At 68.3% G+C, this 54,795-nt stretch carries 58 protein-coding genes (1 of these 58 only partly in view); 26 read left to right on the top strand and 32 right to left on the bottom strand.

Annotated elements, in window-relative coordinates:
• The coding region (locus tag K9D12_RS10110; protein WP_129666037.1) for a VOC family protein at positions 1–385 on the top strand (385 nt) is incomplete at its 5' end.
• Between the two features lie 76 nt (positions 386–461).
• Here K9D12_RS10110 and K9D12_RS10115 read toward each other — a convergent pair.
• Positions 462–1,256 (bottom strand): DUF6226 family protein, encoded by a 795-nt coding sequence (locus K9D12_RS10115; protein ID WP_156170143.1) that lies wholly within the window; start codon positions 1,254–1,256, stop codon positions 462–464.
• 382 nt (positions 1,257–1,638) lie between these two features.
• Between K9D12_RS10115 and K9D12_RS10120 the strand changes: the two genes are divergently transcribed.
• Both K9D12_RS10120 and K9D12_RS10125 read left to right on the top strand, forming a co-directional pair.
• Positions 1,639–1,896 carry a hypothetical protein gene (locus K9D12_RS10120; protein WP_047310770.1) on the top strand — a complete coding sequence of 86 codons (258 nt, stop codon included), beginning with the start codon at positions 1,639–1,641 and terminating at the stop codon, positions 1,894–1,896.
• Between the two features lie 27 nt (positions 1,897–1,923).
• Positions 1,924–2,763: a hypothetical protein gene (locus K9D12_RS10125; RefSeq protein WP_047310769.1), complete on the top strand. Its 840-nt coding sequence runs from the start codon at positions 1,924–1,926 to the stop codon at positions 2,761–2,763.
• A 146-nt stretch (positions 2,764–2,909) separates the two neighbouring features.
• On the opposite strand, the gene K9D12_RS10130 is transcribed toward K9D12_RS10125, so the two are convergent.
• Positions 2,910–3,677 carry an OBAP family protein gene (locus K9D12_RS10130; RefSeq protein WP_047310768.1) on the bottom strand — a complete coding sequence of 256 codons (768 nt, stop codon included), beginning with the start codon at positions 3,675–3,677 and terminating at the stop codon, positions 2,910–2,912.
• A 208-nt stretch (positions 3,678–3,885) separates the two neighbouring features.
• On the opposite strand from K9D12_RS10130, the gene K9D12_RS10135 reads away from it, so the two are divergent.
• Complete coding sequence (locus tag K9D12_RS10135; protein WP_047310767.1) at positions 3,886–5,118, top strand: MFS transporter; 1,233 nt, start codon at positions 3,886–3,888, stop codon at positions 5,116–5,118.
• Positions 5,119–5,197: 79 nt separating this feature from the next.
• Here the strand turns inward: K9D12_RS10135 and K9D12_RS10140 are convergent, their stop codons facing one another.
• Entirely contained in the window at positions 5,198–6,643 is a 1,446-nt protein-coding gene (locus K9D12_RS10140) for an APC family permease (RefSeq protein WP_047310766.1), read from the bottom strand.
• 288 nt (positions 6,644–6,931) lie between these two features.
• A complete protein-coding gene (locus K9D12_RS10145; protein WP_223060134.1) occupies positions 6,932–9,235 on the bottom strand; it encodes a glycosyltransferase family 39 protein in 2,304 nt (767 codons plus the stop codon).
• Positions 9,236–9,419: 184 nt separating this feature from the next.
• On the opposite strand from K9D12_RS10145, the gene K9D12_RS10150 reads away from it, so the two are divergent.
• From K9D12_RS10150 to K9D12_RS10165, 4 genes are all read left to right on the top strand, one after another.
• A complete protein-coding gene (locus tag K9D12_RS10150) occupies positions 9,420–9,647 on the top strand; it encodes a hypothetical protein (protein WP_223060135.1) in 228 nt (75 codons plus the stop codon).
• A gap of 9 nt (positions 9,648–9,656) precedes the next feature.
• Positions 9,657–10,115: a phosphatase PAP2 family protein gene (locus K9D12_RS10155; protein ID WP_223060136.1), complete on the top strand. Its 459-nt coding sequence runs from the start codon at positions 9,657–9,659 to the stop codon at positions 10,113–10,115.
• Complete coding sequence (locus tag K9D12_RS10160; RefSeq protein ID WP_223060137.1) at positions 10,115–10,843, top strand: phosphatase PAP2 family protein; 729 nt, start codon at positions 10,115–10,117, stop codon at positions 10,841–10,843. Before K9D12_RS10155 ends, K9D12_RS10160 begins: the two co-directional genes overlap by 1 nt.
• A gap of 207 nt (positions 10,844–11,050) precedes the next feature.
• Entirely contained in the window at positions 11,051–11,245 is a 195-nt protein-coding gene (locus K9D12_RS10165; protein ID WP_223060138.1) for a hypothetical protein, read from the top strand.
• Positions 11,246–11,312: 67 nt separating this feature from the next.
• On the opposite strand, the gene K9D12_RS10170 is transcribed toward K9D12_RS10165, so the two are convergent.
• The 3 genes from K9D12_RS10170 to K9D12_RS10180 form a co-directional block, all read right to left on the bottom strand.
• Positions 11,313–11,705, bottom strand: coding sequence for a hypothetical protein (locus tag K9D12_RS10170; protein ID WP_047310763.1), 393 nt, complete (start codon positions 11,703–11,705; stop codon positions 11,313–11,315).
• Positions 11,705–12,106: a hypothetical protein gene (locus K9D12_RS10175; RefSeq protein ID WP_223060139.1), complete on the bottom strand. Its 402-nt coding sequence runs from the start codon at positions 12,104–12,106 to the stop codon at positions 11,705–11,707. Before K9D12_RS10175 ends, K9D12_RS10170 begins: the two co-directional genes overlap by 1 nt.
• Positions 12,107–12,240: 134 nt before the next feature.
• Entirely contained in the window at positions 12,241–13,722 is a 1,482-nt protein-coding gene (locus K9D12_RS10180) for a hypothetical protein (protein WP_223060140.1), read from the bottom strand.
• A gap of 220 nt (positions 13,723–13,942) precedes the next feature.
• On the opposite strand from K9D12_RS10180, the gene K9D12_RS10185 reads away from it, so the two are divergent.
• The 4 genes from K9D12_RS10185 to K9D12_RS10200 all read left to right on the top strand — a co-directional run bounded on the left by K9D12_RS10185 (position 13,943) and on the right by K9D12_RS10200 (position 17,021).
• Complete coding sequence (locus tag K9D12_RS10185; protein ID WP_223060141.1) at positions 13,943–14,857, top strand: bifunctional 2-polyprenyl-6-hydroxyphenol methylase/3-demethylubiquinol 3-O-methyltransferase UbiG; 915 nt, start codon at positions 13,943–13,945, stop codon at positions 14,855–14,857.
• Between the two features lie 50 nt (positions 14,858–14,907).
• Positions 14,908–16,077 carry an RtcB family protein gene (locus tag K9D12_RS10190; protein ID WP_223060142.1) on the top strand — a complete coding sequence of 390 codons (1,170 nt, stop codon included), beginning with the start codon at positions 14,908–14,910 and terminating at the stop codon, positions 16,075–16,077.
• A gap of 104 nt (positions 16,078–16,181) precedes the next feature.
• Positions 16,182–16,541, top strand: a complete 360-nt coding sequence (locus K9D12_RS10195) for an ArsC/Spx/MgsR family protein (protein WP_223060143.1) — start codon at positions 16,182–16,184, stop codon at positions 16,539–16,541.
• 36 nt (positions 16,542–16,577) lie between these two features.
• A complete protein-coding gene (locus K9D12_RS10200; protein ID WP_047310757.1) occupies positions 16,578–17,021 on the top strand; it encodes a YccF domain-containing protein in 444 nt (147 codons plus the stop codon).
• Positions 17,022–17,027: 6 nt separating this feature from the next.
• Here the strand turns inward: K9D12_RS10200 and K9D12_RS10205 are convergent, their stop codons facing one another.
• Together K9D12_RS10205 and K9D12_RS10210 are read right to left on the bottom strand one after the other, a co-directional pair.
• Positions 17,028–17,267: a hypothetical protein gene (locus K9D12_RS10205; protein ID WP_223060144.1), complete on the bottom strand. Its 240-nt coding sequence runs from the start codon at positions 17,265–17,267 to the stop codon at positions 17,028–17,030.
• A gap of 146 nt (positions 17,268–17,413) precedes the next feature.
• Positions 17,414–18,040, bottom strand: coding sequence for a maleylpyruvate isomerase family mycothiol-dependent enzyme (locus K9D12_RS10210; RefSeq protein ID WP_187036444.1), 627 nt, complete (start codon positions 18,038–18,040; stop codon positions 17,414–17,416).
• Between the two features lie 321 nt (positions 18,041–18,361).
• Between K9D12_RS10210 and K9D12_RS10215 the strand changes: the two genes are divergently transcribed.
• The 3 genes from K9D12_RS10215 to K9D12_RS10225 are packed head-to-tail and all read left to right on the top strand — an operon-like array spanning position 18,362 to position 19,719.
• Entirely contained in the window at positions 18,362–18,673 is a 312-nt protein-coding gene (locus K9D12_RS10215; RefSeq protein WP_223060145.1) for a hypothetical protein, read from the top strand.
• Positions 18,674–19,003: a hypothetical protein gene (locus K9D12_RS10220; RefSeq protein WP_223060146.1), complete on the top strand. Its 330-nt coding sequence runs from the start codon at positions 18,674–18,676 to the stop codon at positions 19,001–19,003.
• Between the two features lie 44 nt (positions 19,004–19,047).
• Positions 19,048–19,719 (top strand): hypothetical protein, encoded by a 672-nt coding sequence (locus K9D12_RS10225; RefSeq protein ID WP_223060147.1) that lies wholly within the window; start codon positions 19,048–19,050, stop codon positions 19,717–19,719.
• A gap of 58 nt (positions 19,720–19,777) precedes the next feature.
• Here K9D12_RS10225 and K9D12_RS10230 read toward each other — a convergent pair whose 3' ends face one another.
• Positions 19,778–21,364: an APC family permease gene (locus tag K9D12_RS10230; RefSeq protein ID WP_187036437.1), complete on the bottom strand. Its 1,587-nt coding sequence runs from the start codon at positions 21,362–21,364 to the stop codon at positions 19,778–19,780.
• Positions 21,365–21,680: 316 nt separating this feature from the next.
• Here K9D12_RS10230 and K9D12_RS10235 point away from each other — a divergent pair, with 316 nt between their 5' ends.
• The 4 genes from K9D12_RS10235 to K9D12_RS10250 all read left to right on the top strand — a co-directional run bounded on the left by K9D12_RS10235 (position 21,681) and on the right by K9D12_RS10250 (position 26,104).
• On the top strand, positions 21,681–23,159 hold the full coding sequence (locus K9D12_RS10235) for an aldehyde dehydrogenase (RefSeq protein WP_129666070.1): 1,479 nt from the start codon (positions 21,681–21,683) through the stop codon (positions 23,157–23,159).
• 71 nt (positions 23,160–23,230) lie between these two features.
• A complete protein-coding gene (locus tag K9D12_RS10240) occupies positions 23,231–24,217 on the top strand; it encodes a catechol 1,2-dioxygenase (protein WP_047310750.1) in 987 nt (328 codons plus the stop codon).
• A gap of 29 nt (positions 24,218–24,246) precedes the next feature.
• Complete coding sequence (locus tag K9D12_RS10245; RefSeq protein ID WP_223060148.1) at positions 24,247–25,107, top strand: fumarylacetoacetate hydrolase family protein; 861 nt, start codon at positions 24,247–24,249, stop codon at positions 25,105–25,107.
• Positions 25,108–25,279: 172 nt separating this feature from the next.
• Complete coding sequence (locus K9D12_RS10250) at positions 25,280–26,104, top strand: gamma-glutamyl-gamma-aminobutyrate hydrolase family protein (protein WP_129666074.1); 825 nt, start codon at positions 25,280–25,282, stop codon at positions 26,102–26,104.
• A gap of 119 nt (positions 26,105–26,223) precedes the next feature.
• Here K9D12_RS10250 and K9D12_RS10255 read toward each other — a convergent pair whose 3' ends face one another.
• From K9D12_RS10255 to K9D12_RS10295, 9 genes are all read right to left on the bottom strand, one after another.
• Positions 26,224–26,808 (bottom strand): GNAT family N-acetyltransferase, encoded by a 585-nt coding sequence (locus tag K9D12_RS10255; RefSeq protein WP_129666076.1) that lies wholly within the window; start codon positions 26,806–26,808, stop codon positions 26,224–26,226.
• A 205-nt stretch (positions 26,809–27,013) separates the two neighbouring features.
• Entirely contained in the window at positions 27,014–27,379 is a 366-nt protein-coding gene (locus K9D12_RS15305) for a hypothetical protein (RefSeq protein ID WP_322613039.1), read from the bottom strand.
• Between the two features lie 182 nt (positions 27,380–27,561).
• On the bottom strand, positions 27,562–28,662 hold the full coding sequence (locus K9D12_RS10265; RefSeq protein WP_223060149.1) for a winged helix DNA-binding domain-containing protein: 1,101 nt from the start codon (positions 28,660–28,662) through the stop codon (positions 27,562–27,564).
• On the bottom strand, positions 28,655–29,194 hold the full coding sequence (locus K9D12_RS10270) for a MarR family winged helix-turn-helix transcriptional regulator (protein ID WP_129666080.1): 540 nt from the start codon (positions 29,192–29,194) through the stop codon (positions 28,655–28,657). Before K9D12_RS10270 ends, K9D12_RS10265 begins: the two co-directional genes overlap by 8 nt.
• A 126-nt stretch (positions 29,195–29,320) precedes the next feature.
• On the bottom strand, positions 29,321–29,716 hold the full coding sequence (locus tag K9D12_RS10275; protein ID WP_223060150.1) for a DUF779 domain-containing protein: 396 nt from the start codon (positions 29,714–29,716) through the stop codon (positions 29,321–29,323).
• Positions 29,716–30,759, bottom strand: coding sequence for an alcohol dehydrogenase AdhP (adhP, locus tag K9D12_RS10280; RefSeq protein ID WP_047310743.1), 1,044 nt, complete (start codon positions 30,757–30,759; stop codon positions 29,716–29,718). The genes K9D12_RS10275 and adhP overlap by 1 nt, the downstream gene beginning before the upstream one ends.
• A gap of 48 nt (positions 30,760–30,807) precedes the next feature.
• Complete coding sequence (locus tag K9D12_RS10285) at positions 30,808–32,331, bottom strand: aldehyde dehydrogenase family protein (RefSeq protein ID WP_223060151.1); 1,524 nt, start codon at positions 32,329–32,331, stop codon at positions 30,808–30,810.
• 118 nt (positions 32,332–32,449) lie between these two features.
• Complete coding sequence (locus tag K9D12_RS10290) at positions 32,450–33,568, bottom strand: GAF domain-containing protein (RefSeq protein ID WP_223060152.1); 1,119 nt, start codon at positions 33,566–33,568, stop codon at positions 32,450–32,452.
• 134 nt (positions 33,569–33,702) lie between these two features.
• Entirely contained in the window at positions 33,703–34,503 is an 801-nt protein-coding gene (locus tag K9D12_RS10295; protein WP_223060153.1) for an acetoacetate decarboxylase family protein, read from the bottom strand.
• 217 nt (positions 34,504–34,720) lie between these two features.
• On the opposite strand from K9D12_RS10295, the gene K9D12_RS10300 reads away from it, so the two are divergent.
• Positions 34,721–36,073: a glutamine synthetase family protein gene (locus K9D12_RS10300; protein ID WP_047310740.1), complete on the top strand. Its 1,353-nt coding sequence runs from the start codon at positions 34,721–34,723 to the stop codon at positions 36,071–36,073.
• A gap of 30 nt (positions 36,074–36,103) precedes the next feature.
• Positions 36,104–37,396, top strand: coding sequence for a cytochrome P450 (locus K9D12_RS10305; RefSeq protein WP_047310739.1), 1,293 nt, complete (start codon positions 36,104–36,106; stop codon positions 37,394–37,396).
• 316 nt (positions 37,397–37,712) lie between these two features.
• Here the strand turns inward: K9D12_RS10305 and K9D12_RS10310 are convergent, their stop codons facing one another.
• From K9D12_RS10310 to K9D12_RS10320, 3 genes are all read right to left on the bottom strand, one after another.
• Entirely contained in the window at positions 37,713–38,186 is a 474-nt protein-coding gene (locus tag K9D12_RS10310) for a nucleotidyltransferase domain-containing protein (protein ID WP_047310738.1), read from the bottom strand.
• 42 nt (positions 38,187–38,228) lie between these two features.
• The gene (locus K9D12_RS10315) at positions 38,229–38,720 is read right to left on the bottom strand and encodes a hypothetical protein (RefSeq protein WP_223060154.1); all 492 of its coding nucleotides are present in this window, start codon (positions 38,718–38,720) and stop codon (positions 38,229–38,231) included.
• A 76-nt stretch (positions 38,721–38,796) separates the two neighbouring features.
• Positions 38,797–40,332, bottom strand: a complete 1,536-nt coding sequence (locus tag K9D12_RS10320; protein ID WP_223060155.1) for an aminotransferase class V-fold PLP-dependent enzyme — start codon at positions 40,330–40,332, stop codon at positions 38,797–38,799.
• Between the two features lie 143 nt (positions 40,333–40,475).
• Between K9D12_RS10320 and K9D12_RS10325 the strand changes: the two genes are divergently transcribed.
• The gene (locus K9D12_RS10325; RefSeq protein WP_370633492.1) at positions 40,476–41,396 is read left to right on the top strand and encodes a LysR family transcriptional regulator; all 921 of its coding nucleotides are present in this window, start codon (positions 40,476–40,478) and stop codon (positions 41,394–41,396) included.
• A gap of 105 nt (positions 41,397–41,501) precedes the next feature.
• Complete coding sequence (locus K9D12_RS10330) at positions 41,502–42,119, top strand: PaaI family thioesterase (RefSeq protein WP_223060157.1); 618 nt, start codon at positions 41,502–41,504, stop codon at positions 42,117–42,119.
• A 23-nt stretch (positions 42,120–42,142) separates the two neighbouring features.
• Here K9D12_RS10330 and K9D12_RS10335 read toward each other — a convergent pair whose 3' ends face one another.
• Together K9D12_RS10335 and K9D12_RS10340 are read right to left on the bottom strand one after the other, a co-directional pair.
• On the bottom strand, positions 42,143–42,376 hold the full coding sequence (locus K9D12_RS10335; RefSeq protein ID WP_223060158.1) for a hypothetical protein: 234 nt from the start codon (positions 42,374–42,376) through the stop codon (positions 42,143–42,145).
• Positions 42,377–42,397: 21 nt separating this feature from the next.
• Positions 42,398–43,123 carry a type 1 glutamine amidotransferase gene (locus K9D12_RS10340; protein WP_129666106.1) on the bottom strand — a complete coding sequence of 242 codons (726 nt, stop codon included), beginning with the start codon at positions 43,121–43,123 and terminating at the stop codon, positions 42,398–42,400.
• Between the two features lie 155 nt (positions 43,124–43,278).
• On the opposite strand from K9D12_RS10340, the gene K9D12_RS10345 reads away from it, so the two are divergent.
• On the top strand, positions 43,279–44,310 hold the full coding sequence (locus tag K9D12_RS10345; protein ID WP_223060159.1) for a PDR/VanB family oxidoreductase: 1,032 nt from the start codon (positions 43,279–43,281) through the stop codon (positions 44,308–44,310).
• 122 nt (positions 44,311–44,432) lie between these two features.
• A complete protein-coding gene (locus tag K9D12_RS10350; protein ID WP_223060160.1) occupies positions 44,433–45,821 on the top strand; it encodes an NAD(P)/FAD-dependent oxidoreductase in 1,389 nt (462 codons plus the stop codon).
• A gap of 254 nt (positions 45,822–46,075) precedes the next feature.
• Here K9D12_RS10350 and nusB read toward each other — a convergent pair whose 3' ends face one another.
• Positions 46,076–46,492 (bottom strand): transcription antitermination factor NusB, encoded by a 417-nt coding sequence (gene nusB / locus K9D12_RS10355; RefSeq protein ID WP_047312691.1) that lies wholly within the window; start codon positions 46,490–46,492, stop codon positions 46,076–46,078.
• 3 nt (positions 46,493–46,495) lie between these two features.
• Positions 46,496–47,056 (bottom strand): elongation factor P, encoded by a 561-nt coding sequence (efp, locus tag K9D12_RS10360; RefSeq protein ID WP_047312690.1) that lies wholly within the window; start codon positions 47,054–47,056, stop codon positions 46,496–46,498.
• A gap of 259 nt (positions 47,057–47,315) precedes the next feature.
• Here efp and K9D12_RS10365 point away from each other — a divergent pair, with 259 nt between their 5' ends.
• Positions 47,316–48,911, top strand: a complete 1,596-nt coding sequence (locus tag K9D12_RS10365; RefSeq protein ID WP_223060161.1) for an FMN-binding glutamate synthase family protein — start codon at positions 47,316–47,318, stop codon at positions 48,909–48,911.
• 73 nt (positions 48,912–48,984) lie between these two features.
• On the opposite strand, the gene K9D12_RS10370 is transcribed toward K9D12_RS10365, so the two are convergent.
• The 6 genes in view from K9D12_RS10370 to mltG are tightly spaced (at most 20 nt apart) and all read right to left on the bottom strand, a layout consistent with a single transcriptional unit that may run on beyond the window.
• The gene (locus K9D12_RS10370) at positions 48,985–49,815 is read right to left on the bottom strand and encodes a class I SAM-dependent methyltransferase (protein WP_223060162.1); all 831 of its coding nucleotides are present in this window, start codon (positions 49,813–49,815) and stop codon (positions 48,985–48,987) included.
• A gap of 20 nt (positions 49,816–49,835) precedes the next feature.
• Positions 49,836–50,900 carry a 3-dehydroquinate synthase gene (gene aroB / locus K9D12_RS10375; RefSeq protein ID WP_047312688.1) on the bottom strand — a complete coding sequence of 355 codons (1,065 nt, stop codon included), beginning with the start codon at positions 50,898–50,900 and terminating at the stop codon, positions 49,836–49,838.
• On the bottom strand, positions 50,897–51,529 hold the full coding sequence (locus K9D12_RS10380; protein WP_223060163.1) for a shikimate kinase: 633 nt from the start codon (positions 51,527–51,529) through the stop codon (positions 50,897–50,899). The genes aroB and K9D12_RS10380 overlap by 4 nt, the downstream gene beginning before the upstream one ends.
• A gap of 5 nt (positions 51,530–51,534) precedes the next feature.
• Complete coding sequence (aroC, locus tag K9D12_RS10385; protein WP_223060164.1) at positions 51,535–52,758, bottom strand: chorismate synthase; 1,224 nt, start codon at positions 52,756–52,758, stop codon at positions 51,535–51,537.
• Between the two features lie 8 nt (positions 52,759–52,766).
• Positions 52,767–53,606 carry a shikimate dehydrogenase gene (locus K9D12_RS10390; protein ID WP_223060172.1) on the bottom strand — a complete coding sequence of 280 codons (840 nt, stop codon included), beginning with the start codon at positions 53,604–53,606 and terminating at the stop codon, positions 52,767–52,769.
• On the bottom strand, positions 53,606–54,795 hold the 3' portion of the coding sequence (gene mltG, locus K9D12_RS10395) for an endolytic transglycosylase MltG (protein WP_156170416.1). It continues 79 nt past the right edge of the window; only the last 1,190 of its 1,269 coding nucleotides appear in the window; the start codon falls outside the window, past its right edge — the gene reads right to left on this strand; it ends in the stop codon at positions 53,606–53,608. The genes K9D12_RS10390 and mltG overlap by 1 nt, the downstream gene beginning before the upstream one ends.

Genomic DNA, 54,795 nt, shown 5'->3' on the forward strand with positions numbered 1-54,795 from the left:
TTCCGTCGCCATCGACACGCCTGACCCTGAGCGTCTCGCCGCGTTCTACTGCAACCTCGCAGGCGGGCGCGTCACGTACCGCAGCGACGACTGGGTCGAGACGCAGTACCCCACCGGTCAGCGACTCTCGTTTCAGTTGTCGCCCGACTACGTGGCTCCGACCTGGCCGGCCAACACCGTGCCGCAGCAGGCGCACGTGGATTTCCACGTGCCTGAATACGAGGCGGCGCACGCGCATGCGCTCAGCCTGGGTGCGACGTTCCTCGAGGACGAGAGTGCCCACGCCGATTTTCGTGTGTACGCCGACCCGGACGGGCATCCCTTCTGCCTGTGCCTCGAACAGCCGGAGCGATACGAAGCCGCAGAATCGACGCCGCAAGCCTGACCGGAACTGGGCGACCGCCGCGTCGGGTTGTCGTCAGGGTCAGCCACAGCGGGGCCTGGGCGTCGCCCGAACGTCATCACGTCATCGGCGTGATGAGCGGCAGGGGTTCACGACCGGGAAACCATGAGGCTCCTCGGACGGCGTAGTCACCCTGACCGAGCCAGTCGCTTCCCGATGAGCCGTCCCATGCGCTGCGCTCGCGCCGGACACCTCCGGTCGCGACGACCTCGATCGAGCCGTCGACGATCGACAGCAACGTCCGGTCGAGACCTTCCAAGAGATCAGCCGAACCGTCATCGCATGCGTCGCAGGGGCAATCGGGCACACGATCGATGATGACGATCGGGTCGCTCAAACCCACCTCGACCTGAGTGCCGAGTTCGTCCAGGGGCCACGCCGCTACGCGTAGGGTCGGCGCGTTCTCGTGCGGGATGGCCATCCACACCACCGACGGTTGTCGCGGACAATTCGGCCACGCCGGGCCACCTTCGCCACGCTCACCCACTGGGCTCGGTTCGACGAGATGGTCGTGTTGGCCGAGTCCATCGCGTCCATCGAGGCCGGCATCCGCGGCGCGAGGGCGACTCTCGTCGGCGGAGGCACAGGGTGTTGTTGCCTGCCCCTGAGTCGGCAGTGGTCCAGCTCCGTGTGGTGCCACGTGAGCGAGACCGAGTTGGGCGAGGGCGTCCATCCAGGCCCGCACGCGAACCTCGAGGATGACGTAGCGCTCGGGGTGGGTGAGGCGGCTGTACTCGTCGTCGGTGGGAGCGCTGCAGCCGCCCGGCGAGCTGGGGTCTGCGTGTGGGTCCGGCCAAGCCGAGGAGCCGCCCGCTGCCACGAAGCAGGCCTCCACGGCATCGAGCAGGCTCACCAGATGATCGGGAAAGCATGGATTCTCGGTTGATTCGTCGGGATGAGCGCGCCAGTAGGCGTTGTGGTCGTGCCACCAGGTCGACATCGCGCCTCCAGCAGGACGGGTACGGGCGGGTCTGGGAGCGCCTGAGCGCTCTCCCTCACGCTACGGGGGCGCGGCCGGGTTAGGCGACGAGGTTTTCTGCGCGCCGACGTGCCGGGGATCGTCCGAAAGCGCGCCTCGTCCCCGGCTGCGGTGTAGCGGCTCCGAGACGCGTCAGGCGAAGAGGCGGCGAGCCCATCCCGACACGGCGCGTTGCCTACGCGCCCCGAGCCGGGGCGATAGGCAACTTCACCGCTATGGTACTTTGGTACCAAGAACTCACGAAAGGACGCTCTTCATGCCTGCCGTTGCGCCTATCAAGGTGTCCTCTTCGACGGACGCGCTCATCTCTCACGCAGCGCACTTCCTCTCGACGTCCAAGAAGGATGTCGTCGAGGTTGCTGTGCAGGAATACATCGATCGCCACCGTGACGAGATCAACGCCTCCGTGCAGAACATTCTTCGCGAGATCAACGGTTCGGACGCTGCCGCCGTTTCGGCCCTCAGCGGCTTCTCTGCGCAGGAGCTCGACGATCTGGGTGGATTGCCCGACTGACATGTGAGGACTCGCTAGTCTCTCGCTATGCAGGCTGATGATCATTCAGGTGTACGTCCCACCCGACGTTGCCTCGACTCGCTCGAGATCGAGATCCCGAAGTTGGACGCTCCCCTGCATCTGCTGGCCCACGAGCTCGTCGAGGAAGCACAGTCGCTTCCGGCCCGCATGCTTGCTGGCCGAGCCACCCGCATCGGGGTGCTCAAAGACCGAGTCTGGTTCAAGGTGAAGCGCGGGCGGTGGCGCGGCGTCGCCACCCGCCTCACCGACGCGGACCTACACGAGAACGCACGACTCGATGATGCCGCTGGGTGGACGCGAAGCGTGAACGAATCCTCGCGGTGGTGGCTTGGGGCCGCTGGGTGGCGGGAAGACGGCGCGCGTCGCGACTTTTACACCAGAATCGAGTCCGAGTGCCGGTGCGTCTGGAGCGAAGCGAAGAAGGACAGGATCAACACCGATTCGCTTCTGCCCCAGGAATGGGATCGACGCAGAATCATTGCCGAGCGCGCCGTAGCCGAGCAGCGCGCCTATCGGACGGTCATGATGCAGTGCGCTGCGCGCAGCTTGCGCAGCGGGAAGATCGTCATGGCACACTTCGATGCCTTCGCAATGGGTGTCCTGATCCGCGCGGATCGCGGAGAGCAATTCGTTGCCTTCATTGCGAGACAGGTTTACGACCCGAAGAGGCTCGCGGTCATGATGTCGGCCCTCCCGGGTGTGTCCGGGGACGACTGGGGTCCGGAGCCTGCGGGGATAGCGGACCTGGCGCCTGGTCCGGGTGAAGTTGTCTGGTCGGCCGTCCTGACGCCGGAGGCAGCTAACGCGATTCTCGACGCGGTGCCCTGGAGCGACGAGCCTGTGTGACTCGGGAACGCTCACCTCAAGCCGCCGAGGGGAGCGGGTTCGACACACGGGACGTTAAGCGGCTCGCACCGACAGCATCTGCTCCCGCGGGACGAGGAGCGCCTGCAGTCAAAGCACCCGCCCTTATCGGCAACGTCCCGCCTTCCTCAGCGCGTGAAGTCGACATCCTCGAGCGTTGTCTGCACCGAGCGTCCGCTCTGCCACGAGTTCGCGGCGGGGTCGACGTCGGGCATCGGGATGTCGGCGCGGTCGCGTCGCTTGTCGGGCGTGGAGACGCCGAGGCGCTCGTCGCGTTCGCGCGTGGCGTTCTCGTCGGCCTGTCCGTCGTCGGTGAAGCCCATCATGAGTTGCGGGATGCCGAACGGGAAGTCGGCTTTGTCGTACTGCCACGTGTGGAACGTCTTGCCGTACGTCGAGACGAGATCTTCGAAGTAGGAACGCTCCGCGAGATCCGGAATGCCCGGCGCCACGAGCATCCCCGACTTCACCTCGTAGTGGTGGCTGTGCCACAGCTTCTTCTCGTCCTCGGGCAGCGTCGCGAATTTCTCTGCGCTGATGATGTATTCGATGCCGATGAGGCGAGCGTCCGCGGCGTTGCTGTCGTAGATGACGCACTGATGCAGGTCGTGACGCAGGTGGGTGCAGAAGTGCGTCGCCTCGACCTGACGGCCCATGTCGTCGGCGTAGAAGTGGAAACCGTTGAGGTAGGTACTCATCGCGTCGAGCGGGTACTTCGGCTGCGCGGTCGCCGACGCGAAGTCGAGGGCGCGGTGCTTGGCCGAATGCCCCTTGCCGGTCTTCATGATCGCGGTGACCTTCTTGGCAAGGCCCAGACCTGCCGCCGTGAGGGCGCCAGCGCCGAAGGCGGTGAAGGTGTGACGGTGTTCCGAGCTGAAGAGGTGACGGTAAGTCATGACTCCACGCTAGAAACCTCATCGGCCCTGCTGCCCACCCGAACAGGCGGGCAGCGTCATCACGGCGGCGCAGCGCTGGGCGTGGACCGAGGGGTGGAAGTGCGGTAGGTCGGTTCGTCAGGAGTTCGTAGCATCGAGGACTCGCCACCCGCACGAGGAGCCGCCCGCGAGTACCGCCAGCCGCCATCCCGCCTGGGGAGTCGCGTGCGTGACGGCGGGTGCGCTGCTCCCCGCGTCGGCCTTCCGTTCGACGACCGGTGTGCTCATGGAACCGATCGAGCACTCGACGGGGTGGTCGCGCGACGTGACGTCGGGCGCCGCGAGCCTCAACCTCGTGCTCTACGGCATCGCTGCCCCGTTCACCGCAGCCCTGATGCAGGCGTGGGGCGTGCGCCGCACGGTCACGTGGTCGCTCGTCATCGTCGGGTTGGCCAGCGCGGCCGTCACTCTCGTCGGTGAGCCGTGGCAGCTGTGGCTGCTGTGGGGCGTCTTCATCGGCCTCGGCACGGGCTCGATGGCGCTGACGTTCGGCACGATCATCGCGAACCGCTGGTTCGTCACGCATCGGGGCACCGTCACCGGCGTCTTCTCGGCGGCCACGGCCGCCGGTCAGGTGCTCTTCGTGCCGGTCATTGCCATGATTGCGGCCGGGCCCGGTTGGCGCACAGCGTCATTGGTCGCCGGGGTGTGTTCCCTCGTCATGGCGGTGCTCTGCGCGCTGTTCCTGCGCGACCGGCCCGCCGACGTCGGGGTCGGCGCCATCGGTGCCGCGAGTGCGCAGGATGTCGAGGACGAGGGCCCCGCTTCCGCATCGATGGCCCTGACGGCCTTGCGCAGTGCCGCTCGACACTGGGCCTTCTGGGTGCTCATGCTGACGTTCTTCGTGTGCGGCTGGTCGACGAACGGCATCGTCGTCACACACCTCGCGCCGGCCGCACACGACCACTCGATGGCGCCGACGACGGCCGCCACCCTCATCGGCATCATCGGGATCTTCGACATCGTCGGCACGGTCGCCTCCGGCTGGCTGACCGACCGCTACGACCCGCGCATTCTTCTCGCGATCGACTACGTCACGCGCGGCATCTCGCTCGTGTTCATCAACGGCCTGTTCGGCCCGAGCGTCGACATGCCCATGTGGGCGTTCGTCGTCTTCTACGGCCTCGACTGGACGGCCACGGTGCCACCCACCGTCGAGCTGTGTCGCCGTCACTTCGGGCTGCACGCGTCGGGCGTCGTCTTCGGCTGGATCTACGCGTCGCACATGATCGGCGCCGGAATCGGCGCGAGCGTCTCGGGCGCGCTGCGCTCGGGAGCTGGCTCGTACGCGTCCGCGTGGCTGCTCACGGCCGGCCTGTGTCTCGTCGCCGGGGTGCTGCCGATGACGATGAAACGCGCCCCCAAGGCCCACGACGACGACCAGATCGCCGTCCCCCTCTGACAAACGCATCAACGCCTCGCGACGTGACGGCGCCCGCTCGACCGTGAGGGTCGGGCGGGCGCCGTCGTCGGGAGAGGGGTTACTCCTCGAGGTTCTCGATGTCGCTGAAGCGCGTCTTCTCGTGGTGGCGCGTGTGGACGAACCACGTGAACAGCGACAGCACGACGCCGATGGCGAGCAGGGCCGCGCCGATCTTGTACTGGATGTACTTCTCCGGGTCGCGCGCCCACGGGCCGGCGAGGAAGGCGCACAGCACCGCACCGAGGATCGGGATGACGGTAGGTGCACGGAAGGCCTTGGGGTGTGCCTTCTCCCGGCGCAGCACGAGGCACGCGATGTTGACGATGGTGAACACGATGAGCAGCAGCAGACCCGTCGTGCCGCCGAGTGCGCCGACGACCGGCGTGCCCTTCTGCATCGACACGTAGATGATGAGCGCCAGGGCGAGCGCCGTCGTGAAGAACACGGCCGCGTAGGGCGACTGGCGGCGCGACACCTTGCCGAGTGCTGGCGGGAGCACTTCCTGCTTCGCCAGGCCGTAGATGAGGCGGCTCGCCATCATCATGTTGATGAGTGCGGTGTTGGCGACGGCGAACACCGTGAGGAACGGGAAGACCGCGTCGACGGGGAAGCCGGGCATGCCGGTCTTGACGACCTCGAGCAGGATGCCGGTCTCGCCGTCGAAGTTCTGGATGTCCTTGATCGGCAGCACGAGCACGACCGACACGGCGACTAGCATGTAGATGAGCACGGCGATGCCGAGACCCGTGAGCATGATGCGCGGGAAGACCTGACGCGGGTTCTCCGTCTCCTCGACCATGTTGACCGAGTCCTCGAAGCCCACCATCGAGAAGAACGCGATGGCGGTGGCGACGGTCGTCGCGGCGAACATGTTGCGGTCCGAGGACGACTCGAACGTCGTGAGCTGGCTGAAGTCGGCGCCCTTCGTGGCCATGGCGTAGAAGCCGATGCCGATGACGACGGCCAGTGCGAACAACTCGACGACGGTGAGCACGACGTTGAACTTCACGCTCTCGCCGACGCCACGCAGGTTGATGAGCGCGAGCAGCACCATGAACGCGAGGGCGACGAGCATCGTGCCGAGGGCGCCCGGGCCGTCGTCACCGCCGACGCCGAGACCGGTGAGGAGGTTCGCGGCGAGCAGGTTCGACGACGTCGCAGCGCTCGTGATGCCCGAGCAGACGACGGTGAACGCCACGATGAACGTGAGGAAGTGGATGCCGAACGCCTTGTGCGTATAGAGAGCAGCGCCGGCGGCTTGCGGGTACTTCGTCACGAGTTCGAGGTAGCTGAACGCCGTCAGGGTGGCGACGGTGAACGCGATGAGGAACGGCAGCCACGCCATGCCGCCCACTTCGCCCGCAATGTCGCCGGTGACGGCGTAGATGCCTGCGCCGAGAATGTCGCCGACGATGAACAGAAGCAGCAGCTTCGGGCTGAGGACCCGCTTGAGCTCGGTCTTCGGCTCGTGCGCCTCGGCTTGCGCAGCGTCCGTCGCAGCCATGATGTGTCCTCTCACCCCGTGATGCGTGTCACTCACACTGTCGCGTACGCAGCGGTAGAGCAACCCTGACATGCCGCCCCGTCGCGACTTTCACGAACGCCTTTCGGGGGCCGACCTATCTTGCACGCTGACGAACACCGTTGTGGGTGTTGGCGGCTCACGATTCCGGCAGATCGGTTCGGGTCATGAGGCTCGGCGGCTACCAGCCGCAGCCGGTGCACTTGTGTGGATCTGGCCGCGATATCTCGCGGCCAGATCCACACAACGTACCCAGATCGGGGGAGAGGCTTACGACGTCGCCTTCGTCAGGTCGTAGATCGTCACGCCACCGACGGTCGTCGCCGTGTAGTGCGCCTTGACCCAGGCCGTGATCTGCGCGGCCGACCCGTTGCCACCCTGGCCACCGCCCATGCCGCCTCCGGCGATGAAGTACGTGATGTCGCCGTTCTTCACGTACTCCTGGAACTGCGCGAGCGTGACGTTGTTGTCGCTGCCGCTCCAGCCACCGATCGACATCACCGCGGTGTCGGAGGCGAGGATGTACCCGGCCGCACTCTGGTCACCGATGACCGCAGCGGACCACGTGGATGTCGTCGCGTCGAGCTTGGCGCTGAGGGCCGTGTTGCTCGTCGCGCTGCCCTGGCCGCCGGGAGCAGCCTGCATCGAACCGAACGTTGCCGATCCCGACGTTGCACCGCCCGACGACGCGGACCCGCTCCCGGGGGAGTTCGTCGAACCTGACGACGACTGGCCGTTCGTGCCGGACGCTCCCGGTGCGGCACCGTTTGGTGCCGATCCACCGGGGCTGCCGGACGGCGGCGTTCCCGTCGGCGGCTGCCCGCTCGGCGGCGTTCCGGTGGGTGCTTGCGCCGACGATGACGACGACGACCCGCCTGACGTGCCGCCCTGTTGGGCGTTCTGCTGGGTGCCTTGCTGACCGCTCGGTCGAGTGCCGGCCTGGCCAGCCGACGGGCCACCACCCATGGGGCCGCCACTTGCCCCGCCGGCCACGGCCGGGCCTGACGCCGGCATCGAGCCGGTGTGACCCTGCGTGATCGTCGCGAGCGTGTACGCCGTCGTTCCGCCCAGGCCACCGAGCACGCCGATGACGAGTCCGATCGTCGCGAAACGACGCACTCGCGCAGGGCGAGCACCGGCGACCACGAACGTCAGCGTCCCGATGACGGCGAGTACCAGCGACACCCACTTCATCCACGGCATCCACGACGCAGCGTTCGTCGACAGCACCTGGAAGCTCCAGGCCGCCGTCACGACGACAGCCGCGGCGATGACGAGCCGCCACACCAACGAGTCGCGTCGGGCCCACGCCTCACGGCCACCGACGGCGACGCACGCCGCGATCGCCGGAGCGAGTGCCACCGCGTAGTACGAGTGGACGGTGCCCTGCATGAACGACAGGCACAGCGCCGTGACGACGAGCCAGCCGCCCCAGAGGATGAGCGATGCGCGAACACGGTCGGTGCGCGGCGCCCGTCCTCGAGCGACGAAACCGGCGACGAGCAGCAGGAGAGCGGCCGGAAGCAGCCACGAGATTTCACCGGCGAACTGGCTGTTGAACATGCGCAGGAGGCCTGCGGTGCCACCGAAGCCGCCTCCGCCACCACCTCCGCCGCCGTTGCCCGCGCCGCCGAGGATGCGGCCGAGGCCGTTGTAGCCGAGGGCGAGCTCCCACAGCGAGTTGTTCGTCGAGCCGCCGATGTAGGGGCGTGCCGACGCCGGCCACAGCGAGACGAGTGCGACGAGCCAGCCAGCTCCGACGACGACGCCGACGAGACCCACGACGAGGTGCGCGAGGCGCTGCTTGAGCGAGAACCGGGCCGCGACGAGGTAGGCCAGGCCGAGGCCGGGCAGCACGAGCAGGCCCTGGAGCATCTTGGTGAGGAACGCGAAGCCGATGAGCAGACCGGCTCCGAGCATCCATCGCAGAGCCACGCGTCCGCGTGTGGTTTCCACAGCGCGCACCACCGCGTAGGCGGCCGCCGTCATGAGGAGAACGAGCATCGCGTCGGGGTTGTCGAAGCGGAACATGAGCGCCGCAACCGGCGTCAGGGTGACGAGGAGACCGGCGAACAGCCCGGCCGCGTGCCCCGACCACCGACGCACCGCGCCGTAGGTCAGCGCCACCGTGCCGACGCCCATGAGCGCCTGCGGCAGGAGGAGGGAGAAGCTCGAAAACCCGAAGATCCGAGCAGACAGACCCATGACCCACAGCGAGGCCGGGGGCTTGTCGACCGTGATGGCGTTGCTCGCATCGAGCGACCCGAAGAGCCAGGCCTTCGCGTCCTGGGTCGCCGACTTCACTGCGGCGGCGTAGAACTCGTTGGCGTAGCCGGAGTTCGTCAGATCCCACAGGTAGACGAACGCAGCGAACGCGAGCAGCGCGAAGAGCGCGGGACGCGCCCAGGTTGGGTCGTCCTGCCTGCCGCGCAGGAGAGTGGCCGCGCGCCCACGGCTCGAGGTCTGGCCCGTGACGGCGTCCGTGCGTGACGCGCCGCCCGTCGGGTGTTTGTCATGAGGCGCGGTGTCGCTGCGTGAGCGCCGCAGCAACCGCGCTGGGGTGGTCGTCGTCATCGCTGATCCTTGGTCCGTTCGACGGCCGCCGAGTGCGACCGTGACGAGACCAAACTCCCGGCCCTCTCTTTGCCGGTCACTGGGTGGCGCTGTGGGGTTCCTGTGGACGAATCTGCCCGAATCGTGGGTGGTCGTCATCGCCGAGCGCCGCGGCGGTGCCGGACGCCACGCGTACTCTGACGGCGTGTCCCCAGCAACGTCGGGCGCGTGGTTCGTTCGCGTCGTCCTGCCCCGCCTCGTGCGCGGTGCCCTCGCAGCCGCAGTGCTCTGTCTGCCCGTTGTCGTCCTAGCCGTGCTGGTCACACGTCACTGGTCGCCCATCGTCGACGCCGACCAACGCGCCGTCCTCGCAGCCACGAACGTCACGCGCGAGTGGGGTTTCCTCCCGGCGCTCGAGGCGTGGCAGTGGTGACTCCACCCGATGCGGGTCTACATCGCGGCCGTGCCGATTGCGCTGTGGACGTGGCACCGGCGTCTTCGCGGGCGCACCATCTGGGGTGTCGTGACGATGCTCGTCGGCTGGAACCTCGGCCTCCAGGCGAAGCTCCTCGTCGAGCGCGCGCGGCCACTCATCGACGATCCCGTCGCCCACGCGCCGGGCTACAGCTTCCCCAGCGGGCACGAGTTCAACGTCGCCATGATGCTCACGACGAGCCTCATCATGATCTGGCCCCTCGTGCGCGAAAGGGCGCTCGCGCTGCGTGCCCTTCTCGTCGCGGGCGCCGCCGTCATCGCCGTGCTCACGGCCCTCGACCGTGTTTTCCTCGGCGTCCATTACCCGAGTGACGTGACGGCCGGCGTTCTGCTGGGGTGCGGGTTGTCGGTGGCCTCGTTCCTCGGCTTCAGTCACCGGCCGCGAGCGACGAAGGAGCCGGTGTGATGGCTAATCGGCCCATTGCGAACACGTGCGCCGCTCGGCCCACCGTCCGCGAGGTGCTGCGATCGGTACTGCTTCGCGCCGTTCTTCCTGCGCCCGTGATGTTCGGGCTCTTGTTCGGTATCGGCAAGGCCCTCATGACGGTGTTCCACGAGGTGCCGTCCGAAGAGCGCATCTCGCAGAAGGTGGCCGCCGAGCGTGACGGTGTGCTCAACACCGTGACGAAGGTCGTCTCGACGATCAACGACACCTGGTTCACGATCGGCGGAGCGATCGTCATCGGGCTCGCTCTTCTCGCGCTGACGCGGAAGTGGTGGCTGAGCGTCGTGCCGCTGCTCGCCATCAGTCTCGAAGCGAGCGTCTTCGTGCCCGTGACGCACCTCGTCGGCCGACCGCGCCCCGAGGTCGGTCGGCTCGACAACGCGCCGCCGACCTCCAGCTTTCCCAGCGGCCACACGGCCGCGTCGTTCGCGCTGTTCTGGTCACTCGCGATGCTCGCGACGCGTATCGAGAACTCGGCTCTGCGACGCACCGTGCAGACGCTGTGCGTCCTCTTTCCGTTCGGCGTGGGCGCCGCACGTCTCTACCGCGGCATGCACCACTTCAGCGACATCGTGTTCGGTGGCCTCCTTGGCATCGGGTGCGCGTTCGCGGCCTACCTCGCCGTTCGAGCGGCGGATCGCAGTGCCACCGAACGTCAGGTGGATCGGGGGAAGCTGACGACGGTCTGAAGCGTGAGCCCAAGGTGTCCAATTTGGGACGGATCGCGGTGTTCGGCCGTGTTGTTCAGGTGGTGACGGTCCGGAAAGCAGGACCGCGAAAAATTGTCGGTTCACTTTTCGATGCACGCTCGATTTCACTCCCGTCGAGGTGAGAAGGTCAGACTCCGTTCCCGGACACCGGCGCACCACGGTGGCGGCTTTCTTCGAGGAGAGACCATGAAACGACTCACCGCAGCGGCTGCTTCGATGCTCGTCGCCGGATCCTTCGTCGCACTCTCCGCGGGGGCGGCCAACGCTGTGAGCCACCCGGTCACCGCGAAGCACGGTGAGGACAACGCCCCCACGGCGCGCGGCGAGGACAACGCCCCGTCCGTTCGCGGTGAGGACAACACACCCGGCGCGCGTGGCTGACGATGACGCACGAGGCGCCCTCCACGACGAATCGCGAAGGGCGCCGACGAGGTGAGGCGTGCAGGCTTCAGCCCATGCGTTCGATCGACTCGGCGCTGATCTCCGTGACGTCGTTGATGCCCTGGGTGCGCTGCCCCGTCACCGAGCCGCGCACGCGAACGACGCTGCCGAGGCGGAGGTGCTGGGTGTTCGGCAGCGGGCAGCACAGGGCGAGACCCGAGTCGACGGTGCGGAAGCAGTGGCGCACGATGTCCGGGCCGTCCTGCGCGTGGCGGGGGGTGGTGCCGGCAACGCGTACGACGATCTCGAAGGGCTCGCCGACCTCGCCGAGATAGCCCGACGACGTCGTGCGGGTGGAATCCTGCTCAGCCGGGCCGGCAGCGACCCCGGCGAACCGGTCGTCGCGGGCCGCGCCGCGACGTTGCGCGGAGACGCGGGAGAGGGTCAAGGGGCCGAACATCAGGTCATCCTCAGCGGGTTGAAGCACTCGTGGAGCGACGTGATGCAGACATCGTCACGACGGATGTGGGCCTGTACGAGGCCGGACAATTTCACTCGATCGCCCACGCGGAATCCGTAGCGGCGGGCTGATGACCATTCAAGCAAATTGTGAGTGCCGATTTGGCGGACGAGATAACGCTGAATTCGATGACCCATGTCGGTGATGGCGACGATCTCCACCGGCACGCGCACGTGCTCGGCCTGTTCACCGATCCATTCACTCGCCAGCGACGGGACGAACGGGCGCTCAGGGGTGCGGCTCGCGGCACCCGTTGCAGTCGCCGTGCGGGTGCTGGACGAGACGAGGTTCACCGGAGCGAAAGTGCGCACGAGGGCACGACGAAGAACGAAGGTCGCCACACGAACTCCAAAGCTGATCGACAGTCCTGACAGGGGTAGGACGCTCGATCAAGGTTTGGGTTGCACGTCGTGAGGTGATCAACGGAAAACGTGTGCGCGTCGTCGGGCCGAGATGCTCGAAGACGGTGCGTGTGTCAGCGGCGCACGACCTCGGGCAGGCCGAGCACGGCGGCCACGCCGAGCGCGGAACGCGGGGCCCACGCCGTCCGCCACAGCCCGCCGTGAGCGGCGCCGTCGCTGAAGAGTGCCTCCGGGTGGTCGCGGTGCGGCGCCTCGCCGGGCGCCAGGTCATCGCGCATGACGTCGTGCACGAGCAGCGCAGCCATGAGGGCGCGGCTCGTCTCGGGCGCGAAGACCTCGACGCCGAAGTGGTGGGCGCCGCCGTACGCCGCGCGCAGGACGGGGTTCTTCGTCACCGATCGCGTGAGCGTGGCCGGGGCGACGTTGAACGACACGCGCTTGCCGTCGGCCTCCGCCGCCACAGCACGCCAGCGCTGCAGTCGCTTCGCGACGGCGTAGTTCGGGCCCTGCTGCGCGACGAGGCAGTCGGCCACGTGCGAGTGCTTGGGGTAGGGCTCGCTGAACAGCTGGCCCCGCGAGGCCAGTCGTAGCCCCTTCTTCGCGACGCCGCGACTGCCGTGACGCTGCCAGCGTCCCCGCGAGGCGTCGACGATCTCCTGCGGCACGACGAAGGCGTCCGTCGGAGTGGCGAGGTACGCGAGGACCGTGGTGGGGCGCATGCGTTGCAGGTACTGGCCGATGGCGTCGGCCGCCAGCGTGAGGCGGATGTGCATGCCCGAGTCGGCGTAGGCGTGCATGCCAAAGACGATCGTGTCGTCGCAGGCGTTGTCGGCGAACCAGGCTGCAACACCGGCCGGGTCGGCCACGATGTCGGCACCCGCCTCGCCGTCCCTGACGGGCAGGGTGATGCTGCCAGCCCCGGCCTCGGCGAACTTCGCGAGACGCTCGCTGACGCGCGGAATGTCCACGGCGAGGATGCGTGCGCCCCAGCGCGACAGCATGTCGGTGGGGCCCATCTCGGCGCCCGCGCCGACGCTCGCGAGGACGTGACCGGGCAGGCTCAGCCATTCCGGGTGGTTGATGACGCGCTTGACCGCTTCGGCGCACGAGGCCTCGATGACGCCCTTGGCCACCCACGTGTCGAGTTGACGCTCGAGGTCGTGGCCCGTGAGATCGCGTCCCTTGTAGGGCACCGCCAACGCCTCGACCCGAGGCTTGCGACCGTCGATCGTGCGGTCCTCGTACGTGCCGTGAGCCGCTTCGACGGCGTCGTCGAAGGCCCACTCGGCGAGTGGTGTTTCGTGGCCGTCGTCCCCGACGACGCGCATGCGGCGGTAGGCGGAGTCGAGCCCCGCGCGGGCGATGTCGACAGCGGCCTGCGGCGTGGAGGCCGTCGTCATCGTGAGGTCGCGAACCGCGGCGAGGTAGGCCTCGCGCCAGTTCTTCGCGCCCTCCACGCGTGCGGCGAGGGCCGCGTCGCTGCCGCGGACGGCGTCGGTGACGATGCCCCGAACGGTCGGGGTGGTGGGGCGCTCGGCGTCAGCGCTCTCCGCGGTGTCGGGCGCGGGGAAGGTGATGCCACGAAGCGTCGTCATCGTCTGTCTCTTCCTGATCGGGGCAGCGGTCGCTTCCATGAAATCCCACGCGGTGTGGCCGGATCATCCGAAGAACCGCCAACGTCGGACGGGCGTCTTTGGAGGTTTCCTCCAATTTCTCGATGATGAGCGGTGACCGCGGCACCCGTGCCGCGTTTCCGAGGCAACATCGTCGGATATTCGGTCGCGCACCGGGAGCACCTGCGTCAGACTCTCATCCATGAACTCCTTCACCACGAGTTCTCCCAGCGCCGACGCGACGTGGGAGAACTCCCGCTCGCACAATCAGGCCAACTGGGACGAGCGCGCCGCCGCGCACGCTTCGAGCCCCGACTACGCCGTCCAGCGCTTCGTCGACAACCCTGACGCCCTCAGTGGCGTCGTCGAGTTCGACCGACCTCGTCTCGGCTCGATCGCGGGCCTCGACGTCGTACACCTGCAGTGCCACATCGGCACGGACACGCTCTCGTTGGCGCGTCTCGGGGCAGCGTCCGTCACGGGGCTCGACTTCTCGACGGCGTCGCTCGAGCAGGCGCGCAGCATCACCGAGCGCGCCGGGCACCGCGACATCCGGTTCGTTCAGTCCGATGTCTACGACGCTCCGGCCGCGCTCGAACGACAGCAGTTCGACCTCGTCTATACCGGCATCGGCGCGTTGTGCTGGCTGCCGAGCGTCGAACGGTGGGCCGCCGTGGTGGCTGAGCTGCTGCGACCAGGCGGACGACTGTTCATCCGCGAGGGACACCCGATGCTGTGGGCGCTGGGCGACAACCCAGCCACCGGTCAGCGCACCCTCGCGGACGGAGAGTTCACCGGCCCAGCGCTCGAATTCCCGTACTTCGAGATGCCCGAGCCACTCGTGTTCGACGACGGCGGCACCTACGTCGAGACCGAGCGCGAGTTCAACGCGACGGTCACGCACGAGTGGAACCACGGTCTCGGCGAGATCGTCACCGCGCTGCTCAAGGCGGGCCTGCGCCTCGACTTGTTCACCGAACACCAGAGCGTCCCCTGGAACGCGATGCCCGGCCAGATGGTCGAGATCGGCGCCGGCGAATGGCAGCTCGCCGAAGCGCCGGAACGTCTCGCCGCCACGTACACGATCACCGCCACGAAGGTGGCACCCGAAACCTGACCTTGCTCCGTACTCCTTGCGGTGCAGGGTGACCGCAAGGAGAAAGAACAATGGAGCGCATTTCCCCGACCCTCTTCAACTGGGCCTCGATCCTCGAGGATTCGACCCGCGAGCAGGCCGTCACCACGGCGTCGATGCCGTTCGTCTCCCCGCACCTGGCCCTCATGCCGGATGCCCACCTCGGCCGCGGCGCGACCGTCGGCTCGGTCATTCCGACGCTCGGGGCCATCATCCCGGCCGCCGTCGGTGTCGATATCGGCTGCGGCATGATCGCCGTCCGCACGCAGCACACGGCGGCAGATCTGCCCACCGAGCGTGCGTCCGTGCGTCAGGCGATCGAGCGCGCCATCCCGCTCTCGGCGGGTGGGGCCAACCGCAAGATCAGCCGAGAGCACACGCAGGTGCGCATCGACGAGCTCGAGACGATGGCCGAAGAGGCCGGGTTCGACCCGGCCGCGTACGCGAAGAAGTGGAAGCTCCAGCTCGGCTCGCTCGGTTCCGGTAACCACTTCATCGAGATCTCGCTCGACGAGGAGGACCGGGTGTGGCTCTTCCTGCACTCCGGTTCGCGAGGTGTCGGCAACCGCATCGCCCAGCACCACATCAAGGCGGCCGAGGCGTACTGCCGGACGAACTGGATCCTGCTGCCCGACCGTGACCTCGCCTACCTCGTCGAGGGAACGCCGCAGTTCGACGCCTACATCCGTGAACTGCGCTGGGCGCAGCACTTCGCGCTCCTCAACCGCGAGGAAATGATGGACCGCGTCGTGCGCCAGTACGCCGAGTGGGTGGACGAGCCGGTGACAGAGCTTGAGCGGATCAACTGCCACCACAACTACACGGAGCAGGAGAAGCACTTCGGGAAGAACGTGTGGCTCTCACGGAAGGGCGCGATCAACGCCGAGGCAGGGCGTCCGGGTCTCATTCCGGGCTCGATGGGTACGGCGTCGTACGTGGTCGTCGGCAAGGGCAACGCGCTCTCGCTCAACTCGTCGCCGCACGGTGCGGGTCGTGCGTTCTCCCGTTCTGCGGCGCGCAAGCGCTTCACTGGTGACGAGCTGCGGGAGGCGATGAAGGGCATCGAGTACCGCGACACCGATGCCTTCATCGACGAGATCCCGGGCGCGTACAAGGACATTGACCAGGTGATGGCGGACGCCGCCGACCTCGTCGAGATCCGGCACACGCTGCGTCAGATCGTCAACGTCAAGGGCGACTAGTCGTAGCCCGATTCCCCCCATGGTGTGTGGCCCCTCCGCCGCGCGGCATCGGGGGAATCGGCGTTCCCAGCGGGTTGTCGGTGGCGACGGGTAGCGTCAGGGGCATGGCTGAGACCACCGTTCTGCACAACCCGCGCTGCTCGACGTCACGCGCCGCCCTCGACGCGGCGCAGGAGGCGAACGTCGACGTCGAGGTCCTCCAGTACCTCAAGGAGCCCCTCACCCGTGAGGCCCTGCTCGAGTTGCTGGGCAAGCTCGAGGACGCACCCACTGACCTCGTGCGACGTGACGCCACGTTCAAGGAGCTGGGCCTCACCGACGCCGACGTCGCGGCGCCCGACCAGGTGGCCGGCCTCCTCGCGGAGCACCCGAAGCTCATGCAGCGCCCCGTGCTCGTGCGTGGCAACCGCGCCATCATCGGGCGCCCGAAAGACCGCGTGCCCGCGTTCCTCGCGGGCAACTGACTTCTCGCACTACTGATCACCACTGGGGGAGGCCGCGTGAAGACGCTGCTCAACATCATCTGGTTTGTGCTGGCCGGCTTCTGGCTGTGGATCGCGTACGCGGTCGCGGCTCTCGTCATGTGCATTCTCATCGTGACGATTCCGTTCGGCATCGCGTCGTTCCGCATCGCCAACTTCGCGGCCTGGCCCTTCGGCCGCACCTACATCGACAAGCCGACCGCCGGCGCGGCGTCGATGATCGGCAACGTCATCTGGTTCGTGTTCGCCGGCCTGTGGATCGCGCTCGCGCACATCGGCACGGCCATCGCGCTCGCGGTGACGATCATCGGTATCCCCTTGGCGTGGGCGAACCTCAAGATGATCCCGCTCGCGCTGTTCCCCCTGGGCAAGGAGATCGTGCCGGAGGGTGCCCTCGCTCCGCCCCGGTACACACCGCCGCAGGCCTACGGCCAGGGCGGCCCGCCACTTTCGCGCTACTGAGTGGCCTCACGTGTAGGGGTAGGGCTTGGGCGTTCCGTCGTCGTCAATGCCGTAGCCGCTGCGAGGGCTTTCCTTCGGTTCGTCGAAACTCACCCAGCGGCGCAGCAGGCCGGGCACGAGGAAAACCACCCACGCGATCTCCCACGCGTGGAAGGCGAAGCCGAGCACGAAGAACGTGATGAGCGCCAGGGTGCCGGAGACTGCGAGCAACTTGTGCGCGGTGGTCATGGGCTGGTTGGTCTTCATGTCTTCACTCTTCCCCCGTGGTGGTCGCGCAGCCCGGGGTTGGTGTCACGAACGCCCCATGACATTCGTCAGGGGGATGACGAAGGGCGCCCGCCGCCGACACGAATGTCGGAGACGAGCGCCCTGCGTTCGTGAGCGGCGCCGCGTTACTTCGTGAGGCGGGCGCGGTACTCGGGCAGGCCGTCGCCGGCGAGGTCGTCAAGGTACTCGGCGCGGCCCGTCATCGTCATGATGAGCGCGAGCAACGGGCCCTGGACGATCTCACCCTTGCCGTGATCCCACTTCTGGTCCGTGGCCATGAGGTGCAGGCCGTCGATGCGCTTCTTCACACCGAGGCCACTCGAATCCTTGTAGTAGTCGCCGAGCTCACGCAGCGTCTCGAGCGGGTACTCGCGGGTGAGCCCGAGCGGACGGCGGATGTCTTCGGCGTGCACGAGCGTGTCACCCAGCATCGCTTCGCCGCTCAGCGGGGCGGTGCGCTCGTGGAGCACGGCCTTGAACGCGGCGAGCGTCTCGGCGGGCGTGCCCTTCGAGTACTCGGCCACGCCGGCGTCGGTGACGGCCTGGAAGTCGCCCTTGTGCTTGAGCACGAGCTTGGCGACGTCGGCCTTCGACGTCGAGGCGCCGGAAGCGAGGTGGGCGACGACGTCCTGGATCGTCCAGCCCTCGCACAGCGACGGGCTGCGCCACTGCTCGTCGGAGAGCTGCTCCAGCTCGGCGAGGAGAGCCTCGCGCTCGTCGTGGATCTTCGTCCACACCATCTCGTGCGACATGACGTTGCCTTTCGTCGGGGCCGAATCTTGGCTCCAGTCTGCCGAAACGGCGAGCGATCGGCCATCCGGGCGCGTGAATCTGCTCACAGCGCCACGGCTGTTCGCGCGGGAAGTCACTCGATGGTGAACCTGCGATGAACGCGTCGTGACTGCTCGGAGGCGCCCTCCTCGACGCGGGATGAAAGCCCATCGCTCTCCGATCAAGTGTGAGAGTCCTCACGAAAAAACCGTGGAAACTCGGCCGATCCCTTCTTGTGCGGTCGTCCATGTTCGAGCGCCTCGGTCGTCTCGCGGTCGGGGATTCATCGTGAGGAGGAGCACATGCACGTCCGTTCATCGGGCCGCACCACGGCCGCTGCGGCCACCGTCGCCGTCGCCTTCGCAGGCATCGGCGCCGGCGCCACGGCGTCCGCCGAGCCGCAGGTCCGCCACGTCACGCAGCACGAGACGATCGACCTGTCGAACTCGAGCGTCTACTCCGACGCGCCGGTTCCGGGCTCGCTCACGGCGGGCCAGTTCACCGTCGCAAATGAGAGCGCCTCCTCGCTGCCCAAGGGTTACTCGGTACAGGTCGGATGGCAGGTCGCGAAGAACCCGGCCAACGAGGGTGGCCGCAAGGGCTACCAGTCGTAGGTGAGCACGACGGCCACCCCGTCGCTCGCCTCGTCGTCGGTGGAGTACGCCGGCGCGACGAACGCGTCGGCCGGTAAGAACGGCGTCGCCAACGTCGAGCTGACGAAGACCCTCGCCCCGGGCCAGGGCATCTGCGGCACCTGGTCGGGCGCCCCGATCTCCGCCGACGGCGAACGTTCCGCGACGATGCGCTACCGCGTCTCCGTCACGGCGCCGTCGCGCACGATGACGTACACGAGCCGCGCCAACACGTCGGCGGGCGAGCTCGTCGAGATCGAGCACGTCGTCACGATCAAGGGCGGCACCTTCACCTACGACGCCGACCTCTGATCCGCCCACCCCGCACTTCGACCCCACGACACGAGGTAGGAACCATGACGACCATCAAGCGCACCCTCGCGACGTTCGCCGCGGCCGCCACCGTCGCCACCGGCTTCGCCGCGGCCCCGGCGCAGGCTGACGCGTCGACCGAGAACGTCGACATCTGGCACATCAAGAACGCCGGCCCGATCAAGCCCAACGCCTCCAACCCGAACCCGGTCTGCAACCCCTGGTCGCAGTACCGCACGCACATCACGAGCGTGAAGACGTCGTTCACGCCGATGGGCGCCGTGCAGACGACGAACGACTCGGACTCGAGCGTGCCGCTCACGCAGACGTTGTCGTCCACCCAGACGCTGACGATGAAGATCGACGGCGACTTCGGCCGCTCCTTCACCGCGGGCCTCACGGGCTCGGGCAGCAAGGACGGCATTACCGGCGGCGGCAACCTCGCCGCGACGTGGACCCAGGCCATCAAGCCCGGCTTCTCCTACGAGGCGTCGTGGACGACCGGTCAGGAGATCGGCCCCTACGACATCAAGCCCGGCATGGTCGGACGCGCGACGTACGGCTTCAACACCGTCACGTTCAAGGGCACGCAGCAGTACTGCAAGCTCAACGGCACGTGGAGCCAGCCGACGCCCCTGTCGGGCACGGCCCCCGTCGCCAAGGACGTTCACATTGAGCAGTACAAGATCGGTTCGCTGCCGAAGAACCGCTACTGACGCACACACCCGTGCCCGGGCCGATGATCGGCCCGGGCACGGGTGTGTGCGAACGACGTCAGTGGTGGTCGGGAACGAGCTCGTCGACCCGGTCCTTGCCCATGAGGGCCCAACGCTCGGGGTCGCGCTTCTTGAGCGCCGCCGCCGAGATGATGCCGACGACGACCGCCACGAGGATGAGGCCCGGCAACACCCAGCGAAGAGGGCTCTCCGGGTTGCCGATGAGGTTGCCGAACTGGGAGGTGGCGTACACGGCGACCGCGCCCATGAAGACCGCGGAGAGCGCGGGGGCCACGGCCGTCCGCCACATTCCGCCGGCTCCGGTTCCTGCGGTGGCGACGTCCGCCGTCACGGCCTCGTCGACCGCGGCCTTGCGGCGCTCGCCGCGGTAGCGCGCGAAGAACGCGACGACGGCGACGGACGCGAGCGACATGAGGAACAGAATGGCGAGCGTGCCGAGCTGCGTCAGCCAGGTGAAGAGGTTGAGCACCGGATCCTGACCCGTCACCGTGAAGAGCAGCAGGACGACGGCGGCGAGGGCCGTCTGGCTCATCGAGCCCATGTGGGGCGACAGGTGCAGCGCGTGCGTGTGGCCGAGCTTGCGCGGCACGAGCCCCTCACGCCCGAGGGCGTAGAGGTAGCGGGCCACCGCGTTGTGGAAGGCGAGCAGGGCCGCGAACACCGACGTCGCGAACAGCAGCGACATGACCTGCGTGGCCGTTGAGCCGAGGTAGGTACCGCCGAGCTCGAAGAGGAAGACGGTGGGGTCGGGCTTGAGTTCGCCGAGGTGCGACACGAGCGTCGAGGGGCCCTGGGCGCTCACCATGAGCCACGTCGTGATCGAGTAGAAGACGCCGATGACGATGACGGCGAGGTAGGTCGCGCGGGGCACCGTGCGGCGCGGGTCCTTCGCCTCCTCGGAGTAGATCGTCGTCGACTCGAAGCCGATGTAGCTGGCGGAGTTGAACAGCAGTGCGATGGCGAGCGAACCGCTCGTCAGGGCGCCGAAGCTGAAGGGCTCCATCGACAGGTTCGAGGCGAAGCCGCCGGTGCCTCCGTTGCCGCCCTTGCCGACGATCGCGACGTCGAGCAGGAGCACGATGAGGAACTCGAGGGCGACGAGGATGCCGAGCACCTTGACCGAGAGGTCGACCTGGCGGTAGCCGAGGACGCCGATGATCGCCCAGGCGACGAACGAGCACGCCCACCACGGCGGGTTGAACCCGAGGGTCTCCGCGCAGAAGCTCGCGGCGGCGGCGCCGAAGAGTCCGTAGAGGCCGATCTGCATCGAGTTGTAGCCGAGCAGCGCGATCCACGCGGCCGCGCCACCGGCGGGCTGCTTGAGGCCACGCGCGACGTACGCGTAGAAGGCGCCCGTGCTCGTGTGGTGGCGTGCCATGGCCGTGTACCCGACGGCGAAGAGGAGCAGCAGGGCGCTGACGATGAGGTAGGCGAACGGTATGCCGGGGCCGTTGCCGAGCAGCATCGCGACGGGGGCTCCGCCGGCCATGGCGGTCAGAGGTGCCGCCGCCGAAACGACGATGAATGCGATGGCGACCGAGCCGAGTCGGCCGCTGCGCAGCCTGTGTTCGTCGCCGGACGTCGCGCGCTCGCGTGCGTCGTCGTGAAGTGGTGCGCTGCTCATGGCATCGCCTTTCGCCAGGGGGTTGCGTGGGGAGGCGCCCCGGCCCGTGACGCCGCGTGTCGCGGGCCGGGGTGTTACGCACGTTCACTTCGAGTCACCCCACTCGTTCGGGAGCGAACGATCTGCGTGAGGCTCACGGTAGCGCACGGTGTGACCTGGGCCACAGCATTTCGTCGGAAAATTTCCGAAGCGTCCTTTCGACGCTCTCCGCGGGGTCTCGACGCGCTTCCAAAAGCCTCGGCCGTCAGATACGTTTGGGCCCGAACGATTGCTACTGTGACTCGTGTCACCACCCACGCGAACGGCGAGGAGCGTCATGGCGAACCCGGAGAAGATCACCGTCGAGGGTGTCGAGGTCGACACCCGGCACTGGATCGGCGGCGAGCGCGTCGCGAGCGCCGACGGCGCCACGTTCACCACCGTCTCGCCGATCGACGAGTCGGTCATCGGTGAGGTCAGTGCCGCCGGTGAGGCCGAGGTCGACGCCGCGGTCGCCGCAGCTCGCAAGGCGTTCCCCGCCTGGTCGAAGACGAGCCCCGCCGAGCGCGCCGCCGTCCTGCGCAAGGTTGCCGAGGGCATCGAGGCCCGCGTCGAGGAGCTGGGCAAGGTCGAGACGCGTGACAACGGCGCGCTGCTTCGCAGCCACCTGCGTGGCGTCATGCCGCGTGTGGCGATGAACTTCCGCTTCTTCGCGGACTACCTCGAGAAGGATCTCGAGCACCCCGACATGGAGGTCGCCGGGCGCGGCCACCGCGAGCGCATCACGTACGACCCCGCGGGTGTCGTCGCCATCATCACGCCGTGGAACGCGCCCCTCATGCTGGCCACGTGGCGCATCGGCCCGGCGCTCGCCGCGGGTAACTGCGTCGTCCTCAAGCCGCCGGAGTGGGCGCCGCTCACGGCGTCGCTGCTCGCTGACATCGCCCACGAAGCAGGCCTTCCGGCCGGCGTGTTCAACGTCGTCCAGGGCACTGGTGTGGACGCCGGCGCGCCGCTGACGCGTCACCCGGACATCAACCGCCTGTGCTTCACGGGCTCGGTGCCGACGGCGGGCGTCATCGCCGCCGCTGCCGCGCCGAACATCGTGCCGCTCAGCTTCGAACTCGGCGGCAAGTCGCCGTTGCTCGTGCTCGCTGACGCCGACATGGACACGGCCGTCGACATCGCCGTCGAGCAGTTCGACAACGCCGGCCAGGTCTGCCTCAAGGGCTCGCGCATCCTCGTCGACGAGGCCATCGCCGAGGAGTTCACGAAGCGCGTGGTCGAGAAGTCGAAGACGCTCAAGCAGGGCGACCCGCGCGACCTCGAGACCGATGTCTCGGCGCTCATCACGCGCAAGCACTTCGAGACGATCGACGGCTTCGTCGAGCGCGCCAAGGCCGACGGCGCCACGGTGCTCACCGGCGGCGGCCCCAACACGGAACTCGGCGGCCTCTTCTACGAGCCGACGATCCTCGCCGACTGCCCGGAGGGCTCGGAGATCCTCACCGAGGAGGTCTTCGGCCCGGTGCTCACGATCGAGACGTTCTCCGGTGACGACGAGGGCGTCGCCAAGGCGAACGACACACGCTTCGGGCTCGCCGCCACGCTCGTCACGTCCGACCCGGAGCGTGCCGAGAAGGTCTCCGCGCAGCTTCGCGCGGGCACCGTCTGGGTCAACTGCTTCTTCGTGCGTGACCTGGGCGCGCCGTTCGGCGGCAGTGGCCAGTCCGGCATCGGGCGCGAGGGTGGCATCTGGAGCTTCGACTTCTACTGCGACGTGAAGAACTCCGTCTTCGCGCCCGCATCGAACTGACACGACGAAACGCCCGCACACGGCTGACGACGGACGTCGTCACCGGCGGCGGGGCAGAGAGGAATGGGCCGATGGGTGAGGTAGTCGGCGCGGGATTGCTCGCGCACGTTCCGACGATCATGCTGCCGGAGGAGATCCGCCGCAGCCTGAACCACGGTGAGGACTCGACGCTCGTCGCCGGGCTCGAGCAGTTGCGCAAGGAGGTCTTCGAGACGCTCGACTACGACACCGTCGTCGTGCTCGACAGCCACTGGGCAACCACCGTCGAGTTCGTCGTCACGGCGCAGGACCGCCGCTCGGGGCTGTTCACGTCGGAGGAGTTGCCGCGCGGCATGACGCGCCGTCACTACGACTTCCCGGGCGACCCGGAACTCGCGCACCTCATCGCGAGCAAGGCCGACGAGCACGGCACGTGGATCACCGCGATCGACGACCACTCGCTGCCGATCTTCTACGCGACGACGAACATGTGGGAGTACCTCGGCAAGGGGCTCGACGACAAGCGCTGGATCTCCATCGGCGTGTGCCAGACGGCCGACATGGAGGACAACCTGCGCCTCGGGCGTGCGCTCGGCGACGCCATTCGTGAGAGCGACCGCAAGGTGCTGCTCATCGCGAGCGGCGCGCTCAGCCACACGTTCCACCCGCTGCGCAAGCTGCGCGACCACGAGGCTGCCGACCCGAAGCACATCTTCTCTCAGGAGGCCTACCAGGCCGATCTGCAGCGGATGGAGTGGTTCGGCCAGGGCGACCACGCCCGCGTGCTCGACACGATGGACGAGTTCTACCGCTACAAGCCCGAGGCCCGCTTCGGGCACTACCTCATGATGATCGGCGCCCTCGGCGAGGGCGACTGTACCGCCACGTCGCGCCAGTACGGCGAGTACGAGAACTCGGTGGGCACCGGGCAGGTGCACCTGTGGTTCGACCAGCCCGACGGCGGCTTCCCGGCGCCGCGCCGCACCGACATCGACGACGACGTCAAGCGTCAGAAGGCTGCCGCAGCCGCTGAGGAAGCCGGACCCGAGCACATCCCCGACCTGCCCGCCGCCGGCTGACCACCCGAGAACTTCGAGGAGTAATCACCATGGCCACCAAGGAAATCCGTCGCATCCTGCTCGACGGCAACCCCGTCGACGTCGTCGTCGAGGGGGACGAGCTCGTTGCCGGTGACGGCCGCCGCATCGCCATCGCCGACGCCACGCACCTGCCGCCGGTGACGCCGAGCAAGATCGTCTGCGTCCACCTCAACTACCGCAGCCGCGTCGAGGAAATGATGACGTCGCTGCCGAAGGCGCCCACCTACTTCCACAAGCCGGTCTCCGCGCTCAACACGCACGAGGGTGCTGTCGTGCGACCCGAGGGCTGCAAGTGGCTCAACTACGAAGGCGAGATCGCCATCGTCATCGGCAAGACGTGCCGCAATATCTCGCCCGAGGAAGCCGGGGACTACATCCGCGGCTACACCGTGGCCAACGACTACGGCCTGCACGACTTCCGTGACACCGACTCCGGTTCGATGCTGCGCGTCAAGGGCGCCGACACGCTCTGTCCGGTCGGCCCGGGCATCGTCGAGGGGTGGGACTTCCGCGGCAAGCGCATCCGCACCATCGTCAACGGCGAGGTGAAGCAGGACGGCACGACCGACGAGATGGAGTGGGACATGCACTACCTCGTCGCCGACATCGCCCGCACCATCACTCTGCAGCCGGGCGACCTGCTGCTCTCGGGCACGCCCGCGATCTCGCGCACGGTGTACCCGGGTGACGTCGTCGAGGTCGAGGTCGAGGGTCTCGGCACGCTGCGCAATCACATCGTCACGGGCCCGACGCCGATCCGCACCGACGTCGGCGCTCAGGTGACCGAGTCCGAGGAAGTTCTCTCCACCGCCCAGGGTGGCGACTGGGAGTTCCGCGGCATCCGCAAGCCGAAGCCGCCGCAGCCCTGATCGTTCGGGCCGGGGCGCTTGCCCCGGCCCGCTCAGGTTTCGGCTTCAGGGTGCGACGAAGCGTCGTGGCGCCATCGCACCTGAACCGCCCTGATTGAGGTGCCGAATCGTCATGGAGCCGGTTCGGTACCTTGAGCCGGGGCTCGATGTGATCGTCAACGAAGGAGGGGCCATGGGTCGGCCCATCATCGCCATCCCGGCGCGGTTCTCGGCGTCGGCATCGGCGCTGCGGTTCGGCGCCGACGTGACGGCGCGCAGGCTGCTCGACGCCGTGTGGGCAGCGGGTGGCGAGCCGGTCGTCATCCACCCGGTGGCGCCCGTCGGCCACGACATACCGGCCGACCGGCGCATCGACCCATCGCGTGGATTCAGTGCGTTGACACAGGATTTCGTCGACGAGGTCGCCGAGCGTGTGGCCTTTGCCGACGGCATTCTGCTGCCCGGTGGCGGTGACGTGTCGCCGGTCTGGACCGGCGATGCCCTGCATGAGACGCACTACGACGTCGACGTTGAGCAGGACGCGTTCGACTTCGCCCTGGCACGCGTCGTCATCGAGCGCGGTGTGCCGGCGCTCGCGATCTGCCGCGGCATGCAGCTGCTCAACGTGGCCCTCGGCGGCACGCTGCACTTCGACATGGACGACGAACTCTCCGTCGAGGCGCACCGTCACCGGGTCGAGGGCGTCGAGGTGGACGCCGATTCGCGCCTGGCGGGAGTACTCGGCGTGCCGCAGGTGCGCGCCAGCTGCTACCACCACCAGTGCCTCAAGGACGTGGCGCCCGGATGGCGCGTCGTGGCGCGGTCGTCGGACGGCGTCACCGAGGCGGTGGAGCTGGACGGTGCCGCTGCGGGTGAGGGTGCGAGCGGTGCGGCCACCATTGCGGGCGGCGCGAGCGTTGTCGCGGTGCAGTGGCACCCGGAGGACACCTTCGACACCGACCCGCAGCAGGCGAAGCTCTTCGCCGACCTCGTCGAACGGGCGCGTCAGCGCGCTTAGGCGGTTCCTGCTCGGCGCCCTCTCAGCGCTTGGGCAGACTTCCCTGCGGTTGGGCAGTGTGTGCCTCTACCCAGCCGCAGGAAACTCTGCCCAGCGACGGCGACGTCGACGGGGTGTCGTCAGGCCGGTCCGCCCGACGAGCGCCACGCGCCGAGCGGCTCGTCGGGGTAGTCCATCTCGTCGACGCTCTCGTCGGTGAGCGTGAACCCGCGCTTCTCGTAGTTGGGCAGCGCTGCGGGGCCGTCGAGGTCGCACGTGTGAACCCAGACGCGCGACGTCGCAGGCAGGTCGTCGTGGCGCTCGCCGAGGCTCCACGCCGAGGCGATGCCGTGCTCGAGCAGCGCCCGGCCGATGCCGCGTCCGATCGCTTCCTCGACGAGGCCGAAATAACGAATCTCCACCGATGCCGGGTGTTGATCGTCCTTCGTCGGCTGGATCTGCACGTACCCCGCGGGGGCGCCGTCGGCGTAGGCCACCCACGTCTCCGTTCCGGGAACGCCGAGATCCTCGAGCCACTGCTCGCGTGACCAGGCGAGGCGGTCGGTCCACGTCCACGGTCCGCCGACGACGGCGTAGAGGTAGCGCGCAAACTCCGGGGTGATGTTCTCGGCGAGGTCGATGCGCACGCCGTCGGGCAGCGTCGCGGCCAGTTCGGGGCGCGTCGTCATCTCGAGCGTCCAGGTCGTGACGGTGCGTGCGGGCATGGTGACCTCCGGCCGGTGCGTGCGTTGTTCTCGCAGCCTACGAGTCGGCACCGACCGGGAGCACGGCGGCATCGTCACGTCACGCCGCTGGGCACAGTTTGCTGCCCTTGGGCCGAGGCGGTGGCTACCCAACCGCAGGGAAGTCTGCCCATCCATGAGGGGCGCAGCCGATAGGGACGGGAACGCCTCCCGTCCCCACCGCAGGTCACGCCGTCGCGGGAGTCATGACGCGGGGCGTTTCGATGGCGCGGGCCACATCCAGCGCGGTCTGCCAGAGGAGTCCGTCGATCGAGGTGACGCCGAGCGCCCGGCGGATCTGCTCGGCCGCGGCGTCCGTCGTCAGCCAGCGGTACTTCACGGCGTAGACGAGAGCGACCGACGGCGTGCGGTGGTGAGCGTGGACGCAGTGCAGCAGCGCGCTGAGTCCCTGGGAGCGCAGCTCAGCGACGACGTCGGCCGCGTCGATGAGGGTGGCGGCGAGGTCTTTGCGCGAGTAGATCGGCTCGTCGGCCCGGCATACCTGGCAGTGGTGCATCGACTCGGTACCGATGTCCCCGGGCGTGGAGGGCACGGCGGAGGCTCATCTCTGGTGACGTGTCACGGCGGCGCTGCCCGCGCATGCGCCGCGAGACCATGGCGTCGGCCGGAACGGGTTTCACCCGACTGAAGTTACCCATCTGCCCCCGGTTTGCGCAGTACCTGGGGACGGCATCGAGGCAAGCTGTGCGCTTGTCCCGGCCCGCCCGGTCAGCGTCACGCCCCGAGGTAGGGGAACTGGGCGTGCAGACGTTCAGCGTCGTGGGCCACGTCGGGGGGCAAGGTGTCGAAGCCGACGACGTCAAGCGCTCGTCGGCCGGGACGCCCGCCGCGACGCCAGGTGCCGACGATGGTGCCCGCGTGCATGATGCCGCGCTGGAAGACGCCGTTGTTGCCGGGCACGAGTCGCGGATGGTGTGCCTCTTCGAGCAGGGCCAGCCGGTCGGGGTAGCCGAGCACGATCTCGTCGAAGCCGGGCAGGAGGAACAGCCCGTCGGCGGCGTCCCCCGCGGCGTCCACCTCGTCGTCGAGTGTCTGACGCCAGTAACGGCCCTCATCGGAGTCGTCGCCGACGAACTCGTCTGCGATCGTGGCGAAAGCGCGGCGAATCTTCGTGATGGGCAGCTTGGTCCACCAGGCGAAGTCGCGCAGCGTGGCGGGGCCGTGGCTCGTGAGGTATCGGCGCAGCAGTTCGGCGATGGCGGCGGTTTCGTCACCGTTGAAGCGTTCCCCGAGCGACGACCCGGCGGGCAGCCAAGCCTGAGCTGACACGACGTTGTTGTCCGAACCGTTCCACGGCCCGTACACGGCAACGCCGGTCGCGATGAGGTACGACAGCATGTGGTAGCCGCGGCCGCCGGCGGGGGCGAGGCCCGCCGCCTCCCAGTGGGCGAAGAGGTCGCCGCGCGACAGCCCGCGCGGCGAGGCGGTGCACTGCGTCAGGAGAATCTCCTGCGCCCGCGCGATCTGCTCGTCGTCCAGCTCCAACTGGGCGCGGCGCCTCACCTGGGCTTTGACGGCCGGTCCCGCGCAGAGCTCAGTCATCCATCGGACGTCCTCGGCGGCCACGGCGAAGACAGTGCCACGCATCGGATATCCGCGGACGACGGAGCCGTCGTCGAAGGCGGCCACGACGCCGTCGAGCCCGAAACGCCCACCCGGCTCGCTCAACCGCAGCGCAATGGACGCCATGACGCCCGGCAGGTCCTGCCCCTGCATGGCACCGAACGCAGCCACGGCGTCGTGGGGACTGCTGAAGGGCCGGGTCGCCAACCCTTGGGCCACGAGGCGGCGGCGGACCAGCGCGGAATCAACCATGAGTCACGCCTGACTCGGGCCTCGGGCCGTCGGCGCTCATGGACTCGGCCGTCGTGACGACCTTGCGCAGCGCCTTCGTCAGGACGTCGACTTCCTCGGGCGTGAGACCGGAGATGAGTTCTTCCTCGAGGGCGTTGAAGCGCGGGAAGAGCTCCTCCATGAGGGCCACGCCGGCCGGGGTGAGGCTCAGGTGGGCGAAGCGCTTGTCCGTGCTCGACTGGCTGCGCGTCAGCCAACCCCGCGCACTGAGCGTCTTGACGACCCCGCTCAGCGTCGCCTTCGAGATGCCGGCGCTGTCGGCGACCTCACGCGTCTCGGGGTTGTCGAAGATCCACACGCTCCACAGGACGACGAACCCGGTCCACGACAGGTCGTGCGGACGCAGAACGGTGTTCGTCATGTGATTGCGCGACGCGTTCGCCGCGCGGTGGATGCTCGAAACCGCATGCATCGCGTCAGCGTTGATGCTGACGGTGGCCAAGCGACCGGATACGGCGGCCTCGGTCTCGACGAGCGTGTGATGGCTTGGCATGCGGACAGATTAGCCGTCACGCCACGGCGATCTCCTCCTGGCACGGCCTCGCCCGACGCTCACACCGACAACGCCGAACGCGGAGGCCGTGGCGAACCACGGCCCCCGCGCTCGACGATCGAGCCGTCAGCCTCCGAGCACGTCCGAACGGATGAGGAAGCGCTTTCCGGTCGGGCTCTCCACGGAGAAGCCGCCACCGCGTCCGTCGACGACGTCAACGGTGAGGTGAGTGTGCTTCCACGTCTCGAACTGTTCGCGGCTCATCCAGAACTCCAGTTCCGCATCGTCACCCGCCACGTCCGGAAGGGTGAACGTGCCGAGCAGGACGTCGGCCTGACCCGTGCGGAACTGCCCTGCCGGATAGCACATCGGCGTCGACCCGTCACAACACCCGCCGGACTGGTGGAACATCAGACGACCGTGCTGGGCCACGAGCTGCTGCAGCAGAGCGACGGCGTCCGGCGTCAGGGCGACCCGGCTGACGCTCTCGCCGGCCACAGCGGCTCGTGACTCGAGGTTCATCACTTCTCCTCGCGCTCCGTCGTGTAGTCGATGACGACGCGCCCGTCGATCTTGCCGTGGTGCATCTCGTCGAACACCGCGTTGATGTCGTCGAGGTTCCGCTTGCTGAACGTCGGGTGGATGAGGCCTCGGGCATAGAAGTCGAGGGCCTCCACCATGTCCTGCCGGGTGCCGACGATCGATCCGCGGATCGTCAGGCCCTTGAGGACGACGTCGAAGATCGGCGCCGGGAAATCACCCGGGGGAAGGCCGTTGAACACGATGGTTCCCCCGCGGCGCGCCATTCCGATGGCCTGACCGAACGCCTTGGGGTGCACCGCCGTGACCAGCACACCGTGAGCGCCGCCGCCGGTGGCGTCGAGGACGGCCTGCGTCGGGTCCTCGACCGCGGCGTTCACCGTGACCTCCGCGCCGTGCTTCTTCGCGAGCTCCAGCTTGTCGTCGGCGACGTCCACGGCGACGATCCGCATCCCCATGGCCTTGGCGTACTGGACGGCGATGTGCCCAAGACCGCCGATGCCGGAGATGACGACCCACTGGCCGGGGCGCACCTCCGTGACCTTCAGCCCCTTGTAGACGGTGACACCGGCGCACAGCACGGGAGCGATCTCGTGGGGGTCCGCGCCGTCGGGGATACGGGCGGCGAACGTGGCGTCGACGAGCATGTACTGCCCGAACGAGCCGTTGACGCTGTACCCGCCGTTGGTCTGCTCCTCGCACAACGTCTCCCAGCCGTTGCGGCAGTGCTCGCACGTGCCGCACGCGGAGGCGAGCCAGGCGTTGCCCACCATGTCGCCGATGGCGAGTTCGGTGACGCCTTCGCCGAGTTTCTCGACGACGCCGACTCCCTCGTGGCCCGGGATGAACGGCGGTTCGGGCTTGACCGGCCAGTCACCGTCCTTGGCGTGCAGGTCGGTGTGGCACACCCCCGATGCGATGAGCTTGACCAGCGCCTGACCCGGCCCGGGTTCCGGCAGTTCCACATCCTTGACGTTCAGGTCTTCGCCGAAGACGTCCACGACTGCAGCTTGCATGGTGCTCATGACTCTTCCCTTCGTGTGGTTGCGATCTGATCCGTGATGCGGGTCGGCTCAGAAGAAGCCGAGCTTGTTCTCCGAGTAGGAGACGAGGAGGTTCTTCGTCTGCTGGTAGTGGTCGAGCATCATGAGGTGGTTCTCCCGCCCGATGCCGGAGCTCTTGTAGCCACCGAACGCCGCGTGCGCCGGGTAGTTGTGGTAGTTGTTCACCCACACGCGGCCGGCCTGGATGTCGCGGCCCGCGCGGTAGGCGGTGTTGCCGTTGCGCGACCACACGCCGGCGCCGAGGCCGTAAAGGGTGTCGTTCGCGATCTTCAGTGCCTCGTCGTACGTGCCGAACTTCGCCACGGACACGACCGGCCCGAAGATCTCCTCCTGGAAGATCCGCATGTTGTTCGTGCCCTCGAAGATGGTCGGCTCGACGTAGAAGCCGCCGCCCAGATCGCCGTCCAACTCGGCCTGCCGACCACCGGTGAGCACCTTCGCGCCTTCCTTCTGGCCGATGTCGAGGTAGGACAGGATCTTCTGCAACTGGTCGTTGGAGGCCTGCGCACCGATCATCGTCGAGTCGTCGAGCGGGTTACCGGCCTTGATCTTCTTCGTGCGCTCGACGACGTCGGCCATGAACTGGTCGTAGATCGACTCCTGGACGAGCGCGCGTGACGGGCAGGTGCACACCTCGCCCTGGTTGAGGGCGAAGAGGGTGAAGCCCTCCTGCGCCTTGTCGTAGAACGCGTCGTCCGCCTGCGCGATGTCCTCGAAGAAGATGTTGGGGCTCTTGCCGCCGAGCTCGAGCGTCACCGGGATGAGGTTCTCCGAGGCGTACTGCATGATGAGGCGCCCCGTCGTCGTCTCGCCGGTGAAGGCGATCTTGCGGATGCGCTTGTTCGACGCGAGCGGCGCGCCGGCCTCGACGCCGAAGCCGTTGACGATGTTGACGACGCCCTTGGGGATCAGGTCTTCGATGATCTCCATGAGCACGAGGATCGACGCGGGCGTCTGCTCCGCCGGCTTGAGGACGACGCAGTTACCTGCGGCCAGCGCCGGCGCGAGCTTCCACACGGCCATGAGGATGGGGAAGTTCCACGGGATGATCTGCCCGACGACGCCGAGCGGCTCGTGGAAGTGGTAAGCGACGGTGTCCTCGTCGATCTGCGAGAGGCTGCCTTCCTGCGCGCGGATGGCACCGGCGAAGTAGCGGAAGTGGTCGATCGCGAGGGGGATGTCGGCGTTGAGCGTCTCGCGCACCGGCTTGCCGTTGTCCCACGTCTCCGCGACGGCGATCTTCTCGAGGTTCTCCTCCATCCGGTCGGCGATCCGGTTGAGGATGAGTGCCCGCTCCGCGGGCGAGGTCTTGTTCCACGTCGGTGCCGCCGCCCATGCCGCGTCGAGGGCGGCCTCGATGTCCTCGGCAGTGCCGCGGCCCACCTCGCAGAACGTCTTGCCGGTGACCGGGGTGGGGTTCTCGAAGTACTGCCCCTTCTTCGGCGCGACCCATTCGCCGCCGATGAAGTGCTCGTAGCGCTTCTTGAACTCGACCTTGGAGCCCTCGGTTCCCGGGTTGGCGTAGACCGTCATCGCAGCTTCCTTTCCCTGAGCCCGCGGGATGTGACGCGGGGTTACGTGATGTGCGTCACGTTACAAAGGGCTGCGTTGCATCAACGTTGCACTGCCCGTGCAACGCGCTGTGCGGGCGTCAGTTCGCCTGGCGCAGACGAGTGTCGAGCTGTTCGAGATGCGTGAGAACGATGGCCCGCTGTGGCGCGCGCGGTGGCAGGACGGTGAGTGCCATGTGCCACGACTCGACGTCATCGGCGGCCTCGGGCAGGTCGAGGTAGCGCAGAAGGGTCTCGGGAGTGGCGTCACTGAGCATCGCTTCGCGCAGCGACCCGGACGTCGAACGCAGCAGGTCGACGACGGGCTCCGCCTCGCTGTGCGTCAGCGAGGCTCCGCGATACAGCTCGAGGGCTTCGTCGTGCTCGCCGCGACGCAGATGCTCCGTGACCTGGACGGCATCGATGAGCAGTGGCCCCGTGAGGCGGTAGGGGCGGCTTTCGAGGTTCGGCGCGCCGGGAATCGTGTCGAGCCGTCGACGAAGCCGCAGCATCTCGCCGCGGATGGTGGCGGGCGGCGTGCCGTCCGGGTAGACGAGGGCCCCGATCTCGTCGGCGCTGAGGCCTTGGGGTTCGAGCGCGAGTGTCACGAGGAGTTCGGCGTGGCGGTCGGTGAGTGCGTGGGTGGCCGTACCCGTTTCGATGCAGGGGCGGCCGTGGTGGACGAGACGCAGCCGCGCGCTCGTGTGCGGTGGAGGGCCGACCGGCACCCCGGCGAGGCGAAGTTCACGAGCCACCGCGGCCGCGGTGGCCTGCACGAGTGCGAGGGTGCGCCGGTCTGCCGCAGCGTCACCTCCCGTCACGTCGAGAGCGCCGAGCACCTCGCCGGTGACGGGGTCGACGAGCGGCGCCGCGGAGCAGCTGAACGGGTGGACGTCCGGGCGCGTGTGCTCCTCGCGATGGATCGAGACCGCTTCGCCGCGGGCCACAGCTCGCCCCGGCGCGTTCGTGCCGACCTGCGCCTCCGACCAGTTCGCCCCCGCGGTGAAGCCGATGCTCTCGGCGCGGCTGCGGGCGCGGGAGTCTCCGTCGACGTAGTGCAGGCGTGCCTCGCGGTCCGCGATGGCGATGACGAGACCCTCGTCGCGTGCCGTCGAGCTCAACAGCGAACTGACGAGGGGGATCGCGTCGGCGAGCCGAGCGTGGACGCAGCCGGGGCCGCACCCGCAGGCGCAACCCTGTGGACGGGATTTGTGCCGCATCCCTTCCCCTCTCGCCGTGACCCACCTCACACTACACTCGTCCGGGGTGGGGTGGGTCGGCGGCGTGACGCTGCGTGCCGTGTGTCCACGAACTCATCTGCGACGCAGGCTGCCGCCCTTCGCAGCCGCCTGGCTCACACGAGACGTTCGAGCGTCTCGCCGCCGTTCCAAATGACGCCGATCTGCCGGTAGTAGCCGCCGATGATCTCGTCGACCTCCAGGGCGGCGAGTTCCTCCGTGGGCGATTCGAACAGGCGCAGATCGACGTCACCACGCCACGCCTGCCCGCCCTCGAACTCGGCCGCGCCGGACGAGATGAGCTCGCTGTAGGCGTCGCCCGTCGCCCCGCGGGCGATGTCGGGGTAGATGCGGTGGTGGGCCATCGGGTGGCCGTTGACGAAGCCGTTCGTCTCACTCGGCTCGCGCAGCGTCAGCACGGCCTCGGCGAGACGACGGTCGCCGGCGGCGAGCGTCGCACCGAACATGCCGCCCTCGGCGATCTGCGGCGCACCCTGCGCGAAGGGGTGGGGGCGCGTCTGCCACATCGAGCCGAGCTTCTTCGGGTAGCCCTGGTGCAGGCCGCGGCCGATCGCGAAGTCCTTGTCGACCCAGATGTAGACGCAGCGGCTGAACGTCTTGCCCTTGTACGAGCAGCGGACGACGGCGAACGCCTCCTTGTACTGGGCGCGCACCGGGTCGAGCAGCTCCTCGCGGGAGCTGGAGCAGCTCTGCCAGTCGGCCCAGATGAGCGCGACGGCGCCCGGGTCCTCGTCGGCGAGTTCCAGTGGGGCGGGCAGGAGTTCGCGCACACGCTCCGGGTTGGTGCGGTACTCGACCGTCAGCAGGTCGCCCGAGTAGTACCACGGCGGGCTCGGGATGATGCCCGAGGTTCCGCCGGCGGTGCGGGGGTAGAAGAAGCCCTTCTGGTCGCTCATGTGCCTGCACCCTTTCACCGTCTGCGGCCCGTGCCGCAAGTTTGTTGCCGAGAAATCGTTCGTGTCCGTACGACACCGGCTAGGCTACCCGATCAAGAGGGGTTGTGTGGCCTGAGTCACACGGCTACTGTTCGGATCCGAACGACCTTTTGACTCACTCCCGGCACGGCAACCGTCGGGGGAGGCGTTCGCTCACAAAGGCGTGAAAGGCGATGGCATGACGAAGATCGACTCGAGGCTCATGGCCGAAGCCATGGAGAAGTGTGCGGCGGAGGGCATCGACGTCGTCCGCCTCGGCTACTCCGACATCATCGGCACCGACCGCAGCAAGGATCTGCTCGTCAACCGCTTCGAGCGCACCACCGGCCACGGCGTCGCGTTCTGCCGCAGCGTCTACGGCACGACGCCCATGGGTGACGTCGTCGACATCGAGGGCGGCCTCGCCGCGGGTCTGCCCGACATCGTGGCCTACCCCGACATCGAGACGATCAAGACCGTGCCGTGGGAGCCGGGCGTCGCCCACGTCATCGCCGACGTGTTCAACCCGGACGGTTCGCCGTCCGCCGAGAGCCCGCGCTACGTCCTCAAGCAGGTCATCGAGAAGTTCAGCTCCATCGCGGGCACCCCGATCTGCGGCCCGGAGCTCGAGTTCTACCTCCTCGAGGAGTCGGACACGAACGACTCCGGCTGGGCGCGCTACGGCGAGAGCCCCGGCAACGTCTATGTCTCCGGCCTGCGCGGCGACCCCGAGAACGTTCTGCTCGCCTCGCTGCGTCAGCTCGGCGCCTACGACCTCGACGTCATCGCCGCGAACCACGAGTTCAGCTCCGGCCAGTTCGAGATCAACCTCTGGCACTCCGACGCACTCGACGCCTCCGACCGCGCGTTCCGCTTCAAGGCCGCCGTCAAGGAGATGGCGCGCGCCGGTGGCAAGCTCGCGACGTTCATGGCCAAGCCGTTCAACGACGAGGGCGGCTCGGGCTTCCACCTGCACTTCTCGACGCAGGACGCCGCAGGCAACCACCTCTTCGACGACCCGAACAGCCACAACGGCCTCTCCGCCGTCGCTCACCACGCGATCGGCGGCATCCTCAAGCACGCCCCGGCGCTCGCGGCGCTCGCGAACCCGACGATCAACTCCTACAAGCGCTTCGGGCCGGACACGCTCGCCCCGTGGCTCATCGACTGGGGTCTCGACAACCGCAGCGCGATGGTGCGCATCCCCCCGGAGCGTGGCTCGGCGTCGCGCCTGGAGCTGCGCCTCGGCGACGCGTCGGCCAACCCCTACCTGCTCACGGCGGCGACGCTGGCCGCGGCCTACCTCGGCATCAAGAACGAGATCGACCCGGGTCCCGCGCTCGAGGGCTACGGCTACGACCCGGAGCGTTCGCCCAAGCTGCCCTCGTCCCTGTGCGAGGCGCTCGACGCCCTCGAGGCCGACTCGGAGATGCGCGAGGTGCTCGGCGAGGGCTTCGTCACGACCTTCCTCGCGTACAAGCGCAACGAGATCGAGCGTTTCAACGCCTTCATCACGGACTGGGAGTTCCGTGAGTACACCTACCACCTGTGATCCAGACTTCAGCGATCGAAGGAGACCGACATGACCACTGACGTGGGTGCCGCACCCAGCAGCCAGTACACGCTCGAAGACGTCGACCTCGCGAACCTCGACAGGTTCCGCGACAACGAGGGTTGGGCCCAGTTCGCCGCCCTGCGCGCCGGTGACCCGGTGCACTGGAACGAGGAGTCCGACGGCAAGGGCTTCTGGGCCGTCACGAAGTACGACGACATCTGGGCCGTCGACAAGGACTCCGAGACGTTCACGTCGGAGAAGTTCGTCAACCTTGAGGATGTCGACGACGACCTCATGGACTTCCGCCGTTCCATGCTGGAGACGGACGGCGCGCGTCACACGGCGCTGCGCAAGCTCATCCAGCGTGAGTTCTCGCCGCGCAACCTCCTCAAGAACTACGAGGCGTTCCTGCGCGAGCTGACGAAGAACACGATCGACGAGGCGAAGAAGACGTCGCCCGACGGCGAGTTCGACTTCGTCGAGAAGATCTCGGCCGACTTCCCGATCCAGGTGCTCGCGCGCCTGCTCGACGTGCCGCGCGACCACACGCCGCAGCTCATCGCGTGGGGCAATGAGATGGTGGCCAACACCGACCCGGACTACACGCAGCACCTGCTCGACTCGCCCGAGTCGGAGAAGTACCGCCACCTGCCGTTCCGTTCGCCCACCGTGCAGGACGTCTGGGACTACGGGCGCGACCTGCGTGACAAGCGCGTCGGCGGCGAGGGCAAGGACCTCGTCTCGATCCTCGCCAACAAGATGCCCGAGGACGGCGTGCCGCTCTCGGACCAGGACTTCAACAACTACTTCTCGCTGCTCGTCATCGCCGGCAACGAGACGACGCGCCACGCGATCAGCCAGATCATGCTGGGCCTCATCGCGCAGCCCGACCAGTTCAAGCTGCTCAAGGAGGACCCGTCGCTCATCGAGTCTGGCCTCGAGGAGTTGCTGCGCTGGGCGACGCCGGTTTACCACTTCCGCCGCACGGCGACAAAGGACGTCGAGCTCGGTGGCAAGCAGATCAAGGAAGGCGACAAGGTCGTCATGTGGTTCGGCTCGGGCAACCGTGACGAGGACGTCTTCGAGAACCCGAACAAGATCGACGTGACGCGCAAGAACGTCGACCACATGACGTTCGGCAAGGGCTCGCCGCACCTGTGCCTCGGCAACAACCTCGCCCGCCTCGAGATCCGCCTGCTGCTCGAGGAGCTGCTGCCGCGCATCGAGAAGATCGAGCTCGTCGGCGACGTGAAGCGCGTGCGCTCCAACTTCGTCAATGGTGTGAAGAAGTTCCCGGTGAAGGTGACCTGGGCGGAGTGATCCGACCGCCACAGATCCCCACTTGCGCGACGAATCGCGCGAGTGGGGATCTTTGTGCCTGGTCTGTCCCCAATTGCGCGACATCTCGCGCGAGTGGGGGGCGAGGGCTGCCCGACGCACGCTGACGCGCGGTCCGATCGTCAGGTGAGCTCGGCTGCGAGGCGAGTCAGAAGGGTTGGGACATCCCGTTCTGCGGTGGTTCGCAGGAGGCGTCCGTCGCAACTTGCGTAGCGGGTTCGTCGAGGTAGGTCACGACGAACTGCAAGTGGTAGCGGGCTTCTTCAACGTTCTCGGCGGGTGTGCGTCCGGTGGGGGCTCACAGCGGAACGGCTTCCTTCAGGACGCGTTCGCGTAGGTAGGGCCTCAGCCCCGAGTCGGGCGTGAGTTCCACTGTCGCGCCCACTTCTTCGGTGAGTCGTGACTGGAGGCGCTCGAGGTCGAGCAGGCTGAGGTAAGCGAGGCTGAGGTCCGCCAGGAGATCGATGTCCGAGCCGGCGTGCTCGCGGCCCGTGGCGACGGAGCCGAAGACACGCACATTGCGTCCCCCGGCAACCTCGATGAGGTGGATCACCGCTTGGCGGTGGGCGCGCAACCTGCGGGCAAGAGGTCCGGACCCGTGAAAGCGGATGAGGCGCGACACCTCAGGCTGGCTGCGTCCGATACGCCGGGCGATCTCGCGCTGGGACATTCCCTCGCGGTGTGCGTCGCGGACGGCAGCGGTCAACATGGCGCGAGCGTCACGCGTCATGCGGTCGCTCGCGGCTGCGATCTCCTCCAAGCCCGTCGCCATGGCTACAGACTACAGCCGATAGCAAGACCTATCGGTGAATCCTCAGTCCTCGACGATGACGAGGACGCCCTTGTCGGCGACGACGGCGTCGAGGTCGATGCCGGTGAGGTCGACGACGGCCTGCTTGAGGGTCTTCTCGGGGTCGCCGTCGATGATGGCGGTCGGTTCGCCCTCGACGGGCTCGCCGTCCTCCGCCGTGACACCCGACGCGTCGAGCGTCAGCATGCGGCTCTGCTCGTCGCCGTCGACGATGAGCAGCCACGTCTTCGAGTTGCCTGCGAAAACGGCGGTGACGGCCTCGTCCGCGATGTCGGGGATGAGGTCGGGCTGCAGCATGAGCTCGTAGCCGACGAGGACGACCGCGTCCTTGTCGTCATCCGTGCGCGCCGTGAACGCGCCGACGTACCCCGCCGGCAGCGCGTTGGAGATGGCCTCCTCGCCCGTGACGTAGTCCGTCGTCGGGTCGAGAATGCCGCTGGGCAGCGTGTCGATCGTCAGACCGGGCAGGACCGCAAAGGCCGTGTTGAGTGCCATGCCTCCACCCTACGGCGTGGCGCGATGTTGCCTGGGAAACGCGGCACCGGTGCCGCGCACGCCGCTCAACATCGGGTCAGGCGTCGACGGCGCGGGCGAGCTTCTCGACGGCGGCGTGGATCTCGTCGATGAGGGGCTCGGTCTCCGGCTTCATCGTCACGCTGCGCAGGATGCGCGCGCCCGCCTCGGGAGCCTCGCCGGGAACGTCGTGGCCACGGTTCGTCATGTCGTCGGGCTTCACCTGGTAGGTCGCGACGAAGAGCGACTCGTCACGCGGCGCCTTCATGCCGTTCGTGAGGATCGCGCCCGAACGGCGGTCGACGTCGGCGAGGGATTCGCCCTTCGGGAAGTAGCTGACGATGTCGAGGTCGGGCTCCTGGTAGAGGTCGAACACCTCCGAGTTGCGCAGCTTCTCGGCCCACGCCAGCGCGGCGCGACGTCCCGGCGCGACGATCTCGCCCATGCCCTCCCGCGTGAGCGGAAGCAGCTGGAGCGTCATCCACAGCGCCGCCGCGGACGCGCCCGAACGCGAGCACTCGAGCGAGATCTCGCCCATGTGCAGGTCGTCACCGCTCGTGAAGTACGTGTACGGCGAGGTGTGGTCGTAGAAGTTCGCCACGTTCGGATCGCGGAACAGCACCGCGCCGCAGCCGTACGGCTGCAGGCCGTGCTTGTGCGGGTCGATGACGACGGAGTCGGCCTCGTCGATCGCCCGGAAGGCGGCGGCCACGTCCGGCGCCAGCAGGTCGTCGCCCTCCTCGGCGAGCAGGCGGAAGAAACCGCCGTACGCCGCGTCGACGTGCACGCGCACGCCGTACTTGCGGCACAGCGGAATCGCCTTGTCGATCGGATCGACGGCCCCCAAGCCCGTCGTTCCGGCCGTCAGGACGACGGTGCCGATGCCGCCCGCCGAGATGAGGTGCTCCAGTGCCACGAGATCCATGCGTCCACGCGAGTCGGTGGGCACGGCGACCGACGGCACGTTGAGCAGGTGGCTCATGCGTCCGTGCGTGTAGTGCGCGTCGGCGCTATGTGCGATCGCCTTGCGCGGGTGCGTCTCGCGTGCGACGAACAGCGCCTCGAGGTTGGCCACGGTGCCCGACGTCGTGAGGTGGCCGAGGTGGCACATGCCGCTCTCGTGTTCCGAGTCGTCATGCGGCACACCGAAGCTCGCCGACGAACCGTTCTTGCCCTCCATCGACTGACGATGCGCGCGGCAGCCGAACATGTGCGCGATCGCGTCGACGCACTCCTGCTCCATGCGCGTCGTCGCGGCGCCCGCGTCGAGGTCGTGGTTGTTCGGGTTGATGAGCATCGTCGTGAGGTAGCCGACGACGGCCGCCGGGTGCGGCGGCTTGAGCATCTGCCCGACGTAGCGCGGGTGGAAGAACGGATAGTTCGCGCGCAGACGCGTCGTCAGTTCCTCGAAGGCGCCGTGGAACGCGTCGGCGTCCACCTCCTGCGTCGGGTGTGGCGTGGAGGGGCCGTACCCGTTCATCCACTCGGTGATGAAGCCCATCGCCTCGTCGAGGTATCCGCGCAGCGGGCCCATGGCCGCCGCGGACATGCCCGGCAGCGGGGCCGGGTTCGTGACGATCTCGTCGGACGACATCGATACCTCCGAAGGTGGGGAGTGGTGTGCGTCACTCAGGCTGAAGCATGGTGGCTAGGCTGTCCAATACTTGTTTCGGCTGCCTGTCATGCCTTTCTGTTATGGCTCGACGAACAGTCGACCGGCGGCGCGAGGAGGGGCCAGTGGAACTACGGGCGCTGCGCTATTTCGTTGCCGTGGCCGACGCCGGCACCGTGACGGGCGGTTCGGCCACCGTCCACGTCAGCCAGCCGGCGGTGTCGAGGCAGATCCGCGGTCTCGAACACGAACTCGGCGTGACGCTCTTCGCCCGCTCCGAGGGTGGCGTCCGCCTCACCGCCGCCGGTACGGAACTGCTCGCCCTCGCCCGGGATCTCCTCGAGCGCGAGGCCTTCATCAAACGCACCGCGACCTCGCTCGCGGCCGGACGTCTCGTCTCGCTGACGTTCGCCGCTCCGCCGACAACCCTGAGCGACGTGATCGCCCCGTTCCTCGCCTCGCGACCCGCTGACGACGGCGCCTCACCGACGCCGAACGTCGTCGCACGCCCCAGCGAGGACGTCTTCGCCGCGCTCGACGAGGGCGCGGACTTCGTCGTCGCCCCGGCGCCCGCCCCGAGCGGCCTCGCGTCGATGATCATCGCCGAGCTACCGGTGCGCGCCTACGTCGGTTCACGACCATCGGCGGACGACGAGGCGCAGAGCCACGAAGCGCCGCGCACCCTCTCGCTCGAGACCCTCGCGACCGCCGACCCCCTCGTCGTCCTGCCCGGTCGCTACCCGGTGCGGAAGGTTCTCGCGCGCGCCTTCGAGGACGCGGGGCTCGCGCCGGCACACCTGCAGGAGGTCGACTCACCGGAGGCCGCCCAGGCCATCGCCGCGTCCGGCCGCGGCATCGCGGTGCTGACGAACGACCCGCGCTTCGGCCTCGTACCGCGGCGGGTCCTCGACGTCGACGGCCAGGTGCTCACACAGTCGCTGCGGGCCGCATGGTCGCCCGATCATCACGCAGCGGGCGAGCTAGCCGCGCTGGCGGAGGATCTGCGTGACTTCTGCGCGCGTCAGTACGCCGACGACCTCGCCTGAACCTTTCCCTCGTCACCAGGCACCCTCGACGTACTCGCCCTGCTCGGGGCATCATGCGCACAGGCCGGTGCCCGCCCCGGCGATGCCGAACTCAGAGGAGAACCCATGACCGAGCGCGACGCCATCGCCGCACTGCACGCCCTGCGTGAGAACACGGTGCCGCCCGAGACGATCGATGCCCACGATTCGGTGGCGACGCAAATACGCGAGCTGCTCGACCTCGTGGCCGCTTCTCGCCTCGACGCCGCTCAGGCCGGCGAAATCACGGAACACCTGCGCGAGGTGAACACCATTCTGCGCGGCGCCGGAGCCCCCGAACCCGAGCGCGTCTGGGGTCGAGTCGACACCGTCGGCCGCGCGCAGACCCTCGTGCCGTCCGTCGTCGACGGCACCTACGTCGGCGACTCGTTCTCCGGCAGCGTCCGCTTCGGTACGTTCCACGTCGGGGAGAACTCCGTCGTCCACGGCGGCGCGATCTGCCTGCTCTTCGACGACGTCCTCGGAGCGCTCGCTCTGGAAGCCGAGCTCGACCCCAGTCGCACGGCGTACCTCACCGTGAACTTCCGCTCCGTCGCGCCGGTCGACGAGACGCTGACGGTGACGGCCACCGTCGATCGCATCGAGGGGCGCAAGCAATTCATCCGCGGCTCGCTGTGGGCGGGCGAACGCCTGTGTGCCGAGGCCGAGGGGCTGTGGGTGGCCCTCAAGCCCGGCCAGCCCTGACCCCGTGAGTGGGCGGCCGCGGCTCAGTCGAGATCGTCGAAGGAGCGACCGCTCCAGAGCACGAGGTCGTCCAGTTCGTCCGCGGGCCCGACCTGGCTCAGGATTTCCGTGTCGCGCATGGCCAGACGATGGCGCAACTCTCGCTCGAGCGCGATCGTGATGAGCGCGGCTCGACTCGGCGCTTCCCCCGCAGCCACGCTGTGGTCGAGGAAGGCAACCGCAGTGCTGGGCAGGCTCACGGCAAACTGAACGCTCATCGGTTCATCCCATCACGGCATTCACGAGGCACGGGCCTCCTGTGACGCCACGTTGTCGAGGAATCCGTCGACGACGGCGTGGGCGCGCTCGCGACCGCGCTCGTCCCAGTCGCGCGCCTGCGCGATGAGGTCGTCGGCGCTGCGGCCCATGCCGGCGAGCATCTCGCGGCCACCGTTGTCGCACCAGCCGGTCAGCATGTCCGACGACAGCTCCGGGTGGAACTGGACGGCGAGGTTCTTGCGGAGGATGAATCCCTGGGACGCCATCGCGTTGCGCGCGAACTCGACGCCCTGCGGCGGTAGCTGCCAGCGGTCGTAGTGCCACGCGAACCAGCGTCCGCCCGGAGCCAGCTCCTCACGTTCGCTCGTCACCTCGACGAAGCCGATCTCCGGCTCCGGGGCGCGCGCCACCGAACCGCCGTGCGTGCGCGCCAGCAGCTGCCCGCCGAAGCAGATGCCGAGCACCGGCACGCCGGCCTCGTCGGCCTCGCGCAGCATCTCCATCTCGGGGCGCAGCCAGGATCCGATGAGGTCGTCGTCCCACGCCGACCAGTACGAGCCCATGACGACGATCGCGTCGAACCCGCGAACGTCGGGGAACTCCACCTCGACGCCCGGGTTCTCGAAATCGGCTTCCGGCACGATCTGGAAGAGCGTCTCCTCGTAGCCGCGCTCGCGGAAACGCTCCGCGACGGCGCCGGGAGGGGAGCAGTGGTCGTGTTGGACGATGAGGACGCGCTGAGTCATGTCCCTACGCTAGGACGTTTCGTTCGGCCCCGAAAGACTTCGCGGCAACGAGTGAGACGCAGGTCACAGATGCATGATGTGGTGCGTACACTGGTGACTCGTTCGCACCCGAACGAAAGGGCCGCGGAGCGTCAGCACCGCCGAAGGAGAAGCGCATGATCTCGGAATCGACCCAGCCGGAATCGTCGACCCTGCTCGTCGTCGACACCATCGACGAAGCTGCCGACGGCGTCCGTCTCCTCACCCTGCGGTCCAAGGACGGCAGCGACCTGCCGCCGTGGACGCCCGGCTCGCACCTCGACCTCGTCCTGGGCGGCGTCGACACGGCCCAGATGCAGGCCGCCGAAGCCGGGGCGCTGCCCGAGCATGACCCGTTCGCCGAGACGATCCGCCAGTACTCCCTCTGCGGTGACGTGGCCGACCGCTCCTGCTACCGCGTCGCGGTGCTGCGCGAGGTCGAGTCGCGCGGCGGCTCCTCCTACGTCCACGACACGCTCAAGGCCGGCGACGAACTCGTCAGCTACGGCCCGCGCAACCACTTCGAACTGCGCAAGGCGCCCAAGTACGTCTTCGTCGCCGGGGGCATCGGCATCACGCCGATCATGCCGATGATCCGCGAGGTCGAGGCCGCCGGGAAGAACTGGCACCTGTACTACCTCGGCCGCAGCGAGGCGACGATGGCCTTCCGTGACGAGCTCGCCCAGTACGGCGACAAGGTGACGGTCTGGCCCAAGGACCCGAAGGGTGCCTTCGACCTGCAGGGCATGTTCGACCAGATCGAGGCCGAGGGTGCTGCACTCGTCTACTCGTGTGGCCCCGAGCGTCTGCTCGAAGCGGTCGAGGAGCAGTGCCGCACGCGCGCGACGCTCGTCGCCCACGTCGAGCGCTTCACGCCCAAGGAGATCGACGACTCGGACAACTCCGAGTTCGAGATCGTCCTCGAGGAGTCCGACGTGCGCCTCACGGTGCCGGCCGACAAGTCGATCTTCGAGGTCGTGCGTGAGAACGGCATCTCGGTGCTCGGCTCGTGCCTCGAGGGCATCTGCGGCACCTGTGAGACGGGCGTCGTCTCCGGCGAGATCGACCACCGCGACTCCGTCCTCGAGGACGACGAGCGCGAGGAGGGCGACGTCATGATGATCTGCGTCAGCCGCTGCAAGGGCAAGGAACTCGTCCTCGAGCTCTGAGACCCGTTCGGACAGCTGAACTGACGAGGCCGGAACCACACGCGGGCGAGCGTCATCACCTACAGTTGGTCGCTTGCCCTCTGCATTTCGACCGGTGCCTCGAACGGTTCTAGAGTGAAGGCATGGCTTTCTCGCAGAACACGAACGTTCGCCCCCGCATCCTCATCGTCGGCGGCGGATACCTAGGCTTCATCACGGCGAAGAAGCTCCTCGCGGGGCTGAACCAGGGTGAAGGTTCGGTGACGGTCGTCGACCCGAACCCCTACATGACCTACCAGCCCTTCCTCCCCGAGGTCGCGGCCGGTTCCATCGAGGCGCGTCACGCGCTCGTTCCGCTGCGCCGTCACCTCAAGGGTGCCGACATCATCACCGGCAAGGTGACGTCGATCGACCACGCGAACCGCACGGTCAACGTCGACCCCGAGCTCGGTGACGACTTCACGCTCGAGTACGACCACATCGTCATGGCCGCCGGCTCCGTGCCGCGCGCGCTGCCGATCCCCGGCCTCGCCGAGGAGGGCATCGGTTTCAAGACGATCGAGGAAGCTGTCACGCTGCGTGACCACGTCCTCGCGCGCCTCGACGAGGCTGCCGTCCTCACCGACCCCGAGGAGCGCAAGCGTGCGCTGACGTTCGTCTTCGTCGGCGGCGGGTTCGCCGGCATCGAGGCGATCGCCGAGATCCAGGACATGGTGAAGGACGCCATCAAGCACTACACGCGTCTGTCGCCCGAAGACCCGCGCTTCGTGCTCGTCGAGGCCATGAGCCGCGTCATGCCCGAGGTCAGCGAGGAGCAGGCGAAGTGGGTCGTCGCCTCCCTGCGCGAGCGCGGCGTCGACGTCTACCTCGACACGCAGCTCAAGAGCTGCGAGAACAAGCACATCGTGCTGTCGACCGGCGAGGAGTTCGACGCCGACACCATCGTGTGGAACGCGGGCGTCAAGGCGAACCCGGTGCTCGTCGACTCCGACCTGCCGATCGACGACCGTGGCCGCCTCATGGTCGGCACCGACCTGCGCGTGCGTGACGACGACGGCAACGTCGTCGAGGGCGCTTGGGGCGCGGGCGACAACGCGGCCGTTCCCGACGTCACGGGCATGGGCCCCGGCGGCTTCTGCGTGCCGAACGCTCAGCACGCGCTGCGTCACGCGCCGGTGCTCGCGAGCAACATCCTCACCGTCATCCGCGGGGGCGGCGAGCTCAAGCAGTACAAGCACAAGACGATCGGCTCGGTCGCCGGTCTCGGTGTCGGTAAGGGTGTGGCCCAGGTCGGCAAGTTCGGTCTGCGCGGCCTGCCGGCGTGGATGATGCACCGCGGTTACCACGCGTACGCGATGCCGACGTTCGAGCGCAAGGCGCGCATCCTCGGTAACTGGGCCGTCGGTCTCATGTTCGGCCGCGACGCCAGCGCGCTCATGGATCTCGAGTCGCCGCGTCACGCGTTCGTCGACGCCGCCAACTCGAAGCCGGCGCCGAAGAAGGAGCCGAAGGGAGAGCCCGCGAAGAGCTGACCCTCGCCCATGGCGAAGGGGGGGGGGGGGGCCCCCGCGGGGGGGGGGGCCGCGGCGGCGGGGGGGGGGGGGGGGGGGGGGGGGGGGGGGGGGGGGGGGGGCGGGGGGGGGGCCCGGGGGGGGGGGGGCCGCCGCCCCCCCCCCCCCCGCGGGGGCCCCCCCCCCCCGGGGGGGCCGGGGGGGCCCCCCCCCCCCCCCCCCCCCCCCCCGCGGGGGGGGCCCCCCCGCTTCGGCGGAATTGCAGTCGGCGAATTTCAGTCGACGAGCGAGGACTTGACCTCGGAGAGCTTCGTCAACAGGCCGCCGATGAACTGCGGCGAGTTGTCGGTCGACAGCTCGGTGGCGAGGTTCTTCGCCTCGGAGACGGCGACGCCGTCCGGAACGTCCTCGACGTAGAGCACCTCGTACGCCGAGACGCGCAGCAGGGCGCGGTCGACGGCCGGCATGCGCTCGAGCGACCAGCCCTTGGCGTAGGTCTCGAGCGCCTCGTTGATGGATCGCCAGTTGTCGACGACACCACGCACGAGCACGGCGGTGTACTCCGGCAGCGGGGCCGGGGTCACGGGGGCGAGGACGCGCTCGTCGAGCAGGTCACGGGCGTTGACGCCGCGCTGTTCGGCTTCGAAGAGCAGGTCGAGGGCGCGCTTGCGCGCCTTGGTGCGAGCGCCCATGAATCAGTTGACGCGGCCCAGGTAGGAACCGTCACGCGTGTCGACCTTGACCTTGGTGCCCTGCTCGAGGAACAGCGGAACCTGGATCTCGGCGCCGGTCTCCAGCGTTGCAGGCTTCGTGCCACCGGTGGAGCGGTCGCCCTGCAGGCCCGGCTCGGTGTGCGTGATCTCGAGGACGACGGAGGCCGGCAGCTCGACGTAGAGGACGGTGCCCTCGTTCGTTGCGACGATCGCTTCCTGGTTCTCGAGGAGGAAGTTCGCCGCGTCACCGACGGTCTCCGCGGGGATGTTGATCTGGTCGTACGTCTTCGTGTCCATGAAGACGTAGTCGCCGCCGTCCTGGTACAGGTACTGCATGTCGGAGCGGTCGACGTTGGCGGTCTCGACCTTGACGCCTGCGTTGAAGGTCTTGTCGACGATCTTGCCCGAGAGGACGTTCTTGAGCTTCGTGCGGACGAAGGCGGGGCCCTTGCCCGGCTTCACGTGCTGGAACTCGACGACGGACCACAGCCCGTTGTCGATCTTGAGAACCATGCCGTTCTTGAGGTCGTTCGTGCTCGCCACGGATTTCCGCCTTCGTTGCTCGCGCGGCACGGGCCTGGCCCGGTCTGCCACGTCACGTCGTCGCTGTGATGCCGCCCAGGAGGCGGCGAACAGCGCTTGTCGTTGCTGATTCTGTCGTTGTCACCCGCACGAGACGCACGGGCATCCCCGTCAGTCTAGGGGGCGCGGCGCACCGGCCCGAATCGCGTACGCGCGCAACCCCGGATCAGGCACGGCCGGGGTGATGCGTTTCACGCGTCGGTGTGCTCAGATGGGGGCCATGAAGTGGTCTCGAATCGTCGCCTCCCTGCCTTTCGTCGCAACGGCCGGTGTGGCCGCGCGTGACCTCACGCAGAAGGACCATTCGCTCCTGCGCAACTTCCCCGTCCTGGGTCACGCCCGTTACGGCCTGGAGTTGATCGGCCCGGAGTTGCGCCAGTACATCGTCGCGAGCAACGACGAGGAGCGTCCGTTCAGCCGCCACCAGCGCGCCTGGATCTACCGCTCCGCCAAGGGCGTCAACAACTACGTCGGCTTCGGCACCGACAACGACATGGAGACGCTGCAGGGTTACCCGATCATCAAGCACCGCACCTTCGCGCGGTCGATGGCGGCCGAGACGGAGGATCACGCCATCCCTTGCGCGAAGGTCCTGGGCGGCGCCCGCGGGCGCGCCAAGGCGTTCCGCCCCCGCTCCGTCGTCAACGTCTCGGCGATGAGTTTCGGCTCGCTGTCGGGCAACGCCATCATGGCGATCAACGCCGGCGTGCACCTCGCGGGCGCGATGCACAACACGGGCGAGGGCGGCCTGTCCACCTATCACCGTCAGGGCGGCGAGCTCATTCTCCAGATCGGCACCGGCTACTTCGGGTGCCGTGACGAGAACGGCGAGTTCGACCTCGAGCGTCTCGTGGCCGTCGTCGAGTCGGCGCCGGTCAAGGCGATCGAGATCAAGCTCTCCCAAGGCGCCAAGCCCGGTCTCGGTGGCGTCCTGCCCGGAACGAAGGTGACGAAGGAGATCGCGGAGATCCGTGGTGTCGTCGAGGGCAAGACGGTTGTCTCCCCCAGCCGTCACACCGCGTTCCACGACGAGGACTCGATGCTCGACTTCGTCGAGCGCATCGCGACGAGGACGGGTCTGCCGGTCGGCATCAAGTCCGCTGTCGGCGAGATGGCGTTCTGGCACCGTCTCGCGGACCTCATGTCGAGCACCGACGGTCCCCGCCGGGGAGTCGACTTCATCACGATCGACGGCGGTGAGGGCGGCACGGGTGCCGCGCCCATCGTCTTCTCCGACTCCGTCGCTCTCCCCTGGGCCGTCGGGTTCTCGCGCGTCTACAAGACCTTCTACGAGGCCGGGTTGAGCGATGACATCGTGTTCATCGCCTCCGGCAAGCTCGGCCTCCCGTTGACGGCGACGCAGGCCTTCGCCATGGGCGCCGACATGATCAACGTGGCCCGTGAAGCGATGCTCGCCATCGGGTGTCTGCAGACGCAGAAGTGCCACGAGGACACATGCCCCACCGGTGTGGCCACGCAGAACAAGTGGCTCGCTCACGGCCTCGACCCGCAGCAGAAGAAGCACCGCATGGCGAACTACGTCCTGACCCTGCGCAAGGACCTGCTCAAGATCAGCGACGCGATCGGTGTGGCACATCCGGCCCTCATCGGCCCGGAGGACCTCGAACTCATGGACGGTGTGCGCCGCGGCGTAGCGCTCGACGAGGTCTTCGGCTACCCGGAGGGTTACGGACGCCTCGGCCTCGACCTCGCAGCCGAGATCGAGCGCATCATGGTCGAGGGCGACTTCGTGCACCTCGGCGGTGAGAACGAGGACAACCGGGAGACGGCTGCCACGGAGCAGCCCACGCGCTGACGGCTCTCCCACGAGCGCCGACAAGGGCCGGGGCCCTCACCGCTCGGTGGGCCTCCGGCCTTCGTCGTCGCGGTCAGGTGCTCGTCAGGGGTGCGGACGGCTTCGTCGCGACGACGAGTGCGGCCTCACTGGCGAAGTTCAGCAGCCCGTCGTGTGCCTCAGTCGCCGCGAGACGGACGAAGTGCTCCTGCACCGCACGCCGCACGTCCGGCCTCTGAGCGAGGTAGCGTGCGCCGGCGGCCGCCACGCCCGACGAGATCCCGGCCCACAGATCGTCGGGGCTCACGCGCCACCGCCACGTCGTCCGGTCCTTCACCACGACGGACAGACCGGCCGCGCGCGTGATGTCCGCCAGACCCTCCGGGCTCCGCTCGAAGTCGAGATGCTCGGGCAGCTGGGCAGACGGCGGCGATGTCGCGTCGGCGGCCTCGAAGGCAGCGCCGACGAGGTCGGCCCATCCGGCGCCGGCGCGCGTCCAGATCGTCACCGCCAGCCGTCCGCCGGGCCGTACCACCCGGGCAGCCTCTGCCAACGCCGCGCGTGGATCGGCGACGTGGTTGACGACGAAGTTCGCCACGACGGCGTCGACACCGGCGGAGGTTAACGGCAGGTTCGGCAACGCCGCACGCACCACCCGGGCCGCCTCGGCCGGAGCGTCCATGGCGTCGCCTGTCATCGACGCCATGTCCGCTTCGGGATCGAGAGCGATAACCAGCCAACAGCGCCCAGCGGCGGCTCGAGCCACCGTTCCCGTGCCGGAGCCGACATCGAGCAGAACCGCCGAACGCCGCTCCATGGCCGGGGCGACGTGGTCGAGCAGTGTGGGCACGCGCCCGACGCAGAGCGTCGCAAAGGATCTGCGGTAGCCCTCACTGACGTTCGACCAGATGCAAGCGCTCGTCACGGCGTCGGCTCGCGGCGGGCTCAGGCGGTGACGGCGTCGAAGGCCGCGCGCAGCTCGTCGCGGCTGGGCCCCTCGAGGCGATGCGTGTCGCCGATGGCGTGCAGCACGACGAAGCGCAGCAGGTTTCCTCGGGTCTTCTTGTCGCGCCCCATCACAGTGAGCATCTCGTCGAAGTCGCCCCCGCTGTACGTGGTCGGCAGTCCCAGTGCTGTGACAACGGCGCGCTGGCGCGCCACCGAAGCGTCATCGAGAACGCCCGCAGCGCGAGCCAGTTCGGCCGCGAACAGGCACCCCACCGCGACGGCGTCGCCGTGACGCCAGGTGTAGTTCTCGCGCTGCTCGATGGCGTGGGCGAACGTGTGGCCGTAGTTGAGGATCTCGCGCAGGCTCGACTCCTTGAGGTCGGCTGCCACGACATCGGCCTTGACCTGCACTGCTCGCTCGACGAGCTCGGTCAGCGCCGCGCCACGCACGTCGAGTGCCGTTTCGGGAGAGGCCTCGACGATGTCGAGGATGCGCTCGTCGCGGATGAACCCGCACTTGACGACCTCCGCGAGGCCGGCGGCGACGTCGCGTGCCGGCAGTGTCTCGACGGTCTCGAGGTCAGCGACGACGGCGAGCGGCTCGTGGAAGGCGCCCACGAGATTCTTGCCCTCCGCGATGTTGATACCGGTCTTGCCGCCGACCGCGGCGTCGACCATGGCGAGCACCGTCGTCGGCACCTGAACGACGCCGACACCCCTTAGCCAGGACGCGGCCACCCAGCCCGCGAGGTCGGTCACCGCTCCCCCGCCGACACCGACGACCACGTCGGTCCGCGTGAATCCGGCCCGAGCCATGACGCCCCACAGGTGCGCGCTGACCTCGACGGTCTTCGCGGCCTCGCCGTCGGGCACGGCCTCACGCAGCACCTCGATCCCGCGCGCGGTGAGATCAGCGGCGACGCGCTCGGCCACCGCGGCCACGGCGGCCTGTTCGATGACGAGCACGCGGGCGGCGGTGTCCGGCACCGCAGCCGCGGCGCGCTCGAGGACGCCGCGTCCGATCGTCACGTCGTAACGACCGGCAACGGAGATGACGCTCATGTGGGGCTCCCTGACGTGGTGCGGTCGGAGGCGTCGCTCGGCGCGGCGCGAACGGGCACGGACGACGGCAGCGGCCGCTTTCCGCCGGTCGATGCGGCCCGTTCGTACCCTGCCTCGATGAGGGCTTCGATGATGCGGGTGGCGGACGCGCCGGTCGTGCCACGTGAGGTGTCGACCTCGACGGTTCCGACCTCGGCATACAGGTGGCGGCGCTCGGCGTAGATGCGGCGCCAGGTCTCCAGACCACCGCCCGCCAACACGGGACGCGACGTGTCCCCGCGGATGCGGAATCCGGCGTTTCGCTCGTCCACCGTCAGGGAGACGACGACGTGATCGGCCAGCGCCTCTCGTGTCAAGGGGTCGAGCACCGCCCCGCCGCCGAGGGCCAGAACTCCGTCGAACGACCCGAGTTCGCCGAGGATAACCTCACGCTCGAGGTCACGGAAGGCCTGCTCACCGTCGGACGCGAAGATATCCGAGATGGGTCGTCCCGCGCGCTCGACGATGACGTGATCGCTGTCGCGCAGTTCCACGCCCCACCGGGCGGCGAGACTGCGACCGACGGACGTCTTGCCGGACGCCATCGGCCCGACGAGCACAGCCCGCGGTCGACGGCGTGGCGGCGTCACGTCCGTCACTCCCACGTCGTGAGGAGCTCAGGGATGTTCGCCAGGTAGCTCTCGTAGTTGCGGCGCGTCTCGGCGACGCTGTCGCCACCGAACTTCTCGACGCAGGCCTCGGCCAGGACGAGGGCGACCATGGCCTCGGCCACCACGCCGGCAGCGGGCACCGCGCACACGTCGGAGCGCTGGTGGATGGCCGTTGCGGCCTCACCGGTGGCGAGATCGACCGTGGCCAGGGCGTGCGGCACCGTCGAGATGGGCTTCATCGCGGCACGAACCCGCAGCACGTCACCGGTGGACATGCCACCCTCGGTGCCACCGGCACGGTTCGTGCGACGGCGGATGACGCCGTCGGTGCGCTCCATCTCGTCGTGGGCCTCGGAACCACGACGGCGCGCGGTGGTGAAGCCGTCACCGACCTCGACTCCCTTGATGGCCTGGATGCCCATGAGGGCACCCGCGAGACGCGAGTCGAGGCGGCGGTCCCAGTGAACGTGCGAACCGAGGCCGGGCGGGAGGTTGTACGCGCAGACCTCGACGACCCCGCCGAGGGTGTCGCCCGACTTCTTCGCCGAGTCGATCTCCGCGACCATCGCCGCGGAACCGTCCTCGTCGAGGGTGCGCACCGGGTCGGCGTCGAGGCGGGCCACGTCATCGGGGCCGGGCAACGCAGCGTCATCGCTGACGGCCGCCGTGCCGACCGCAACGGTGTGGCTGACGAGGCGAATGCCGTAGGCCTGCTCGAGGAAGCGCGCTGCGATCTCGCCGAGGGCGACGCGGGCCGCCGTCTCACGGGCCGAGGCGCGCTCGAGCACGGGGCGGGCGTCGTCGAAGCCGTACTTCTGCATGCCGACGAGGTCCGCGTGCCCGGGGCGCGGACGCGTGAGCGGCCGGTTGCGGGCGATCTCCTTCTCGGCGTTGACGTCGTTGGACGCCGCGTAGGCCTCGGCCTCGACGGGGTCGGGAGCCATGACGGTCTCCCACTTGGGCCATTCGCTGTTGCCGATCTGCAGGGCGAGCGGAGAACCCAGCGACACCCCGTGGCGCAGGCCGCCGATGAACGTCACGACGTCCTGCTCGAACTTCATGCGCGCGCCGCGCCCGTAGCCGAGGCGGCGGCGGGCAAGGGCGTCGGCGATGTTCTGGCTCGTGACCTCGACACCGGCCGGAAGGCCCTCGATGACGCCCATGAGGGACGGGCCGTGCGACTCACCTGCGGTCAACCAACGAAGCATGCCGGTCATCATTTCACGGCGTCGGAGGCCGCCTGCATCATGTCCGCAATGGGGGCGGGCGTTGCCGTGAAGAGTTCGAACTGTGCGGCGGCCTGATGGACGAGCATGTCGAGTCCGTTGACGACCGTGGCACCGCGCTCCTGCATGACCTGCGCGAGGCGCGTCGGCCAGTCGGCGTACACGACATCGAGCACGTAGGGCCCGGCCGCCGGCCCGATGCGCAGCGAAGGCGCGTCGACGAGGCGGTCGGCGACGACGTCGGCCCCGCCCTGCGGAAGCGTGGAGACGACGAGCAGACAGCGACCGACGAGGGCCGGCACCTCGTCCGCGTCCTGGCGGACGACCTGTGCGTCGATCCCGAGCTTGTCGGCGAGGGCCAGGGTTTCGGGACGTGCCGTGGTTCGCACGACGAACGTCACGTCGCTGACACCGAGCTCGGCCAGAGCCGCGATGTCGGCGCGAGCCGTGGCGCCCGAGCCGAGAACGACCGCGTGCTGGGTGCCCTCGCACCCCGCACCGCGCAGGGCACCGACGACTCCGGCGACGTCCGTGTTGTCGGCATGCCAGCCGTCGTCCGTACGCACGAGCGTGTTCGCCGCGCCGACGCCCCTGGCGAGCGGCGTGGCCGTCGCGGCGGCCGCCAGGGCGGCCTCCTTGCACGGCATCGTCACCGAGAGGCCGTGGACATCGGCGTCGAGTCCGGCGAGGAACTCGGGCACCTCGTCAGCCGTCACCTCGGCGCGGCCGTACGACCAGTCGGTGAGGCCGGCCACCCGGTAGCCCGCCTCGTGGATGACAGGCGAGCGCGAGTGACCGATCGGCGAACCGATGACGAGCGCCCGAGGCATCAGCACTTACCAGGGTTCTTCTGGCACCACTCGCGGAACTTCTTCTCGTTCTCGAGCTGCTGGTCGTAGGTCTCCGAGAAGAGCGTCTCGCCCGTCTCCTGGTTGACCGTGACGAAGTACTTCCACGGGCCGGGCGTCGGGTTGGCTGCCGCCTTGATCGCCGCGGCACCGGGGCTGTTGTACGGCGTCGGCGGCAGACCCTTGTGCTTGTACGTGTTGTACGGGCTGTCGCTCTGACGGTCTTCGTTACTCGTCGTCACCGTGCCGCGCTTGTGAATGATGTAGTGCACGCTCGAGTCCATCTGCAGGGGCATGTCCTCGTCGAGGCGGTTCTCGATGACGCGGGCGACCTTGCCGTCGTCAGCGCCGGCCGGCGACTCGGCCTGCACGATGCTGGCCTTGGTCAGCACTTCCTGGAGCTGGTCGGCGCGAACGTCGAGCGAGTTGAGCTGGTCCTTGGTGTTCTTCACCATGGCCTGCAGTTGCTCCTTGGCCGTCATCGACTTGTCGAAGTCGTAGGTCGAGGGGAACAGCCAGCCCTCGAGCTTGCCGTTCATCGACTTGGGCAGGCCGAGCTGGTTGGCGGTGACCTTCTCGTACTCACTCACCGGACGACCGCTGCCCTTGGAGAGCTTGGCGAAGATCTCGCTCTGCCACAGACCTTCCTGAATGACGATGCCGCCGCCGACGCGGTTCTTCGGGTCCTGCAGGGCCGTCAAGGCGGACTCGGCGCTCTGCTTCTTGCGCAGCTTGTAGGTACCCGGGGTGAGGTTGACCTTCGGGTTGGCAGCCATGGCCTCGACGAACGCGGACGTCGACTTCGTGACGCCGGCCTCGACCAGGGAGGAACCGATCGTGCTGCCGGCGTCGCCCTTGTTGATCTTCACCTCGACGGTCTCGTCCTCACCGGCGCCGTCGTAGTCGCCACCCTGGCTCTGGAACGAGGGCAGGCCGAGGCCGAGAGTCCGCCAGGCGAACGTTCCGCCGACCAGGACGAGAAGGAGGGCGAGAACGAGGGGAACCATGCCGCGGCGACGGTTCGGGTTGTAGTCGACCGACGTCTCCCCCGCCTCACGACGACGCTCCGCTTCGCGCAGTGCCTCGTCGCGGTCGCGTCGCTCACGACGCGTCATGGCCGGATTCTTGCGGGCCTTGGGCAACGCGGCGCGAGTCTGCGCTCCGCGCTCTC

The organism is Dermacoccus sp. Tok2021, from assembly GCF_019895135.1.
Taxonomy (GTDB): domain Bacteria; phylum Actinomycetota; class Actinomycetes; order Actinomycetales; family Dermatophilaceae; genus Dermacoccus; species Dermacoccus abyssi.

Excerpts from the sequence above, each read along its gene's own strand:
- K9D12_RS10295 (WP_223060153.1), bottom strand. The coding sequence starts at position 34,503 with ATGAGCGACCAGAAGGGCTTCTTCTACCCCCGCACCGCCGGCGGAACC.
- K9D12_RS10300 (WP_047310740.1), top strand. The coding sequence starts at position 34,721 with ATGACGAAGATCGACTCGAGGCTCATGGCCGAAGCCATGGAGAAGTGT.
- K9D12_RS10140 (WP_047310766.1), bottom strand. The coding sequence starts at position 6,643 with ATGGCTGCGACGGACGCTGCGCAAGCCGAGGCGCACGAGCCGAAGACC.
- K9D12_RS10155 (WP_223060136.1), top strand. The coding sequence starts at position 9,657 with ATGCGGGTCTACATCGCGGCCGTGCCGATTGCGCTGTGGACGTGGCAC.
- K9D12_RS10270 (WP_129666080.1), bottom strand. The coding sequence starts at position 29,194 with ATGCCAAGCCATCACACGCTCGTCGAGACCGAGGCCGCCGTATCCGGT.
- K9D12_RS10345 (WP_223060159.1), top strand. The coding sequence starts at position 43,279 with ATGATCTCGGAATCGACCCAGCCGGAATCGTCGACCCTGCTCGTCGTC.
- K9D12_RS10315 (WP_223060154.1), bottom strand. The coding sequence starts at position 38,720 with ATGGCACTCAACACGGCCTTTGCGGTCCTGCCCGGTCTGACGATCGAC.
- aroC (WP_223060164.1), bottom strand. The coding sequence starts at position 52,758 with ATGCTTCGTTGGTTGACCGCAGGTGAGTCGCACGGCCCGTCCCTCATG.
- K9D12_RS10185 (WP_223060141.1), top strand. The coding sequence starts at position 13,943 with ATGAACTCCTTCACCACGAGTTCTCCCAGCGCCGACGCGACGTGGGAG.
- K9D12_RS10170 (WP_047310763.1), bottom strand. The coding sequence starts at position 11,705 with ATGTTCGGCCCCTTGACCCTCTCCCGCGTCTCCGCGCAACGTCGCGGC.
- K9D12_RS10340 (WP_129666106.1), bottom strand. The coding sequence starts at position 43,123 with ATGACTCAGCGCGTCCTCATCGTCCAACACGACCACTGCTCCCCTCCC.
- K9D12_RS10250 (WP_129666074.1), top strand. The coding sequence starts at position 25,280 with ATGGGTCGGCCCATCATCGCCATCCCGGCGCGGTTCTCGGCGTCGGCA.
- K9D12_RS10145 (WP_223060134.1), bottom strand. The coding sequence starts at position 9,235 with ATGACGACGACCACCCCAGCGCGGTTGCTGCGGCGCTCACGCAGCGAC.
- K9D12_RS10190 (WP_223060142.1), top strand. The coding sequence starts at position 14,908 with ATGGAGCGCATTTCCCCGACCCTCTTCAACTGGGCCTCGATCCTCGAG.
- K9D12_RS10275 (WP_223060150.1), bottom strand. The coding sequence starts at position 29,716 with ATGAACCTCGAGTCACGAGCCGCTGTGGCCGGCGAGAGCGTCAGCCGG.
- K9D12_RS10205 (WP_223060144.1), bottom strand. The coding sequence starts at position 17,267 with ATGAAGACCAACCAGCCCATGACCACCGCGCACAAGTTGCTCGCAGTC.
- K9D12_RS10330 (WP_223060157.1), top strand. The coding sequence starts at position 41,502 with ATGACCGAGCGCGACGCCATCGCCGCACTGCACGCCCTGCGTGAGAAC.
- K9D12_RS10350 (WP_223060160.1), top strand. The coding sequence starts at position 44,433 with ATGGCTTTCTCGCAGAACACGAACGTTCGCCCCCGCATCCTCATCGTC.
- aroB (WP_047312688.1), bottom strand. The coding sequence starts at position 50,900 with ATGAGCGTCATCTCCGTTGCCGGTCGTTACGACGTGACGATCGGACGC.
- K9D12_RS10195 (WP_223060143.1), top strand. The coding sequence starts at position 16,182 with ATGGCTGAGACCACCGTTCTGCACAACCCGCGCTGCTCGACGTCACGC.
- K9D12_RS10245 (WP_223060148.1), top strand. The coding sequence starts at position 24,247 with ATGGCCACCAAGGAAATCCGTCGCATCCTGCTCGACGGCAACCCCGTC.
- K9D12_RS10165 (WP_223060138.1), top strand. The coding sequence starts at position 11,051 with ATGAAACGACTCACCGCAGCGGCTGCTTCGATGCTCGTCGCCGGATCC.
- K9D12_RS10390 (WP_223060172.1), bottom strand. The coding sequence starts at position 53,606 with ATGCCTCGGGCGCTCGTCATCGGTTCGCCGATCGGTCACTCGCGCTCG.
- K9D12_RS10265 (WP_223060149.1), bottom strand. The coding sequence starts at position 28,662 with ATGGTTGATTCCGCGCTGGTCCGCCGCCGCCTCGTGGCCCAAGGGTTG.
- K9D12_RS10130 (WP_047310768.1), bottom strand. The coding sequence starts at position 3,677 with ATGACTTACCGTCACCTCTTCAGCTCGGAACACCGTCACACCTTCACC.
- K9D12_RS10305 (WP_047310739.1), top strand. The coding sequence starts at position 36,104 with ATGACCACTGACGTGGGTGCCGCACCCAGCAGCCAGTACACGCTCGAA.
- K9D12_RS10215 (WP_223060145.1), top strand. The coding sequence starts at position 18,362 with ATGCACGTCCGTTCATCGGGCCGCACCACGGCCGCTGCGGCCACCGTC.
- K9D12_RS10225 (WP_223060147.1), top strand. The coding sequence starts at position 19,048 with ATGACGACCATCAAGCGCACCCTCGCGACGTTCGCCGCGGCCGCCACC.
- adhP (WP_047310743.1), bottom strand. The coding sequence starts at position 30,759 with ATGAGCACCATGCAAGCTGCAGTCGTGGACGTCTTCGGCGAAGACCTG.
- K9D12_RS10365 (WP_223060161.1), top strand. The coding sequence starts at position 47,316 with ATGAAGTGGTCTCGAATCGTCGCCTCCCTGCCTTTCGTCGCAACGGCC.
- K9D12_RS10235 (WP_129666070.1), top strand. The coding sequence starts at position 21,681 with ATGGCGAACCCGGAGAAGATCACCGTCGAGGGTGTCGAGGTCGACACC.
- K9D12_RS10125 (WP_047310769.1), top strand. The coding sequence starts at position 1,924 with ATGCAGGCTGATGATCATTCAGGTGTACGTCCCACCCGACGTTGCCTC.
- K9D12_RS10310 (WP_047310738.1), bottom strand. The coding sequence starts at position 38,186 with ATGGCGACGGGCTTGGAGGAGATCGCAGCCGCGAGCGACCGCATGACG.
- K9D12_RS10120 (WP_047310770.1), top strand. The coding sequence starts at position 1,639 with ATGCCTGCCGTTGCGCCTATCAAGGTGTCCTCTTCGACGGACGCGCTC.
- K9D12_RS10210 (WP_187036444.1), bottom strand. The coding sequence starts at position 18,040 with ATGTCGCACGAGATGGTGTGGACGAAGATCCACGACGAGCGCGAGGCT.
- K9D12_RS10320 (WP_223060155.1), bottom strand. The coding sequence starts at position 40,332 with ATGTCGTCCGACGAGATCGTCACGAACCCGGCCCCGCTGCCGGGCATG.
- K9D12_RS10255 (WP_129666076.1), bottom strand. The coding sequence starts at position 26,808 with ATGCCCGCACGCACCGTCACGACCTGGACGCTCGAGATGACGACGCGC.
- K9D12_RS10180 (WP_223060140.1), bottom strand. The coding sequence starts at position 13,722 with ATGACGACGCTTCGTGGCATCACCTTCCCCGCGCCCGACACCGCGGAG.
- K9D12_RS10285 (WP_223060151.1), bottom strand. The coding sequence starts at position 32,331 with ATGACGGTCTACGCCAACCCGGGAACCGAGGGCTCCAAGGTCGAGTTC.
- K9D12_RS10290 (WP_223060152.1), bottom strand. The coding sequence starts at position 33,568 with ATGCGGCACAAATCCCGTCCACAGGGTTGCGCCTGCGGGTGCGGCCCC.
- K9D12_RS10160 (WP_223060137.1), top strand. The coding sequence starts at position 10,115 with ATGGCTAATCGGCCCATTGCGAACACGTGCGCCGCTCGGCCCACCGTC.
- K9D12_RS10230 (WP_187036437.1), bottom strand. The coding sequence starts at position 21,364 with ATGAGCAGCGCACCACTTCACGACGACGCACGCGAGCGCGCGACGTCC.
- K9D12_RS10240 (WP_047310750.1), top strand. The coding sequence starts at position 23,231 with ATGGGTGAGGTAGTCGGCGCGGGATTGCTCGCGCACGTTCCGACGATC.
- nusB (WP_047312691.1), bottom strand. The coding sequence starts at position 46,492 with ATGGGCGCTCGCACCAAGGCGCGCAAGCGCGCCCTCGACCTGCTCTTC.
- K9D12_RS10335 (WP_223060158.1), bottom strand. The coding sequence starts at position 42,376 with ATGAGCGTTCAGTTTGCCGTGAGCCTGCCCAGCACTGCGGTTGCCTTC.